Here is a 57,671-nt window from a genome sequence, read left to right as displayed (position 1 = left end):
GGCCGTGTCCAGCCAGAGCTGGACGTAGCTCGCCCCGGAGGTGGCCTCCAGGATGGACTTCAGCGCGGGGTCCTTGACGGCGTCCGCCGCACCCTTGGCCACCGGCAGGCCGGTGCCGGTCTCGGCGTAGCCCTTCTGCACCTCGGGGCTCACGATGTACTTGAGGAACTCGACGCACTCGGCCGGGGCGTTCTTGGCGCAGGAGAACCCGTCACCACCGCCGAGGGCCGCCTTCGGGTCACCCGGGGAACCGCTGATCGCCGGCACCGGGAACCAGCCGAGGAACGAGGCGAGCTTCGTCTTGTCCGTGGCGACGGTGTCGAGCGTGCCGCGGTTCCAGTCACCCATCAGCTCCATCGCGGCCTTGCCGTTGGCGAGCATGCCGTTGGCGCTGGTCGGGTCGTTCTGGCCCGGCGTGGCGATGAAGTTGTCCTGGAACGGCTTGGTGTCGATGAACGTCTTCAGGTCCTGGCCGGCCTTCACGAAGCACGGATCGTCGAAGGTCTTGTCCGTGGACGCCTTCTTGAGGGTGTCGACCGAGCAGGCGCGCAGCGCCATGTTGTACCACCAGTGCGCGGCGGGCCACTTGTCACCGGCACCCACGGCGATCGGAATGACGTTCGTCGCCTTGAGCTTGGTGACCGCTGCGTTGAGCTCCTCGAAGTTGGTCGGCGGAGCCGCGATGCCCGCCTTGGCGAACATGTCCTTGTTGTACCAGATGCCCTCGATGCCCATCCGGAACGGCAGGCCGTACTGCTTGCCCTTGACCTGCCAGATCTCGGCGGCACTGCCGATGTCGCCGACCTCGGTCTTGACCTGGTCGGTGATCTCCTTGAGGTAGTCGGCCTCCACCTGCTCGGCCATCTCGCCGCCACCCCAGGCCTGGAAGATGTCCGGCGGGTCGTTGCTCAGCAGCGCGGCGGGGAGCCGGGTGCGCTGGAGCTGATTCGTCTCGATCGCCTCGATCTCGATCTTGACGGTGGGGTGGAGTGCGGAGAAGTCCTTGGCGACCTTCTCCCAGTAGGTCTTGCCGGGCCCGTCCTGTGACGCGTTGTGCCACCAGCTCAGGGTCACCGGGTTCTTGTACAGCTCGCCCTCGGGGGCCGCCTCTTCGCCGCCGCCGCTACATCCGGCGGCAACGAGAACACTTGTCGTCAACAGTGCCAGGACGGCACTCATACGCCGCTTAGTTGCCATCGATTCTCCTCGACTAGTCAGTCGCGGTACTCGGCCTGCGGCGAAGTTTTACAGTCACGTAACTTGATGTCAATCGGTATCGATAACGTTTTCGAGTCGCCCCCGACGCCCCCCTCCCGGGGCCCTATCATCATCGACGTGGTGTTTCAGCAGCGCGTCAAGATGTCGGATGTGGCACGTACTGCCGGCGTCTCCGTCGCGACCGTGTCGAAGGTTGTCAATGGCCGCTACGGCGTGGCCCAGGCCACGGTGGAGCGCGTCCAGCAGGTCATCCACGAGCTCGGCTACGAGGCCAGCCTCGGCGCGCAGAGCCTGCGCAGCCACCGCACCAACGTGCTCGGCATCCTGGTGGCCGAGTTCGAGCCGTTCTCGACCGAACTGCTCAAGGGGGCGTCCCAGGAGGTCGCCGGCAGCGGATACCAACTGCTCGCCTACTCCAGCGGGGACGGCGAGGGTGCCGCCGTCGGGTGGGAGCGACGCTCGCTGGCCCGCCTCTCCGGCACCCTCATCGACGGCGCGGTGATCGTCACGCCCACCGTGGTCGAGACCGAACACAGCTTCCACGTCGTGGCCGTCGACCCGCACACCGGGCCGTCCGACCTGCCCACCGTCGACTCGGACAACTTCGCCGGCGGCGTCCTCGCCACCAACTACCTGCTGTCCCTCGGCCACCGCCGCATCGGGCACATCAGCGGGCGCACCGACCTGATGTCGGCGCAGCTACGCGAGGCCGGCTTCCGCAGTGCGATGGCCGACGCCGGCGTACCGGTGGACGAGCGCCTCGTCCGCGTCGGTGGGTTCCGGGTCGAGAGCGCCGCCGGCACCGCCGCGGAACTGCTCTCCCTCACCGACCGGCCGAGCGCGATCTTCGCGGGTAACGACCTCTCCGCGATCTCCACGATGACCGTGGCCCGGGACATGGGCCTGTCGGTGCCCGACGACCTGTCGGTGATCGGCTTCGACAACGTCCCGGAGTCGGCACTGGTCAACCCGCCGTTGACGACCATCATGCAGCCCCTGCAACGGATGGGCGCCGAGGCGCTGCGCCTGCTCGTCGACCTGATCGCCGGTGTCGAGCGGGACACCCACATCAGGCTCCCGACCGAGCTGGTCATCCGCTCCTCCTGCCGACCGCTGCACTGACAGCCCGGCCGGGCCGAGCGGGCCCCAGGCCCACCTCCGGGGTACGTGCGGCGGGCACCGCGACCACGCGGGGACACGCGACAGGGTGGCGAAACGTGAATCTCACCTAAGTACGCAATTCTCCCCCTAGGTTCGATGCGCAGGACGTAGCCGAACCGGGGAGAGACGTGGACAGCTATCCCGCGATCGAAGACCACGGACTCATCGGCGACCTGCAGACCGCCGCGCTGGTCACCTGCGACGGAACCGTCGACTGGTTCTGCGCGCCGCGGTTCGACTCGCCGAGCATCTTCGCCGCGCTGCTGGACAAGGACAAGGGCGGCTACTTCCAGATCGCGCCGCACGACGTCCGGTACGTGACCAAACAGCTCTACCTCCCGGGCACCCCCATCCTGATCACCCGGTTCATCAGCGCCGACGGGGTGGCCGAGGTGATGGACTTCATGCCGGTCACCGGCGAGCGGGCCACCGACACGCACCGGCTGGTCCGCACCGTCACCATGGTCCGGGGCAGCATGCGCTTCCGGGTGGAGTGCCGGCCGCGGTTCGACTACGCCCGCGAGGAACACCAGCTCGAACGCCACCACAACGGTTACGTCTTCCGCAGCAGGTCGGCGACGCTGACGTTCAACCCGGTCGACCCCGTCCGGCGGTTGATCTCCGAACAGGGCGACGTCCACATCGAGGGCGGCGACCTGATCGCGTACGGCACCCTCAACGAGGGCGACACCGGCGGGGTGGTCCTGGAGACGGGCGGCACCGAGCCACGCATCATCGGGCCGGAAGAGATCCAGGGCATGTTCGAGTGGACCCGGGACTACTGGCGGCGCTGGCTCGAACGGTCCCGCTACACCGGCCGCTGGCGGGAGATGGTCGAGCGCTCCGCCATCACGCTCAAACTCATGACGTACGCCCCGACCGGCGCGATGATCGCCGCCCCGACCACCGCGCTGCCGGAACTGGTCGGCGGGACCCGCAACTGGGACTACCGCTACACCTGGGTGCGCGACACGTCGTTCTCCGTGCACGCACTGCTCGGCCTCGGCTTCACCGAAGAGGTCAGCCGGTACATGAACTGGCTCGACGAACGGATCCGCGAGGCCGGCGACCACCAGAACCCACTGAAGATCATGTATCGGGTGGACGGCTCCTCCGACCTGCACGAGGAGGTGCTGGAGCACCTGGAGGGCTACCGCGGCTCCCGACCGGTGCGGATCGGCAACGGCGCCGCCGACCAACTCCAACTCGACATCCACGGCGAGGCGCTCTACGCCATGCACCTCGCCGACGAGCAGGGCATCCGCGTCTCGCACCAGGTGTGGAAGAGCACCGTGCGTCTTGTCGACTGGCTCTGCCACAACTGGGACAAGGCCGACGCCGGCATCTGGGAGAGCCGCCACCACCCCCGCAACTACACCTTCGGCCGGGTGATGTCCTGGGTCGCGCTGGACCGGGCCATCCGGCTCGCCAACCGCACCGGCCGCCCCGGGGACATGACCTGCTGGACCGAGCAACGCAACCGCATCTACGACCAGGTCATGACCCGCGGCTACGACCGGGTCCGCGGCACCTTCGTGCAGGCGTACGACGAGAACGTGCTGGACGCCGCGCTGCTGGCCATGCCAGCGGTCGGTTTCGTGACGCCGAGCGACCCCCTGTGGCAGTCGACCCTGCACGCGATCGAACGGGAACTGGTCTCCGACAGCCTGGTACACCGCTACGACCCGGTCCACTCCCCCGACGGCCTCCCCGGCCACGAGGGCACCTTCAACATGTGCACCTTCTGGTACGTCGAGGCGCTGGCCCGCTCCGGCCGGCTCGACGATGCCCGGCTCACCTTCGAGAAGATGTTCACCTTCAGCAACCACCTCGGTCTCTACGCCGAGGAGATCGCGGCGACCGGGGAGCAGATCGGCAACTACCCCCAGGCGTTCAGCCACCTGGCACTGATCAACTCCGCGCTGACGCTCAACGACCTGCTCGACGCCGAGGCCGACGCCCACCGCCGGCAGTAGGGCGTGCCCGCTGCGGCCAGTCGCCTGATCATCGGCACTCTGCTCGCCGGCGCTCTCGGCGCCGACGACAGGTCGCCGCCGGCACTGACCGCGGGAAGTGCTTGACGGGCCCCGCGTCCATGACGCATCGTCGATATGCATCGACCAAAGTAAATGCATAGACGCGGGGAGAACTGATGAGGGCCTTCGTCACCACCGCCTCGGCCGCCGCCCTGCTGCTCCTGGGCACGGGCAGCGCATCCCACGGCCAGCAGGCGGCCGACCCACCCTGCAGCGGGCAGATCCATGCGAACCCGGGGTTCGAGCAGGGCACCACCGACTGGACCGCCGGCCCCCGCATCGTCGTGTTCGGCGACGCGAACCGGCCGGCGCACACCGGCAACGCGTACGCCAGCTTCGCGGGGTTGGACGTGACGCATAGAGACCTGCTGCGCACCACGGTCACGGTGCCCGCCAACTGCGACCTGACGGTCCGCTTCTGGGTACGGACCACCACCACGGAGACCAACCGCAGCGACTACCTGAACGTCGGGCTCGCGGTCACCGGCATACCCCCGAAGACGAGGTTCTCGCTGGCCTTCGACGGTGGGGCGCAGTGGCGGCAGTACAGCATGTCGACCGGGACGGCGACGACCGAGCGCACCGCGACGGCCAGCTTCCTGGCCAGCGAGACCGCCGGCAACGGCACCACGGCCTTCGACGTCGACGACGTGACGTTCACGTTGGGCTGACCCACGCTGGCGCACCTGGAGAGCCCCCGCGGCGCGGGGGCTCTCCACCGTTCTGCGGGAAACTGCGCCAGCGCAGAACAGACGAGGACCCATCTGTCAATCAAGAATCGCGAATAATTGGGGCCACCGGAGACCCGGAACCGCAAGGTATTGCGATTCCCGTCTCTGCCGGCGGATTTCCTGGTCGGTGCGGAAAACCGGCCCTATGCTTGCCGCCGAATGCACGGTGGCTCAGCCGGGCCGCCGAAGAGCACCCACCCGAGGATTTGCGAATGCGGCGGAAGTCTGCCCTGTCCGACGGCGCTGCCGGCGTCGACGACGCGACACCTGACGGCCCGCTGCCGGGCTCTGCCCCGGAGAGCGCGGCACTCCGGTCCGCCGTCGGCGAGGAACAGGCGTTCCTGGACCTGGCCACGGCACGGCGCGACCGGCTGGTCGACCACCTACAGGTCGAGCTCTCGGCAGCGGCGCTCGACGCGCTGGAGCTGGCCCGGCAGCGCATGCTCCGCCAGCAGTACGAGGACCTGCTGCGGGCACGGGACGGGTTGGTCTTCGGCCGCCTCGACGGCCTTGACGGCACCGTGCGGCACGTGGGCCGGATCGGCCTGCGCGACGACGGCGAGGGCGGCGAACCCCTGCTCGTGGACTGGCGCGCCCCCGCGGCGCGGCCCTTCTACACGGCCACCGCCGTCGACCCTCAGGGGCAGGCACGACGCCGGCACATCCGCACCACCGGGTCGACAGTCGTCGGCGTGGACGACGAGCCACTGGACGGGACCGCAGGGGCGGAACTCGTCGGCGAAGGCGCGCTCCTGGCCGCCCTCGACCAGCGACGCACCGGCCGGATGACGACGGCGATCTCCACGCTGCAACGCGAGCAGGACGACATCGTCCGGGCCGAGGCGACCGGCCCGCTGATCGTTCAGGGCGGTCCCGGCACCGGCAAGACCGTGGTCGCTCTGCACCGTGTGGCGTACCTGCTGTTCACCTACCGGAAGATGGCCGAGCAGGCGGTCCTGGTCCTCGGCCCCTCGCCGCGCTTCCTCACCTACATCGCCCAGGTGCTCCCCGCGCTCGGTGAGACCGCCGTCGTCGCGGCGACCTGCGACACCCTGCTGGCCGACGTCCAGGTGGGCCGCGACGAGAGCCGCCGTCTCGCCGAGATCAAGGGCCGCGCCCGTTGGCGGGCCACGCTTGAGGACTACGTCGCCTCGCTGCTCCCCCGGCCCCGCGAGTTGAAGCTGCGCTGGGACGGCGAGTTCTTCGTCATCCCCGCCGCATCGGTGGCGCAGGCGTTCGCCTCGGCGGTGCAGGGACGCCCGTACCACCGCGCCCGCGCGGTCTTCGCCGAGCAGGTGCACCACCTTCTCGCCGATGTCGTCGCCGAACAGCGCGAGGCGTTGATGGACGAGATGGAGGAGGGCTTCGAGGACATCCTGGCCCGGGTCGACAGCAGCATGGCGCAGGACCACGGTTCCGCCCGGACGTCCACCGGCAGCGACGTGGACGGACTGCTCTCCGAGGAGGAGATCGAGGACCTCCGGTGCCGGATCGCCGAGGACGCCAGCATCGCCCGGTTCCTCGAGGCGTGGTGGCCCACCCTCGACGCCGAAACCGCGCTGGGTGCGCTCCTGACCGACCGCACCCTGCTGGCCCGCTTCGCCCCGCACCTGTCCCCGGAGGAGGTCGCCGTCGTCGCGGCCGAGCCCTCCGCGTGGGCGTCGAGCGACATCCCGCTGCTCGACGCCCTCGCCGACCTGCTCGGTGAGGGTGCCGCGCCGCAACCGCAGGGCGAGTTCGTCGCCGACCGTGCTCGCCGCCAGCGCGGCTGGGTGTACGGCCACGTCGTCGTCGACGAGGCACAGGAACTGTCCGAGATGCAGTGGCAGATGGTTCTGCGGCGCTGTCCCAGTCGCTCCATCACCGCCGTCGGCGACATCGACCAGGCGGAGGCGGCGCACCGGCACACCACCTGGGCGCAGGCGGTGCAGGCTGCTTTCGGCGACCGCTGGGCCGCCGCGGAGCTGACCATCTGCTACCGGACCCCGCAGGAGGTCATGGCCCTCACCGCGCCTGTCCTGACGAAGGCCGGCAGCCACAACACGCCACCTCGGGCGGTCCGCTCCTCGGGCATCGCCCCGTGGGAGCTGACGATCTCGTCCGACGAGCTTCCCGGCGCCGCCGTCGAAGCGGTACGGCAGTTGCAGCGACGGTGGCACGACGGCACGGTCGGAGTCATCGCCCCGGCGTCCCGCGTCGTCGAACTCTCCGCCGTGCTGAGTGGTGTGCCGGTGCTCACCGCTACCCAGTCCAAGGGGTTGGAGTGGGACGCCACGCTCCTCGTCGACCCCCACGGCATCGCCGCCGAACCGCGCGGTTGGAACGGTCTCTACGTCGCGCTCACCCGGTGCACCCAGGAACTCGGCCAGCTGCTCCTCACCCGAACACGTCCCTGAACGGCCCGGACACCGGCACATGTGTTCGGAAATAGGCTGACGAAGCGCCCTCCGTACCTGACGATCGACCTGTCCCTGGTCGCGGCGTCCCACTACGGAGGGCGCTCGCCCTCGCGTCACCGTCCGCGGCCGTATGCCTCCAACGGCTGCAGGTTCATGCCTCGACGTCGCCAGCCCCGGACGCCTCCTCCCGCCCGACCGGCGAGGCGGGACCGTCCAACGGTCGCCCCCGATTCCGCAGCCCGTCGAGCAGCGCGACCACGGCCAGCACTCCGGCCACCACGCTCAGCCCGACCATCGGCGCCCAGAGGGCGGACGCCGGCGTGGACAGCAGCAGGGCCGCCAGTCCGATCAGGTGGGAACGGGAGCGCCGGCCGAAGATCTCGTACTCCAGGCGCATCCGGCCGACGAGGAAGAGCATCGGGCCGCCGACCACGAACAGCAGCCAACTCGGTCGCGGCTCCCCGAACGGGTCATCGATCACCAACTCGTACCCGACCGACGTGACGAGCACGCTGAGCACGATCAGCAGGTGCGTGCGTTCCGATGCCGCCCCCAACCGGCCGGGTAGGACCACCCGTTCCAACGCGTCGGTCAACAGCAGACCGGCGCGGTGGAAGTAGATCCGCCAGAGCAGCGCGCTGGTGGCGAACGCGACCGCGAAGGCCGCCGCCCGCAGGTCGGAGTAGTCCCTGCCGCTGAAGACCACGCCGATGACCAGGATCGACTCACCGAGCGCGATGAGGAACATCTGCTGATAACGGTCGGCGAGGTGGGTCCCCGCGATCCGCCAGCGGCCCACCTGCGAGGCTCCGAGCCGGGGCAGCGGCCACCCGAGGGCCCAGGCGAGGTAGTCGACGCCGAGGGCGGCCGCCCACAGCGGTAGGCGTACTCGGTCCGGACCGAACGCGCCGGCCAGCCACAGCGGCGTGCTCGCCAGCGCCCACACGGCGAGCCGGATCGGCACCAGCCGCCGCGGGTGGCCGCGCAGCGCGACGGCGATCACCAGTGGCCGCAGCACCATCACCGTCAGGTACGCGATCGCGAACGGCAACGCTCGCTCCTGCATGGCGCGTGGCAGCGCCACCGCCATGATCAGGCCGGCGAACATGGTGCCGACCACCACGGCCTGGATGATGGGCTGCTCCGGCTCGTAGCGACTGGTGATCCAGGCGGTGTGCGACCAGATCAGCCAGAGCGCCAGGAAGAGCAGCAGGGTGCGCCCGAACCCGGTGGCGAGCGCCCAGCCCGTGTCGTCGCCCAGGTCGGCGAACGACTGCGAGACCCGGGTGAGGGCCACGACGAAGGCCAGGTCGAAGAAGAGCTCCAGGAACGTCGCGCGTCCGGAACTGGTGGGGGGACGCAGCAGCTCGGCACCCCGCCCCGCCGCCATCGCCCTCCTCCGTCCGCCCCGCTGACCAACGACGGGCGGCCGGAGGAGTTGCGTCCCCCCGCCCCTGCCGCACCGTCGGAAAAGGTTGGAGATTGACCTAGCTCAATGTAGGTTGGGAACGCTCCCAGACCGTATCCACCACCCCACTTACTCGAGGAGCTGAACATGTCACGACGGCGTCATCGCCCGGCCACCCTGCTGGCCGGGCTGCTCGTCCTGGTCCTGTCCACGGTGCTGTTACCGCCGGGCTCGGGGGCCGGCACCGCCACGGCCGGCCCGTCCCGCACCCGCGCCGTGCCACTCACCGACCTGACGGTGGTGTCCGAACGGGTGGCCTTCGGTCTGCAGCGTCCGATCGCGATCACCGGGCTGCCGGACGGCCGCATGCTGATCGCGGAGAAGAACGGCACCGTCCGCTCCTACCACCCCGACACCGGCCTGGCCGCCGATCCGGTGCTCGACCTGAGCGCCCGGATCGACCCGTCGGACAACGAGCGCGGCCTCCTGGGCATCACGCCGGCGCCGAACTTCGCGCGGACCGGGATGCTCTACGTGGCCTACACCAGCCTGCCGTCCGGTGCGCTGACGCTGGCGCGGGTGCCCCTCGGCGCCCCGAACCGCTTGCAGGTGCTGCTCACTCAGGAGCACGCCGAGTTCGGCAACCACAACGGCGGCCAGGTGGCGTTCGGCCGCGACGGCTACCTCTACTGGTCGACCGGCGACGGCGGCAACGCCAACGACCCGTTCAAGAGCGGCCAGAACCTCGGCACCCTGCTCGGCAAGATCGTGCGGATCGACGTGAACCGTAGCTGCGCGGGCAAGCCGTACTGCGTACCCTCGGACAACCCGTTCGTCCGAACGCCTGGCGCGCGCCCGGAGATCTGGGTGTACGGGCTGCGCAACCCGTGGAAGTTCTCCATCGACCCGGTCGACAACTCGCTGTGGATCGGCGACGTCGGCCAGGGTCTGATCGAGGAGATCAACCACATCCGCCCGTCCCAGCGGGGCGCGAACCTCGGCTGGTCCTGCAAGGAGGGCACGCCGGTATTCGACCAGACGCAGTGCCGGCCGGGCGTGCGGCTCACCGACCCGATCGCCGAGTACGACCACTACCTGACGGAGAACTGCTCCATCATCGGCGGCCTGGTGTACCGGGGGTCGGTCACCCCGGAGGCGCGCGGCACCTACATCGCGAGCGACTACTGCTCGACCCGCGCGTTCGCCCTGCGTCAGCGGTCCACCGGCGGCTACGACTCGGCGGAGATCGGCACCTTCCCCACCCAGCCGACGGCGTTCGGCGCCGACGTCAACGGCGAGCTGTACGTGCTCAGCGACCTCCCGGGCTGGCTGAGCAAGGTGCGCTTCGAGAAGGTCCAGCCCACCCCGACCGCCACGGCGGCGATCCGCTGACCCGGTAGCACTCCGGGAACGGCCGCGTCCGGCGGCCGTCGCACCCTCCGCAGCGGCGGGCGGCCCGGCGATCGACGGTCCCTCATCGAGGGTCGATCGCCGGGCCGCCCCGGTGCTCGGCCGCGCCGGGCGGCCGGCGGTCAGCCGGTCAGAGGCCGGCGGCGTGTGCCGCGGCGGTGCCGCCGACCACGGGCAGTACGATGTTGCTGCTCTTCAGCGCGACCCGCAGGTTCGCGGCGGTGGTGTCCGCCTGGCTGGAGTACTGCGGGTAGCTGGCCACGATGATCACACCGATCCGGTGGCCGGGCTTGAAGACGTAGTCCTCCGGCAGCAGCGGGAAACCGAAGTTGTACGACTCCCCCGGCACCAGCGGCACGCCGACGCGGATCGACTGCCGGTTCTGGGCGTCCATGATGCCCTTGGTGACCAGTTCGTAGTCGGCGGTGGCCACCCGCTTCGCCGTCTGCTTGTAGCAGCCGTCGTCGGTCGGGCTGCTCTCGCCCCAGCAGTCCGACGTGTCCAGGGTGATGATGCCCTCGCCGGAGGCGCGGTGCGCGACCCGCTCGTCGGTGCCGTAGTCGACCAGGATCGCCCCGAGGTTGGTGTCGGTCTGGTCGGCGGAGGCCCGTAGCTGCACGGTGGGGGTGCCGGAGATGTGCAGCGGCGCGGTCAGTGGCGCGGAGAGGAACGCCAGCCGGTTGGGCTGCACCACGTCCGGGTTGAGGACCATGGTGTTCTGGCTCTGCGTACGGCTGTCCTGGAACGTCCCGGTCGCCGGCTTCGCGGTGGGCACCAGCCCGAGACCGCCCGCGCCGGTGGTGGCGGGCTGGAGGAACACCTCGGTGTCCGCCTTACCCGGGATGGGCCAGTCGGCGTGGGTCTCCCACACGTCGGCCGAGCGCTCCAGGTCGACCCTCGGCTCGTCCATGATGCCGTTGGCGACGCCCTGCAGCCAGAAGTCGAACCATCGGTGCAGGGTCGACACCCACACCGCGCGGCGCGAGTCGAACGGGTCGACGTGGCCCTCCTGCGACAGCCACAGCTTGCGCGGCACGTTGTTCTCCGCCAGGGCGTACCAGAACTTGCTGAAGTGGTCCGGGCGGACGTTGTCGTCGTTGAGACCGTGGTAGAGCAGCACGCTCGCGGTGACGTTGGGGACCTTCTTGACGTAACTGCGCTCATTCCAGAAGGACGTGTAGTCGCCGTGTTCGTCGCCGTCGGCGGCGCCTATCGCGTCGCGCACCGGCTTGCAGTAGTCCCGACGCTCCGGGTTGGTGACCGTGTTGGCAAGCGACGACACGTAGCTGTTGCCTCGGGTGATGACGCCGTTGCTGCGCACGTAGTCGTAGTACTCGGTCGGTCCGCTGATCGGCACGACGGTGGTCAGGCCCGGCACGCCGGTCACCGCCGTGGCCATCGCCAGCGAGCCGTCGTACGATTTGCCGATCATCCCGGTCTTGCCGTTGTGCCAGTCCGCCTTGACGATCTGCCCGGCGGCGTTACGGGCGGTGGCCCGGCCGTTGAGCCAGTTGACGGCCTGCTTGGCGCTCAGATTGTCCTGGTTGGCGTTCGTCGTCGGGCAGCCGGTGGAGTTGTTGGTGCCGACCATGTCCAGCAGGATGACCGCGTATCCGCGCGGCACGAAGTAGTTGTCGTAGAACAGCGGCCACTTGTCCAGCAGCCCGTCGCCGTCCAGGTCCGCCTTGCACTCGGACTCGTTGCCCCGGCAGACCGTCGAGTAGTAGGGGCTGGCGTCCATCACCACCGGGGCCTTGAGCCCCTGCGCGGTGGCCGCCGGCCGCATCAGGTCGAACGCGATGATGTCGCGCAGACCGTCGTTGTCACTGTCGAAGGTGGAGTCGATGAAGAGGCGTTCCCGGATGGCGTCGGCGTAGCCGAACACCGGCTGGGTGACGCCGTCCTGGACGACGATCGACGGCGGGTTGTCCGCCGCCATCGCCTGCGGCGCCGCGCCGAGGGCGGCGAGCACCGTCGCGGACAGGACGGCCACGCCTCTACGCCAGCGCGTTCCCACTGTAGCCATGCGTTCTCCTTGATGTGTCCGAGGCTGCGTACGCTACGAGCCGGTGGTCGGTGCCACCACCTGCACGTGTAGGAACTTCGCCGGGTGCGGTTCGACGTGGCGCAGGTGGCGGGGCCGCGGGGCTACGGCTGTTCGGCGAGCACCAGCTCCCGCAGCCGCTTGTCGAGCGTCGGGGCGTCCAGGCCACCCGGCCAGCCCCGCAGCAGGGCGCCACCCTTGGCCACCAGCACGACGGCCGGCGGCTCCCGCACCGCGTACGACCGCCAGATGGTCTGCTTGTCGTCCACGACGACCGGATACTCCACCCGGTGGGTGCGGAGGTAGTCCTGGACGTCGTCGGCCTGGTCCGCGCCGGCCACGCCGACGAAGACCACCCGGTCCCGGTAGCTGCGGGCCAGCTCACTGAGCGCGGCCTGCTGGCTGGCGCAGGTGGTGCACCAGGAGTTGAAGAAGGTCAGCACGACGGGGCGCTGCGCCCACAGGTCGGCGGCGACGAGCGGTGTGCCGTCGGTGAGCGCGCCGGTGAACGCCGGGGCGGGCGCAGCGGTGCCGGGCGGCGGGCGCAACGCCAGGTCGACGGGGACCGGCCCGGGCATCGTCGCCGCCCCGCCGGCGGGGGCCGGCGCGGGCGCGGGCTCGGGTGTGCGGCATCCGCCCAGCAGGGCCGCCAGCACCAGCAGCGGCAGGAGTGCTCGTCTCATGACGGCACCACCGCCACCAGGGCGGGGCCCTCGCTGCTGTCCGGCGTCAGGTCGAGCGTCGGCCGGCCGTCCACCTCAAGCCGGTAGGAGGCTCGCTGCGGCACGCGTACACCGACGTTGAACTCGCAGTAGGTGGGCAGGCGCTCGACGCCCAGGTCCTCGTCGAAGGCGGCCACGGCGGTGCCTGCCGGCAGTTGTCCGCTGGCCAGCGCCGCTCCGTCCGCGTCGAGCACCCGGAACGGGGCCCGGTTGTGGAAGTGCTGGTACGGGCCGGTGCCGGCGCAGTCCACGCCGGCGGCCCGGATGTTGATGTCGCGAACCAGCACCCGGACGGTCGTCGGGGAGACCGCCTCCGGGGCGGCGTCGGCGGTGCCGCAGCCGGTCGCCCCGACCAGCAGCAGGGCCAGCAGCGTCATGGTGCTTCGCCGCACGTCATCCTCCTCTCGCCCGCCTGCCTGGTCCGTGGCGGTCTGCCGCCACGGACCAGGCAGGATCGGGTTCAGCCTCGGGCGTCGGTCAGGACTTCTCGACCCGGCACTGCTTGGTCTCCGTCTTCGTCGGGTCGCTCTCCGAGGTGGCGGTGAGCTTCACGAAGCCGGTGTTCGCGGCGGCGGCGGTGGCGCCCACCGACACCTTGACCGTGGTGGTCTTGCCGAACTGCGCGGTGGCGATCCGGTTGGGCAGCCAGGTCCGCCAGCCCTTGCCGGCCACCTCCGCCGACAGGCGGTAGACGTCCGACTTCAGGTACGCGGTGGCATCCTCCGGGTGCTGCTGCCCGCCGGCCGAGTAGGAGCCGGTGTTGGTCAGCTCGAACGAGCAGGTCACCCCGCGGTTGGTCGGCTTGCCGCCGCCGGTCACCTCACCCTTGCCCAGCGTCACGCCGTGGGCGCTCGGCCCGCCGGTGCCGTCCAGCGAACGCACCGCCACCGTGTACGAGAGCGAACCGGCCGCGTCACGCTTCAGGTCGATGACGTAGAAGTGCAGCCGGTTGGCCTCGTCGACGTACTCGTACTCGCTGCCGGTGTCCGCGCCGGCGTGGAACAGCGCGTCGGAGAGCTGCCGGTAGTCACCCATTGTGATCTTCTGCGGGGTGCCGTCCGGCCGGTAGAAGTCGATCATGTCGATGTCCTGCGGGTTGGCGTCCACCACCCACTGGAACGGTGCGCTGTCGGCGTTCTTCGTCTTGCTCAGCAACACGCCGCTGTCCGGAGTGAAGGAGTCCGCCCCCATCCGGTCGACGACCTCGACCGTGTAGTTGTTGAAACTGCCGCCGTCGCACAGCGGGTCCGTGCTGACCCCGCACGCCGGCGACAGGTCCTTGTTCAGCGCGATGTTCACGCCGGTCAGACCCTTCGGGCCGGCGTCGACCGCCCGCGCCGTGACCTGGGCGACCACCAGGCCCGAGGAGGCGAGCGACTCCCGCGACAGCCGCAGCACGTGCTCCTCGCCGAGCAGGCCGATCTTGAGTTTGTCCCGCACCGTGTGCAGCGAACCCATCGAGCCGCCGTTGGTGGGCGGGATCTGCCAGCGGGTGTGCGGACCTCCCGGGCCGTTGAACGACCCGCGCGACATCATGCTCCAGATCCCGGTGTACGCCCGGCGCAGCGGCTCGCCGTACGGGTTGTTGTAGTTGTCACCGATGCCCAGCAGGTGGGTCAACTCGTGGGCGTAGACGCCCATGCCGGAACTCTCGCCCTGCGTCGAGGAGCCGCCGCCGGCGTTCGGCCACAGCGTCGCCGCCGCCTTCCACGAGGTCCAGTCCACGTAGCGGGTCTTGGCCCAGTTCGGCATGGTGGGGTCCGGTGGGCCCCAGGCGTCCGGCACGTCCTCCTTGTTCTGGAAGATCATCTGCCCGAACTCCTGCCAGGTCGACGACTCGTCCTGGCCGGCGCTGAGGATGAACACCAGCTCGTACTGGTTGGCGACCTCCTCGCCGACGGCCGCCCGCCAGGCGCCCAGGCCGTCGGTGCGGATGTTCTTGCCGCACACGTCCCCGCTCGGGCAGGCGCCCGGGTTGAACCCGTTGTCCAGCCCGTACTGGTAGGACTTCGCCGGCATCTGGTACGGCCCGAACCCGGCGAGGTCGACGCCGTAGCGGCCGTTGGAGTCCTGCATCCAGTACTCGTGCAGGGTGTGGCCCTTGTTGAGGGTGTTCGGGGTGTTCAGGAAGTCCTGGTAGAACTTCGGCACATCGGCCCGGGGGATGTTCGTCGCGACGGACTGGGGGTTGCCGAAGACCGTCGAGCGGGCCCGCTGGGAGACCGCGAACGTCTCATCGGGATAGTCGAGCGCCACCAGGGCGATCTTGAAGTTGCGGACCGAGCCCGTCACGCTCGGGTCGGCCCAGTTCTTCCCGGGCACGGCCTGGTAGTCGTTCCAGGTCATCGTGTCCGGGTTCTGCCAGGCCTGCGGGTCGAGGACCTGGAAGGGCGCGGTGCCGCCGGCCGGATTGGCCGGGGCCGCGGCGGCCTGCGCCGCCCCGGTCGCCACGAGTGTGGTCACCACGGCGGCGGCCAGCACGGCCCGCCGCAGCCGGGTTCGATGGGGGGTACGGTGCACGAAATCACCTCTCGTCGGAGGAAACGCGGCGCCGGCGCCCCGGTGGGGGTTTGGCGGGACGCCTGTCAGCAGGCCGCGCAGCGAATCTAGGAGGGCGGGCCGGTGCCGGTCACCGTGCAGATGTCGGCAGGTGGGCCGGGGACTTCCGACACCTGAAGGACCCGCGGCCCCCGGTGGGTCAGCCGGGACCGGCCCCGGACGCCGGTTCGGTGGCGGCCGCGAGCGCCCGCCGCACGTCCCGGCGCACCCGGTCGACGGTCGGCGCGGGCAGCGGCCCACGCGGAGGACGGCACCGGCCACCGAACCGCCCGGCGCACTCCATGGCGAGCTTGACGGCCTGCACCGACTCGGGCCGGGCGGCCCAACCGAGGATCGGGTGCAGCTCGGCGTAGAGCGGCAGCGCCCGGCCCAGGTCACGGGCGACGCACAGCTCGTAGAGGCGCACGGCCTGGCGGGGTAGCGCGTTGGGCAGGCCGGCGACCCATCCCGCTGCGCCGCACAGCACCAGTTCCAGCGCCACGTCGTCGACGCCGACGAGCACGTCGATGTGGGGGCAGAGGTCCCGCAGGCGGTGCAGCCGACGGACGTCGCCGGTGACCTCCTTGACCGCGACGATCCCGTCGATCTCGGCGATCCTCGCCAACAGGTCCGGCGTGAGGTCCAGTCGGGTGTCGTACGGCTCGTCGTGGGCGACCACCGGCAGGCCGACCGCCGCGACCTCCCGGTAGTGGGCGACCACGTCGGCGGGGCCGGCGGCGGGCCCGGCGGGTGGCCGCGCGAACACGCCGTCGGCGCCGGCCTCGGCGGCCTGCTCCGCCCAGTGGCGGGCCTGCCTGCTGCCGTAACCGCCGACCCCGGGCAACACCGCGCAGTCGGACGGCGCGGCCTGCACCGTCGCCCGCACGACTGCGGCCCGCTCGTCGTCGGAGAGGGCCCGGTACTCCCCCATCGACGCGCACGGCGCGACCCCGTGGCACCCCTCGGCGGCGAGCCACCGGACGTGCTCCTGGAGCCGGTCGTAGTCGACCGACAGGTCGGCGCGGAACGGCGTGGTGATCGCGACCAGCACACCCCGCCAGGGCCTACCTGTTCCCACTCCGGGATCCCCTCTCCGCACCGGCACCGCCTGTCATGCCAGCCGCACGTGCTGGTGCGGTCGGTACCGGAACCCTAGGAACCGCCGTCACCTCCGGTCTTCGGACAGGTGCCGGAACCGTCGCGACACCTGCCGTCTTTTTGTCGTGACTTCGACAGTGGACCTTGCGCGATGCCCGGTCCGCACCAGAGGGTAAGGACTGGCGGTCGCGCGATCCCTGTCACGCAGCGCAACCTTGGGAGATAGATGCACGGTGAGCTCCAGCGAATCGTCGACGCCGTCGCCGCCCGGGTGGGGCGACCCGCCCTCATCGAGGACCGGCGGCAGCGGGTGGTCGCCTACAGCGAGCACGACGGCCCGATGGACGAGGTCCGCCGCACGTCGATCCTGCGCCGGCAGACGACGCCGGAGGTGATCGCCTGGTTCCGGGGCATGGGTGTGCTCACCGCGCACGCACCGCTCCGCACCCCCGCGTGCCCCGAGCTGGACCTGCTGGCGCGGGTCTGCGTGCCGATCCGGCACGACGACCTGCTGCTCGGGTTCGTCTGGTTCATCGACGCGGACGGTTCGATGACCGACGCCGACATCGCCACCGCGACCGGTCCCTTCACCGACCTGTCGTTGGCCCTGTACCGGGAGAACCTGCTCGGTGAGCTGGCCTCGCAGCGGGAGACCGAGGGCACCCGCGCCCTCCTGGTGGAGAGCCCGCAGGCGCGCGACCACGCGGCGCGGGCGTTGCTGGAGGAGGGCGTGCTTGCCGCCGACGGGTCGACCGTCGCGCTCGTCGCCCAGCTCGTCCCGGCCGGCGGGCGGCAGCCCGACGAGATGGCCCGGATCGCACTGGAACAGGCTCTGGTCACCACCCGCCGGTGGATCGGCGTACGGGAGACGCTGCACCTGGTCTGGCACGACCACGGGGTGCTGCTGGTGTGCGGCAACCGGGTCGCCGGCAAGCCCTCGCCGGAGGCATCGGCCGGGCACCTGGACGAGGCGTTGGCAACGGCGACCCGGGGCCTGGCCTCGGTGGACCGGACCGTGACCGGGATCGGCCAGCCCCGTCCCGGGCTCTCCAGCGCGGTCGAGTCCTACCAGGAGGCCGCGCAGGCCGCCCGGGTCGGCACCCAACTGCCCGCGCTGGGCCGGGTGGTCTCCTGGGCCGGCCTGGGCATCTACCGGGTGCTGTCGCAACTGGACAGTCAGCACCTCGACGTCGGGGGCGTCCACCCCGGGTTGGAGCGGCTGCTGCGCGACGATGCCCACCAGGTGCTGCTGGAGACCCTGGAGGCCTACCTGGACCTGGCGGGCAACGCGCACGCGACCGCCGAGAGGCTCCGGCTGCACCGGACCACGCTCTACTACCGCCTACAACGGGTGGAGCAGCTCGCCGGGACCGACCTCAAGGACGGCAACGAGCGACTGTGCCTACACCTGGCGATGAAGCTCGGTCGGCTGAGCGGCCACTACCGCACGGCGTGACAGCACCCGCGCGTTCGCCGCCGGCCGGGCCGCCGGTCCCGGGCGAATCCGGTCAGACCAGGCGGGTCATCCAGCCGTGCGGGTCGGCGACCCGGCCGTACTGGATGTCGAGCAGGCGGCGGCGCAGCCGCATCGTCACCGAGTCCTCGGCGCCGGCCTTCGGAGCTGTCACCTCGCCACCCTCCCAGACCAGCCGTCCGACCGGCGTGACCACGGCGCCGGTGCCACAGGCGAAGACCTCGGTGATCGCGCCGGACGCCACGCCCTCCTGCCACTCCCGGATCTCCACCGGGCGCTCCTCGACCTCCAGGCCCAGGTCCTTGGCGAGGATGAGGATCGACCCCCGGGTGACGCCCTCGAGGATCGTGCCGAGTTCCGGGGTGATGATCCTGCCGTCCGCCGTGATGAAGTAGAGGTTCATGCCGCCGAGTTCCTCCACGTAGCGGCCCTCTGCGGCGTCCAGGAAACAGACCTGCTCACAGCCGTGCTCGGCGGCCTCGACCATCGGCGCGAGGCTGGAGGCGTAGTTGCCGCCGCACTTCGCCTCGCCCGTGCCGCCCCGGGCCGCCCGGGTGTAGGTGGAGGAGAGCCAGATGGAGACCGGTTTGACGCCACCGGAGAAGTACGCGCCGACCGGGCAGGCGATCACCATGTAGGTGATCTCCTTCGCCGGGCGGACACCCAGGAACGGCTCGGACGCGAACATGAACGGCCGCAGGTACACGCTGTACTCGTCCTCGTCCGGCACCCACACCTGATCGGCCCGGACCAGCCCCTCGACCGAGGCGATGAAGTCCGGCACCGGCAGCTCGGGCAGGGCCAGCCGGCGAGCGGACCGGGCGAAGCGCTCGCCGTTGGCGTGCGGCCGGAACGACCAGATCGAGCCGTCCGCATGCCGGTACGCCTTCATCCCCTCGAAGATCTCCTGGGCGTAGTGCAGCACCGCCGCCGCCGGGTGCATGAGGATCGGACCGAAGGGGATGATCTCGGAATCCTGCCAGCCGCCTTCCGGCTTCCACACCGCCCGTGCCATGTGGTCGGTGAAGTACCTGCCGAACCCCGGATCCGCCATGATCTCGGCTCGCCGCTCCGCGCTCGCCGGGCTCGGATTCTGGTGCAACGGGAACGACAGGCTCATCGCCGGGTCCTCTCAATGGGCGCATCCCTGGCGCTCAGGTCACCGCAAGCGAACACGCAGGGGAGGTTTGTCGGATGACAGGTGCAGAGTACCGACCATCTCGTCGCCGATCGTAGACAGCGGACAGCGACCCGGAGGGGCGGCACGACCTCGATCCGGGGCGACGAGCGGTGCTCCGCGCTTGCCGGTCTCTCCGGATCAGAGGACGCGGGCCATCTCGATCTCCGGGCCGAGAGATCCGTGGAAACTCATCCCGGTGGCCGTGAACCCCGCCTTCTCGACAAGTGCGACGGACGTTCCCACCCAGGTGCCGTCACCGGCGATCGCGACGAACTGGCGTGCCCCCGTCTGCGGTCCCCCATCGTCGGAGGAACCCTGGGCGCGCGTCTGCCAGAACTCGTCAGGCTGGGCGGCGCCCTCCTCGTAGGACTCGACGAAGGCCAGCGGGGCGTCCTCGTCTCTCAACGCCTCCAGACGCAGTGCCCGAACCTCGCGCCACTCATGGGCGCGAATCGGGCGGATGACGTAGTCGCTCACGCAGGGACTAGGCCAGCAGTGCCTGCTGCGGGGCCATCGGGAGAGACCGCCGGACGGGTTGGCTGCTAGCGTTCGCCGCCATGTGGACTGAGGAATCCGTGGCCGGGCGACCGGCATGGCGGCATGTCCCTTCGGGAGTCGTGTTTCGGGAGGTTCCGGGTGGCACGTTCCGGATGGGGCTGTCCGAGGCGGAGCTGGATGTGCTACGCGCGATCGAGCGCGGCGGAGAAGTCGAGGACACCATTGAGCCGTTCCTCGCCTATGCCAAGACCGCACAGCCGGTGCGCGAGGTGCGGGTCGAGCCGTTCCTGCTCGCCCGGCACCCGCTGACGGTGGCGCAGGTCCAGCACTGGCTGCCCGATTACGAGGACGACTACGCCGAGGCGGACACGAGCACGGCCCGACTTGAAGGCGACCTGGACGACCTGCTCAAGCTGTTGCCGTTCATGCTGCCCAGCGAGGCGCAGTGGGAGTACGCGGCGCGAGCCGGCACCACCACGCTGACGTTCCGCGGGGACGCGAAACCCGACGAGGACCAACTGCTCGACGATTTCGGTGACGAGACGCGGACGGTCGCGGGCGAGAACGCGTTCGGGCTGGTGGCGATGGGGTCGGCGAACGAGCTCTGCGCCGATGTGTGGATCCCCGGGTTCGACGGCGCGCCGGCAGACGCGCGACCACGGGCCGGCGACGGGCCCCGCACTGTGCGCGGCGGAGCCGCCGATCTCTATCCGTGGCAGGGTTGCGACGAATGGCTGCTACTGCTCTCGGCCACCCGGTACGAGCACGCCAACTTCGCGGCGGTACGCCCGGCCGCACCACTGCCACGCCAGTGACCGAGCCGATCGCCCCGACCCCGGTCATGATCGGCGCGGCGATTACAGCTCCGACAGCGAACCCCTGGCCTCGTCGGCGAGCTTCCCGTTGCCAAGCCTCTCGTACTCGTTGATCGCCGCCCGGAACGCCTGTACTGCCTCATCCCGACGGCCCTGCGCTGCGGCGACCGATCCGAGAGCCTGGTGCGCCGCGCCTGTCCCGGCACCGTGTCGGATCCGCTGGAAGATCTCCAGCATCGCGCGGAAGTCCCTGTCGGCGTCACGGTGCCGCTCGTCCTCGACGGCGAGCCAGCCACGCTCGTGGAGGCAGTATCCGCGGAGGAACTCGTCGTCCAGGCGGTCGGCGACGCTGAAGGCCCGCCTCGTCAGGGCGGACGCCTTCGTCGGGTTGCCGGCCAGCTTGTGCCCTGCGGCCAACCCCAGGAGGACGTAGCCGTGCACCGCCGTCTCCGGCGGTGCGAGGAGCGCTTCCGCTCGTTCCAGCACGGGGATGCTGCGCTCCGGACGTCGAAGGGTGTTGTAGAGGGTCCCGAGGGCGGCGCGAACCTCGATCTCCTCCTCGACCACCTGCGATTGTTGGAACAGTCGCAGGGCTCGGAGCAGTTGCCGTTCCGCCTCATCGGGATGACCGTGCGCCCGCAGCGCCTCGCCCAGCCGGCGCGCGGTCTGCGCCAGCTCTCCCGAATCGCCGAGTCGTTCGGCGACGGCGACGGCCTCGCGCGCGGTGGCCAGCTCACGCTCAATTTCGCCGGCCAGTCCGTAGGAGTGCGAGATCCATCGCAGCGCCCGCACCCTCCTGCGGTCATCGGCCGCCGCCCGCTCCACCGACCGCCACAGCTGTAACCGGTAGCGGTGGTCGTCGGCTGCGGTCAGCAGCGGGTGCACCGCCTCCACCAGTGCCCAGGCCTGATCGGTGAGTCCCTGCGCAACCGCGGTGCGCAGCACGGCCAGGATGTTGTCGCGCTCATCCGTGACGTCGCCGCCGGATGCGGCAAGGCCCCGCAGCCAGTCCAGTTGCCGGGTCAGACAGGCGACACGGTCGCCGGGCGTCTCGTGTCGCTGCAACATCTCACCGGCGAACAACCGCAGGAGGTCGTGCAGCCGGTAACTCGACGGTGTGGGCGCCTCGATCAGGAAGGCGTCCACCAGCCGGTCCAAGGCATCCTGCACCACCTGTCGATCGAGTCCGCACCGTCGGGCCGCCGACTCGAGGCCGAACATCACCCCCGGGTGCGCCCCGGCTCGCCGGAACACCAGCCGGTCCACGTCGCTCAACTCGTCGTACGTGGGCTGGAAGGTGGACCTGATGGCGCCGTCCCCCACCCGCAGCTCGTCGAGGCGGCGGTTCTCGTCCGCCAGACGGTCCGCGAGGGCGGACGGAGTCCAGCCGGGTCGGGCTCGGAGCCGAGATCCGACGATGCACACCGCAAGCGGTAGCCCCGCGCAGATCTCGACCAACCGTCGTGCGCCCGACGGGTCGGCCGCGACCCGGTCCGCTCCGACAGTGGCAGTCAACAGGTCGAGTGCCTGCCCGGGCGGCAGCGGGTCGAGGGTCAGCACCGCGGCCCCCGGCAGATCGGTGAGCAGCCGACGACTCGTGACCACGGTGAGACAACCTGTGCCAGCAGGAACCAGCGGTCGTACCTGCGCCGCGTCGGAGGCGTCGTCGAGCAGGACGAGAAGCCGTCGGTCGGCAACCGCCGACCGGAAGCGCGAGGACAGCTCGTCGAGCGTGCCCCGCCGTTCCTCAGCGTCGCGGCCGACCGCACGGAGCATCCGGATCAGCGCTTCCTGTGGTTGCACGGGGGCGGCGCTGGCCCCGCCCAGCGCGACGTACAACTGGCCGTCCGGGAAGTGCTCACGAACCCCATGGGCGTACGACAGGGCGAGCGCCGACTTTCCGGTGCCCCCCGCCGCGCAGATGACGACGACCTGCGTACCCGCCTCGACCAGTTCCTCGACAGTGGCCAGCTCCGCCTCGCGGCCGACGAGTCGGGGCACGATCGGAAGTTCACTCGGCGGAGCAGGGTCGTCCATCGGCGGGGAGACCGGTGGCGCAGCAGGCTGGCTGGCCTGTCCCAGCCGGTGCTGCCACAGGGCGAGACCGACCCCGGTGAGGGTCAGGACGGCGACCGTGGGCCAGGCCAACCAGCCGTACGCCGCGACCGGCTCGGGCAGGTCACCGCCGGTCGCCACGTTGACCACGACGGCCAGTACGACCGAGAGCAGACTGGACACCGTCACCAGCAGCAGCGCCACCAGCCGTCCAGGACCGCCATCTCCGGTGACACGACGCGGACCACCACGCCCTATGGCGCCACTCAAGCGACTGCCACCCTCGCCGCGTCGAGGAACGCCAGGCGGTTCGCCTCGAGATAGTCCCGCACGCTCTCCCCGTCCGGCAGCCCCTCCCAGACGACGCGGTTGAGGTCGAGGAAGTAGGCCCGCGCCGCCTCGTGCACCGCGAGCGGGAACGTCAACCGGATCAGGCGCTCCGAGACCCAGACCCGGTTCATCACCGCCTGCGTCGCCTCGTGCCAATCGTCGCCGGCCGTCCAGCTCGTCGGACGGTCGAAGGCGCACCGCTCCGCGTCAGCCGTCACCTCGATGAACCTCTCGAGCTGGGCGAGCCGTTCCGCGCGGCGGCTCTCCGCCAGAGCAAGACCGCGTCGCCGTTCCTCGGCCCGCTCCGCCGAGCGCTGGGTCTGATGCTGCACCCCGAAGGACAGGGCGCCGCCGAGGACTACGCCACCCAGCGAGACCATCGACAGCCAGAGATCGCTCGGCATGCGGCCATGATGCCAGCTCAGCTCCACGCCGAAGTGCCCAGGACGCGCGGGCGTGCATCGTCCACGCGTTGGGCGATCCGGACGGGGTGTTGATCCTTGATGACACCGTGACCTAGAAAGGGTGTGCACACCATCGGGGTGCAGCGGCAGTACGCCGGGACCGCGGGAGGAGTGGAAACGCCGGACAGCCCGGACACGGCCGCCACCGCCGCACGATTGCCGGCATGACAGCACGCCCTCGACCTCACACCTCTTGTGCCCGGAGGAACGCAGACCATGGACCACGCACCTCAGCTCATTCAGGAGCGGAGTGCCCCGCCGGCCACGCTGGTCATCTTCGGTGCCTCCGGTGATCTGACCCGGCGTAAGCTGCTGCCCGCGATCGAGAGCCTGGCTCGGCACGAGCGGCTTCCGGACCAGTTCGCGCTGGTCGGCGTCGCGCGCACGCCGATGACCGACGAGCAGTTCGCGGAGAGCGCCCTCGGCGAACGCACCCTCGCCAGCAAGCGCCAGCTCCAGGGCGGCGTGCGGTACGTGGCCGGCGGTTACGACGACCCGGAGACCTACAAGCGGCTCGTGGGGACCCTCGACGAGCTGGACGCACAGCGGGGCACGTCCGGCAATCGGCTCTTCTACCTGTCCACCCCGGCCGGGGCCTTCGAGCCGGTGATCAACGGGCTGGCCGGTGTCGGGCTCAACCGGCCCCGCGAAGGCTCCTTCTCCCGCCTGGTCATCGAGAAGCCGTACGGACGCGACCTGGTCACGGCCCGCGAACTCGACGGCGTCGTGCACAGCGCGTTCGACGAGCACCAGGTCTTCCGTATCGATCACTATCTGGGCAAGGACACCGTCCAGAACGTGCTGGCGCTGCGTTTCGCGAATTCGATCTTCCAGCCGATCTGGGATCGTTCCTGGGTCGACCACGTGCAGATCACCGTCGCCGAGACCCTCGGCGTCGGCAGCCGCGGCGGCTTCTACGAGGACGCCGGCGCGATGCGCGACATCGTGCAGAACCACGTGCTTCAGGTGCTCGCGCTGGCACTGATGGAGCCGCCGGCCTCATTCGAGGCTGAGGGCCTGCGCAACGAGAAGGTCAAGCTGCTGCAGGCGATCCGGCTCCCCACCGACCGGGACATCGCCGAGGCCGCGGTCCGCGGACAGTACACCCGGGGCGGCACCCGCGAGGAGCTGATGGCCGGTTACCGCGAGGAGGCCGGCGTCGACCCCCTGTCGCGGACCGAGACCTACGCCGCGATGCGGCTCAACGTGGACAACTGGCGGTGGGCGGGGGTGCCGTTCTACGTACGCACCGGCAAGCGCCTACCGGCCCGGCTCACCGAGGTGGCGCTGCAGTTCCAGCGGCCGCCGCACCTGCCGATCCCGACCGACCAGCTCACCGGCCTCGATGCGGACGCGCTGATCCTGCGGATCCAGCCGAACGAGGGGATCTCGCTGCGCTTCGGCGCGAAGGTGCCGGGACACTCGTTCCGGGTCCGCACCGCCACCATGGAGTTCTCCTACGACCAGACGTTCGTCGAGGAGTCCCCGGAGGCGTACGAGCGTCTGCTCCTGGACTCGCTGATCGGTGACGCGTCGCTGTTCATCCGCAGTGACGAGGTGCAGCAGTGCTGGCGGATCGTCGACCCGATCATCGACAACTGGGCGAAGGACAGCTCGCCGATTCCCACCTACGAGGCGGCCTCCTGGGGCCCGACCGACGCCGACCGGCTGATCGGCCGCAACGGCCGCAAGTGGCGCAACTCCGCCTGACTCTGCGCCGACGAGTGTGACCGGGCTGCTGAGTCCGATCACCCGACCGCACGGTCGACACACGGCGCGCGCCGAAGAGGTGTGACACCTCCGGTGCTCGTCGCGGTGCCGCGTACCCGAAGCCTGCCCTCGATCGCCGGTGGACCGCAACGCGCTGCGTTGACCCGACAGCACCCCGTAGTTAGCGTTAACAGGCCGTTTACATTGGAGCGAGCCCACCGCCGGCCAAGGAGGATCCATTGAGACTGCGACAGCGAAGGCCACGTACCGGGTCGAGTCGGAAGGGTAGGGGCGTCGCGGTCCTGGCACTGGGTGCGCTTCTGTCGGTCTCGGTCGCGGCGACGCCCTCCTACGCTGCCGGGGAGCAGGTGGACGCGGGGCTGGTGCACCACTTCGCCCTCGACGAGACCAGCGGGACGACGTTGGTCAACTCGGGCAGCGCGGGCCCGGCGGCGAACGCCACGTTGGTGAATCCCGGCAAGGCGACCCTGACCGGCGAAGGGGTCCGGTTCAACCCCGACTCGTACGAGAGCGCGCTCGACGGCGCCTACGTGGCGCTGCCGAACGACATCACCGCCGGCATGTCCAACCTGACCGTCGACTATGACGTGCGGGTCGACCCGGCGAACGTCGGCGAGCACCAGATGTGGAGTTTCGGTCGCAAGTCCGGCTCGTGCGACGTCGACACCGGCGCCGAGGGGTCCATCTTCGCGTCGAACACGCAGCGGTTCCGGGTCGCGGTGGGTCCGACGAACGTCCAGCAGAACCGGGTGCGCATGCTCGAGGGAGCGTGGACGCACGTCACCTACACCCAGTCCCTGAACTCCAACGGCACGAGCTGGACCGGCAGGGTCTACCTCGACGGCGTGCTGCACGCGACGTCGACGAACCTGACCACACCGCCGTCGGTGAGCGCCGCGGGCACCAACTGCAACTTCCTCGGCCGCTCGCAGACGTCGGGTCACTACTCGTTCCGGGGAACCATCCGGGACTTCCGGGTGTACGACCGGGCAGTGAGCCCCGACGAGACACTCGCCCTGGCCGACAGGACCGTCTCCGACGGCGTCCGCGCCGACGCCGCGGCCATCGACCTCGGCCTGACCAGTGCGGTCGTACGCGATATCGTTCTGCCCAAGACGGGCGCCGCGGCGGGCTCGACGATCACCTGGACGAGTTCGGACCCGTCGGTTGTCGCGGTCTACACCCCGCCGGCCGTCGCCAGCGCCCGCAAGGTCGCGGTGACCGGCACGATCAAACGGCCCGCGCAGGGGCAACCCGACGCGACGGCCACGCTCACGGCGACTGTCCGCAAGGGCGCCCAGGAGGTCACCACCCGGGAGATCCCCGTCGTGGTCAAGGCCGAGTTCGACGACGCCCGGGCGGTCGACCGTGACACCTCCGACCTGACCCTGCAGGCCACCGACGACGTGCGCGGAAACCTCGACCTCACCGCCAAGGGCGAGTTCGGCTCCACGATCACCTGGACGTCGACCACCGACCTCGTCACCCCGACGGGCGAGGTGACCCGCCCGGCCTTCGGCCACGACGATGTCGCCGCCACCCTGACGGCGAGCATCACCAGGGGCGCGGCCTCGCGCACGAAGTCGTTCCCGGTGACCATCACCGCCATGCCGCGATCCGAGGAGTACGAGCGGTACTTCATGGGGTACTTCAAGGGTGAGGGAATCGCCGACGGCGAACAGATCATGTTCGCCACGTCCAACGGGAACACCGCCCTGGACTGGACCGGTCTGACCGGAGGCCGGCCGTCGCTCATCTCCCAGCTTGGCGACCAGGGCCTTCGTGACCCGCACATCGTCCGCTCACCCGACGGCGACACGTTCTACATGATCGCCACCGACCTGAACTGGTACGACCAGGGCGGATACGCCATCAACGACACCCAGTACATCGAGGTGTTCGAGTCGCACGACCTGGTGAACTGGACCCCCCAGCGGCACGTCAAGGTCGCACCCGACGACGCGGGCAACGCCTTCGCACCCGAGTCGCTCTGGGTCGAGGAGATCGGCGCGTACGTCGTGTTCTGGGCGCAGTCGCTGTGGAGCGACCCGGTGAACCGCACCGGTCAGGGCAACGCGCAGATGTGGTACGCCACGACGCGGGACTTCCGGACGTTCTCCGCCCCGCAGGTCTGGCAGAACCCGGCCCCGCTGTCGCGGATCGACACGACCGCGATCAAGGTCGGCGACCAGTACTACCGGGTGACCAAGAACGAGGCCGGCAACCAGGGCTCGGACATCTTCTCGGAGAAGCACACCGACTTCCTGGACAGCAACATCAACAACTGGACGATGGTCGCGCCGGCTCTGGGGCGCACCACGTGGGTCGCCAACCAGGGGTACGAGGGACCGGTCATCTTCAAGGCCAACCCCGGGGACACCTCCTGCCCCGGCCAGTTCTACCTCTGGGGTGACCGGTACACGAACGGCGGCGGCTACCAGGCCGCGTGCCACGAGAACATCGAGGCCCCGACCTGGAACGCCAAGGCGATCACGATGACCAACGCGGGTGTCGTGCGCCCGCGGCACGGCACCGTGATCCCGTTGACCGTCCGCGAGTGGAACGACATCCGCGGAATCCCGAACAGCGACGTCACGACCACCACCGAGCTGGCGGTCGAGCCGTACGCGAGCGGGGCCCAGACGACCACCGCCACCGCGACGGTCACGGCATCCGACGGGTTCGAGACCGGCGGTAAGGTGCGGTTCAGCATCGGCTCCTGGTCGACGGTCGCCCACCTCAGCGACGGCACGGCCACGGTCACGCTGCCGACGGGTCTGCCCGCAGGTGCCCGGACGGTCAAGGCCGAATACCTCGGCTTCGACCACCTGAAGGCGTCGGCGGGTACGGCGTCGTTCGAGGTGCCCGCCGGCCCGGCCGCCGTCAAGGTCAAGGCGAAGGCGACGCCGGCGTCGGTCGTCCGCGGGGGCACGTTTAGATTGGACGTGACCGTGGGGGCGGCGGGCGGGCCGAAGCATCACGCTCCGACCCCTACCGGCGAGGTGACCGTCACCTTCGGCGGCACGGTGCAGATCGTGCCCCTGGCGGACGGTAAGGCCGTCGTCGAACTGCAGACCGCCGACCTGCGACCCGGGGTCTACCAGGTCCACGTCGCCTACTCCGGCAACCCGACCTACCGACCCCACGCGGCCAACCACCAGAAGTTGCGGGTGCGGTAGCCGGCACGGGCACTGCGCCACGTAATTCAAGCGCCCAACGGTAGAGGGCGGGCGAGATCAATGGATCTCGCCCGCCCGAGCCGGCGCCCCCGGTCGAGGTCGAACGGCTCGTCAACGCCTGGCGGGGCGGCTGGTCGCCGGCCACGAAGCTGTTGTCCGGCAACAGGGCACGAGGGTCGCCACCATCGGTCTATCCTCTTCCCGTGGTCAGGCACGCAGCGGGAAGAACCCACAAGTGCCCCTGACCGACATCGAGGTGTGGGATGCCGTATCTGAGTCCGGTCGCGGTGCAGCGCGTCGAGGGCCTCGTCGTCGCGGCTCTCGCCGTCGTCGTGACCGTCACCGTCGGGTACCCGTGGTGGTCACTGCTTGCCCTCTTTCTGGTCTTCGATCTGTCCATGCTGGGCTACCTTCGCGGGCCACGCCTCGGGGCCTTCTGCTACAACCTGGCGCACTCCTACGCGCTACCGGCCACGCTGGGCGCGGTAGCCGTGGCCGCAGCCGGGTTCGGCGACCCGATCAGTTGGCTCGGAATTCTGGCCCTTGCCTGGGTGTTCCACATCGCCGTCGATCGCGGCCTCGGCTACGGCCTCAAGACAGCCGAAGGATTCGAGCACACCCACCTCGGCTTGATCGGCAAGGCCAGAGCCTCCGACCGGCTTTGACGGACATCCGGGATCAGGAGCCGGCACCCCCGCCACGGAACGCAGCATGTCGCCGCCACCGCATGAGTCACGACCAGGTCTGTGTCTTCTTCCACGTGACGTACTCATCGAAGATCGTCGCCAGGCCGCCATGCTCGGTTCGCCGCTGTAGGTACTCGTCAAGCAGCCGAAACAACGTTTCGACGGCCACATGGTTGAGCTCAGCATCCGCCTCAAGCTCGTCGCGATGCGGCGGCCCGTCCGGGAACGCATGGTGCAACACCAGCGCCTCCCAGATCAGGTTGTCGCCGCGCCCGCAGCGGGCAACCAGCCACTCACGGAAGCCTGCTAGCAACTGCCAGTCGTTGCCAGCCTCGCAGCCCCGGACGAAGACCGTGAAGTCGTGGAACGACCCGTCCAGCGTGAACATCCCCGGCCGTCGATGCACGTCCGCGAAGAGCTTCCGGTAGTCCATTGCGCCATCCAACCAACCTCGTCACCCGGCCGTTGAGGAGATCGGCGGTCTTGTTGATCGATCCCGTTCGGAGCGGTCAGGGTCGAGTCGGAGTACGCGAGGTGACTGCCGCAGTGCCGGCAGCGGAAGAGATACGCGGTGACCGGACCATCCTTGCTCAGCGCTCGCGAATACCAGTCCTTGTCACGGGTCGTCCAGCCAGCACCGGCCGATCCTAGGACGTCACCGTCCTTGCCCGCGCCAGGAAGGCTCGGGCGGCCAGTTCGCCGGAACGGTTACCGGCCCACATCGCCCACCCGACGCCTTGGCCGGGGAATATCGCGGCGAACGTTTTCCAGATGTGCAGCCGGAAGCCGTCCTGCTCCCACCAGTGCTCGGTGTACCCGTACGCCTCAGGTATCGGGGTGAGGCGCGCGGCGTGTGCCTCGACCGCCGCCAGACCTGGCGCGTCGTCGAGCGAAACCGGGGTCCAGGTGGCGCATTCCTGGTAGAGCGCCTCGGCTTCGAGCATCGCGTCGATGCCAGGAAACACGGGCACCACCGGTGGTGAGTGTGGGCCGGTGAAGCAGTAGACGACCGCGCCGTCGCCGCGCAGCCAGACCGCGTACGGGTGCGCGACGTCGTGCTCAACGAGTTCGCACATCGCGTCCTGGTCCTCGGGGCCGTACTCGCCTGCTGCCCAGGGGACCGGCACGAACGTGACCGTCTCTTCGAACGACCAGGCGACACTGCGGTACCGCAGTCCCCCGTACCGGGCCGCTGCTCGCCGAAACAGGGTCAGCGTCGCCTGGACGTCCACGCCTGGCATCTGGCTCAACACCGACCTGAGCTCGTCCAACGCTGGCCAATCCGACACGTCGAACGAGGTTCGCTCCGCGGCGTACCTCAGGAAGCGACTGGCTCTCGGCGACAACCCCGAAGGATCGTCCAGGACATGACGCATGACTCCATGATCGAGGACACGCACGCCGTTCCAGCCGGTGGGGTCACGCCACCTCCGACACAAATCCGTCACGCATCACGTGGAGCCCGACCTCGCCTGGCAGTCCGGTGTCCTGGGTCAGTTGACCGGGCCGCCGTCGGCGTGATCATGCGTGCGATCTCCACCCTCTACGCAGGGTTATGGACCGTTCGACCCACCCATCGACTGGTGGCGCAGTCCTTTGGGTCAGGCCGTCGCTCGACGAGTCGGCCACCCGACCGCCGAATCCGTGTCGTACTCGGTGGCCGGAGTCATGCTCGGCAGCACCCGCCAGGCGTCCACGACCTGGTCTCCCGCGACAAGCTCGCCCGCCACCCCGAAGGCGGCGTGTGCTCCGCCTCCGTACGCGACCGACTGCTCACGGAAGGATCCCGGCGTGCCTGAGACCATCATCGACTCCAGCACCGTGCCCATCGCGGTCCGCGACCTGGCCGCCGTCACCGAGCACCTCGGCCGGAGCCCACCTCCCGGCGAAGGTCGAACCTGCCGGCCGGCATGGGTCGAAGCCTGCGCAGAATCGTTCACGACGGCATGCCGTGGTCCCCGTGCCGCGTCAGGAAAGTCGGCCCTGTTCCTGTCAGACTCCTCAGGTGATCGTCAGACCTGCGGGCAAGCAAGACTTCCACGGCTTCCTCGGCCTGGCGGCTCAGGTCGAGTGCTGGTTCGGCCCGATGGTCGAGGATCTCGGCTTCCATCACGCCGTGCGCAAGCATCTTCGTCGTTCCACCGCGATCGTCGCTGTTTCCTCGGGTCCGGAACTCCTGGGCGGGCTTTTGCTCGCGGCGAAGGCCCCGACCTACCACGTCCACTGGCTTGTCGTATCCGAGCAGTCACGGGGAAAGGGCGTCGGTCGCGCGCTGATGGCGGAGATGATGCGGAGGTTTGTGCGGGGCCCCGGCACCGTTGAGGTGGTCACCTTCGGGGCTGATCACCCTGGTGCCTCGGTCAGCGGTGCGCGGGTCTTTTACGAGCGCCTTGGTTTCGCCCCTGCTGAGGCTGTCGCTGCGGGTCCGGAAGGCGGTTCCCGGCAGGTCTTTCGGCTGGCCGTCACCTGACGGCAGCCGCGAAGCGGCGCGTCAGCCGATAGCCCGGCCTTCCACGGCCATCAGCCACCCTCGCGATCGTCGCGGTCCCGCCCCGGACGTGTCCCCATCGTCCCTCGACGCCGTGCGACCATAGGCATATGTCGACCACCCGAAAGAGCCGTGCCTCGTAGATCAGCACGTCAGATCCGAACGGAATTTCGGCGCTGCCAGCGGCCCGGGGAACGGATCGCCGTAGTCCCCGGCATTCCTCGCCGCGGTCAGTCCGAAATAGCCCGGTGGGAGCGGTCACGTCTATACGCTGGCGCGGTCTCCGAGGCCCTACGTGGCTGGAAGCTGTTCGTTCGTGCCTCTCGGCAGCAGCGGTCGGAGATGGTCGGTTGTAGCGTGCCCTCCTGCTGCCCGGACCCACTCGATCACCGTCGGGTACTGAACCACGCGATACATGCCCTGCCGCCGATTGCTGCCACCGTGCTTCGACGCCGTACCGAAGAGTTGGACGCCCACATCGAAGACTGGGATGAGCTGCCAGACCTGTAGCTGGTGCCGCCGCACCGGCGCACGCCACCTTCCGCGTCCAGGACAGTGACCAGATCCTCACCGAAGTGCCTCGCACGACTACGGAGCCCGACCATGAAGCTGCCGCCCGGAGCCACCGGCTTCAACCCACCACCCGGCGCCCAAGCGGATCTCAGGGCCTTCACCGCCGTGTGTCACCACGCCGCCCGCGCCATCGACGCGACCGTCATCGGCGTCACCCCCGCCAGCGTCACACCGAACTTCCACACGGTCGACATCGCCGACGCCCACGACCACATGGCGGTGCTGCGACACACCACCCTGCCGTTCATCGCCTTCGCCCGCCCCCAGGCCAACGGCGACGTCATGGTCACGTTCGTCGACCACCCCAACCTCGCCGCTGCCCTCACCGCCCTGACCGACGTCCAGCCCCTCACCGCCAAACAGCTGCAGACCGCCCTGTCACAGGCCGACCTGACCGCCCTCAACGCGCACGAACACGACCAGATCACCTACTCGAAACCGACCACCGTCGGCGAGCTGCTGTTCAACTTCTGGGATTGACCACCGGTAGCCTGAGACAAGGAACGGCCAAGATCGTCTAGCCGGACACGGCACCGACGTCCCGCGACCGATCTGTCGCGTCCGTCCTGAGACCCGACGGCATCACTCGCACTCTGTCGCGTCCTGGCTGATGCCTGACACCTGCGTCCCGCCGGATGCTTGACACGGCCGGTCTGGCCCAGGCGCTAACGTGCCCCGGTGAGCTACGACATCTTCGTTCAACGGTTCGCGCACGGCGACGCTGCCCCGATGGCACGTGACGCCTTCCTGGCCACCTTCGAGCCTCGCGTCGACCGCCGGGAACCCCAGAACAACTACTGGCACATCAGCACCGACGACGGCGGCACCGCAGACATCCACGCCGCCCTTACCGATAACTCGCTCGGCAGTCTCATGATCAGCCGGTTCTCCGCGGGCGCCGTTCTCGACCTGCTGGTCACGTTCATTGTGCTCGCCGATGCCGTTGTGCTTCCACCTGGCGGCCCCACCGTGCTCGCACACGAAGGTCAGCGGCGCCACCTACCGGAGGAACTTCGCGCCGAGGCCGTGGTGGTCCAAGCGGGTGTGGACGTGGAGCGCGTCCTGCAGAATTGTTAGGCAGGTCGTGGAGCAGTGCGGGAGGCCGGGCATTCCTGAAGACTCCCGCGACGTCGACCAACACAGGCTGCTGACCTGGGTCGCCAGCTCGGACCAGTTGCAGATGCCATTCGTGGGCGTCCCTGAGGGCCCGTGGCCGTAGGCCCCGGTTGTCACCCGGCTGGACGCCCAGGCCCGCGATAGCCTCCGAGCATGCGTTACCTGACCCGGCCGTTCGTCCTCGGCGCGCTTGGCCGCAGGAAAGGCGTTGAGCAGTTTGTTGGGCCCATCAATCTGGCGGGAGTTCGCGGCATCCGATGGGTCGCGGTCTGGCCCTGGCAGGACGGCTACAACGTGTCCGTCCATGACGTACAGGACCTGGACGACGAGCACCGCCGCGATCTGTCCGTTTTTCCGCCCCTCGATCCCGAGGACCAAGACGACACGGGCTACGGCCACGTGATCGGCCACGCTCAAGACCCAGCCGAGGCGTTGGAACTGGCGGAGCGGGACTTCGGGGCATCCCCTGATCGATGGGTCAACGACGGGGTTGCCGGAGAGGACTATGCGGACTTCGTGGTGGCGAGGCGCGCCCCGCACCGATTCAGGAAGGTGCGTCTGGAGTACTAGGCGTGGGGCGGATGCCCAGACCACGCACGTCATTCGCAGTAGGACGAATCGACCTTCTCGGGTCGGTGCTCGGTCGAGCTGTCGTCACTGTCGGCCAGCTCGGTGTCGAACGCCATCTGCCAACGACTTCGGTCCGGCCCGGTGTTGTCCGGGTCACTCAGGAACTCCTCGATGCCCTGAGCAAGCAGACGACACAGTCGCGAGTCATCCTTGCGCGTGCCGACACCGTATTTCTCCTTGTGGATCGCCGAGCTCTCACCCTCCCAGACCACCGGGCCGGCCGCCATGTCCGGGTACCTGGCTTTCGAGTAGGCCCGCAGGATCGTTTCGTCGGTGATGGCGCCGATAATGGAGTCGTCGCGCTTTCCGAATCTGTCGAAACAATCCGCCTGGGACAGAATTTGGCCCTGTCCATCCATGTAAACTGACGCTGTCGTGCCCTTGCTCAGGCAGATTTCGTCAGGCGGGAAGACGTTGCCGTTGGGATGCTCTTGCGCGAACTTCTTATCCTTCGCGTAATACTGTTCGAGCTTGGCCTCGGAGTACATGACGCCCGATTGGTCGAGGAAGTACGGCCCGGCGAAATTCACCACCTCGCGGCGCTTCTTGGTCGAATCGTCCGAACTGGTCCCGTCCATGGAGAAGTTGGCGACCACCAGATCGACTTCCCCGTCCACCAGTGCCTGCTCCCGCCGGTCCGGGGTCAAGGGCTTGAAGACCGGGGAGAAGTTGTACTTCTCGGCCAGGAAGTTCACCAACTGAACGTCGAACCCGGTAGCGTCGCTCGTCGAGCAGGATCCGGGGCAGTTACTCCACCCGGGCAGAATACCGTTGATCCCGACCGACACATCGCCACGCAGATAGAAGAATGCTTCGTATTTGTTGACCGTGGCTATCACGCCGGCGCTGAGCACGAGTGACACTGCCAGTGGTCCCAGCTTACGGAGAAGGGCTGGCTTCACGGTCGACCCTCCAGGTCCGTCTTCGATATGGCAGCGGGGAAGATCGCGGACGAAGCTACCGCGCCCAGATATCCGATCACCGCGACGGGTACGGCCGCGACAGCCGCGTACGGCAGGTACCAATCGAGCCGCCACAGCACGAGGACACAGCCCGCTGCCGCGATGACACCTGCGGCGATCCACCATGCGTAGGTCAACTGAGCCAGAAGCCGTTTCGGGTAGTTGGCGGAGACCTCACCCACGGTCATGTCGGCGAGGAGCCCCTCAGCGCGCGCAGCGATCATCTTGCTGTCGTCGGAGCGCAGTGCGGCAACGGCCTCTCTGATCAGGCCTTGCACCGCCGGGTTCGCGGCGGCGTAGGAGGTCGACAAATCGCTCAAGGCGGCCAGCCGGGTGGGGATGTCCCCATGCTCGGCCAGAGTCGTCAGCGCCGGGGGGACCCGGTGGGACTCATGGGCCCGGTTGGACACCAGCGCCAGCCCGTCGATGTTCTCCGACCGGTGCAACGACGGCCTCGGCAGTTCACTCGACGCCAGCTCGCTCTCCAGATGGGGAAAGATGTCAGCGATTGACAGCAGTGGACCGGTGCCGTCGACCCCGCGATTCAACAGCCTGATCAGGGCGCCGGTGAAGGCGGTGTGACGATCACCTTTGGGTGCCACGGCCCGGTGGTTCGGTCCGACGGCCGCCAGGGTGGCGGTGCCGGAAATCTGCATATGCTCCGCCCCCATCGCCTCGGGCGCGGCCAGGCCCGCGTAACACGTATCGATGACCACGATGCGTAGCGGAGCCGGGCTCTGCCGCACGATGCGGCGGATGTCGTCGAAGGCAAGTGACCAGTATCGCCATGCCGGGTGGTTCCGGTCGGTCTTGGGCAGAGCGATGAACAGTTCGTTGCCCGCCGCGTCGCCACGTACGGCGTGGGAGGAGAGGTATACGAGCAGAACGTCCTTCGCGCCCTGAGCCGCCGCATGGAGCCGCGTGAGGATGTCCTCCGGACCGATGACCTCCTCACCGAAAATCTTGGTGCACCGGCTGGGAAGAAAGCCGCCATAGTTAGCATCGGTCAGCACACTCGCCAGGTCGTTCACGTTGTTGCGAACGGCGCTCAACGGATGGTCGGCGAACTCACCCTGGAATTGAGAGGTGCCGATCAGGACAAGTTGAGACTTCTCAGGAACCGGCAGGCGCATCGTCTTCCTCCGCCGAGCGAATCTGCCTCTTCGGGCTGGAGCCGGCCCCCGCCTGTAGGAAGAGCTTCGTCAACTCAACTGCATCGGTGGTCCGATTGACCTTGACCTCCTGCAATCCGCCGGAACTGGTGGTGATCTTCAGGACGATGTCCGAACCGCGGCGGTTGTGGCGCGCTACCAGGTACTCACAGATGGACCTGGCAAGGACCGAGACAGCAGCAAGGGAGGCGACGATGAAATATTCCGCTCCCATCGTCTCGGACGGAATGTCGCTGGGACGCAGCTTTATCTGCGCCCGGAGGTCCTCTTCCCGTTCCAGCCATGACCACAGGTCGCTCGTTTCGTCCGAGGCGACCTCGTCTGTTGCCGTGATAATCAGGTCCACGTTGTCAACTTCCCGTTCGGCTCGGCGACGGGCAGCGCCACTCCGGCCGGGGACGCGTACTGGAGCAGGCTACCGTCTGAACCCATCCCGTGTCGGCACGCATCGCAGTCATATATCAATCACTGCCGAGGGCGGGGCAAGCCGTTGTTCCGGATCTTGCACAAATGATCGACACGCTGAGGTCCGACACCGCCGCGTCAAACGTGGCGGCGCGCAACCCGAGGATACCGGCGACCAATAGCAATCTGGCGGACGTTGTCGACCTGATGCACGCCACCGACGCCCGCATCGACGAGATCGTTGTCCTCCGATGGGAGACCTCGACCTCGCCGCCGAACCACCCACTCTGACCATCTGCCGCACGCTCGTCTTCGTCAAAGGCCAGGGCTTCCCCCGCCAACCCTGCACCACGAGTGACGCCGGCTGGCGGTGTCGTCGAGGGCGAAGGGATCCGCCGGACTCAGTGCACACCACGGTGCATCCGGCGACCACGTCGGCGATCGTCGTGTCCGCGGTGACCTGCCAGCCGGCGCCATCGTCGCGGGAGATCCCACTGATCGTTTTGCGGCGCCGTCCAGCGACACGGCACACCGCAGCATCGAGGGCGTCGGCGTCCCGTGGTCCGGAACCCGGGCGAGGGTCTGTAGCAACGCCGGCATGCCCTGTTTCGACAGCGGCTAGATGCGCCGCTGCACCGATCGCGGCTCCCTGCGTGACAAGGCGCCGTTGATAGAAAGCGTAAGTCCCGGCGACCTGAACGGCATTGATCGTGGTCTTGACTCTATGCGCCGCTCTGCTCATGATTTACTGCGGCGGTTCAACAGTGAGGGTCAATGTGATGACGCAGGTAGAGCCACCGGCAGCAGGCCCGACACCAGCCGCCACTGTCGGCGAGCCCGGACAAAATGGCCGACTCGCGCGTGTCAGTTCAGGCACCAGGGATTGGCTGACCCGTGGGCATCGACGGGAGTTGAGCAACGCAGTCCTCGGTTCGGTGTTCCTCGCCGTAGCGATGATCTGGCTGATTCCGCCGTACGCGATTCGGGTGATGAGTCGCGGCGCCAGGACTGTGCCGATCGCCGACCCGGCCCACACCATCGTCGGTGACGTGGGTGACCCGACGGCCCAAGCATGGCTGGTGGGGTGGGGTGGCCACGCTCTCACCCACGGCCTGCGTGGCCTGTGGGACACAAACGCCTTCTATCCCGACAAGTACGGCCTGGCCCTGAACGACAGCATGCTCGGCTATGCCCCGGCAGGGCTGATCGGCAGCGGTGTGGTTGGCGCGGTGCTGCGCTACAACATCCTGTTCGTGCTGGCTTTCGCGCTCGCCTTCCTCGGCGGTTACGCGCTGCTGCGCCAGCTTGGCGTGAACAAGGTCGCCGCCGCGGTAGCCGGGGCCGCCCTCGCCTACGCACCCTGGCGCTACGGCCACGACGGCCACTTGAATATTCTCTCCACCGGTGGCATCACTCTGGCCCTGGCGATGCTGGCGCGCGGCCACGGACTCTCGTTCACCCGCGGCTACCTTGCCGAACGAGTCCGGCCGGGCTGGGCGTTCGCTGGCTGGCTGGTCGCGGCCTGGCAGGTCAGCCTTGGCTTCGGCGTGGGGCTGGGATTCGTATACGTCCTCGCCGCCCTCTGCCTGATCACCCTGACAGCCTGGCTGATCCACCGGCCACGCCTCAGCCGCCGGCTGATCGTCGCCGATCTGATCGGCGGGCTGGTCTTCACCGCGGTGACCGGATACTTCGCGTACTGGTATCAACACGTGCGCGAGCTCAACCCACATGTCACCCGGGACTGGGACTACGTCGCGTTCTTCTCCCCGACACTGCGCGGACTTCTCGTGGCGCCGCAGTCCTCGTTGCCCTGGGGCACCCTGCACAACGACGCCCGCACCGCTCTTGGTGGCGCAGCGACGGAGAAAGTGCTGCTGTGTGGGTACGCGCTGTATCTGCTGGCCTTCGCCGGCCTGTTCCTGTCCCGCTGGTCACCGCTGCAACGGCTTCTGCTGCTGTTGGGGGCGGTCGTCGGAGTGTTGTTCGCGCTGGGCACGAACGGGCCGATCTACCGCCTGCTCTATCTCTACGTGCCCGGGTTCGATGGATCCCGTACACCAGGTCGGTTGATCTTGTGGCCCACTCTCTGCCTGGCCATCCTCGCGGCCGGCCTGGTTACCCAGTTGGCCGAGGTGGCTCGCAGGGGCGCCGAGCCGAAATGGTCGGTGGAAGAGGCACGGCTGCTGACCGTTCCGTTGCTGGTTCTCGTGCTAGCTGAGGGCCTGCCTGACCTGCAGCACCCGCAAACCCCAGCCAGACCGGCCGCGATGACGTTAGCCTCCGCGCACGCTCCGACAATCGTATTGCCGTCCGACGACGGCGCGGATCTCAACGTCCTACTGTGGTCGACGGACGGTTTTCCCGCCATGGTCAACGGTGCGGCCAGTTACACCACACCCAACCGTCAGGCGATCCGCGACGTCATGTCGACCTTCCCCAGCCAGCCGGCATTGGATCGGATGCACCAGCTCGGCATCCGCAGCGTCGTCGTGCTGCGCAACCGGGTCTACGGCACCCCGTACGAACCACTGCTCAACATCCCCGACGTACCCGGTATCACCCGCCATGACGTCGAGTCCGACGTGGTTTACACCATCGACAGCAACACGAAGTGATGTTGGGCGTGTCCTCGGGATACGAGGATGGCAGGGCCTGACTGCAGGCTGGGTTGGCGGCGCGGCGACCATCCACCGCAGGTGGTAGAGAGCGCAGGGCATGCGCCGAAAAGCGGGCACCCAGGCCCGCAAGCACCATGTTACTGTGTGGCCCGTTCGCACGAGTTGATCGACGCCCGTCTCGCTCGGCTCTCATGGGTCGCACTGTTCGCCGGGCGCTGTTGATATCGCCCGTTGCGTTTTCGAAGGACTGCTCGACACGGGGGCATTTGACCAATGGCGGTAGCGCGCAGCAATCTGCGAAGGTTCGAGACCGGGCATCTCCCGGAGGTCGAGTTCGATGCCGCACGTAGCTACGTATGCTACGAGCGGAACTTGTACTACATGTACTCCTGGTGCCGCGGACTACGCATGTTTCCTCTCTTCTATCTCGACCGGGCCCTGGGTTGGACGTATTCGGGCGGAGCCGAGCCCCTCGCCGCCGTCAACAACGGACTTCAGGACTTCCTACGAAGTCATGTCACGACGGAACTATTTCTGACCCCACCAGAGATCAGGGAGACCCTCCGCGAGGCGTTCAGGCGAGGCGAGGTAGCAGCGGTCGAGGCGTGGGTGAGCCATACCGACGGCAGTAGGTACGTGACCTCGATCCTGATCGAGGGCATGGACGATGGCGACGTCGCATATTTTGCCAAGTTCAACGGCTTCCTGAACCATACCGGGCACCCGATGCCCTTCGACCGTTTGTTGTCTGATCTCTTTGTCTATCCTGACGGCACGGCGCTGATCACGCTGCATCGTGACGCCCCTGCCGTCGACGCCCTCGCCGCGATGAGCAGTCTCGATGCATTCCGCCACGTCTTCGGGGACCTGTACGGATACAGTTGGGCACACGGGCCTCTCACCCGCCACGGCAAGACGGTCGCGAGCTCCAACAGCGGCCTGGACGAATTTCTCTGCGAGCTCGATCGCGGTCTGCATCAAATCAGTACCGACGCGGGCGTTCCAAAGCAGCAGCAGTTTCGCCTTGGACGAAACGTGTTCAACAGGTTCGAACCAATTCAGCAGTACCTCCGATTCGTGCAGACCGACAGCATTTTGTCGAATGAACTCGGGAAGCCGCTGATTCGGGAAGTCAGCGAGCAGCTCCGCTTGATGGACGCGGCACTGCAGAACGTGCTGAAGTTCGTGAGCCTGCTGACGGTCAAGCCAATTCCGACTGTCTTCGAGCTGTATGTGGAGCAGATCAGGACACTGCGCGACCTCCAGCCAGCCTATCGACAGGCGAATCTCGCAGTCATGAAATCGCTTACCACATGACTCATCCTGATGCCAGGAAACTGCTCCCCCATCGACCGACATGACCGACAGCTTGAGACCCCACTCGCGATACTTGTGGCCGAGCATGGTGGAGATAAATGGACACCCGGCTAGCATGCTCGATTGGCCAGCCCACACGAGAACACGGCGCCCCTCTCGTCATCACCGCCCCGGGTAAAGTCAATCTTCACCTGTCGATCGGCCCACTTCGCTCGGACGGTTACCACGAGCTCGTCACCCTCTTCCATGCGGTGTCCCTCGCGGACGAGGTCGTACTGACGAAGTCCGAGCAGCTTGTCGTGACAGCGGAGGGCGAAGGCGCTGACCGAGTACCACTCGACGAGACCAACCTGGCGGCGCGGGCGGCGCAACTGTTGGCTCGTGAGATTGGCGTTGCGCCAAACGTCCACCTCCACCTGCGGAAGCGGATCCCGGTCGCCGGCGGAATGGCTGGCGGCAGCGCGGACGCCGCAGCGACGTTGGTTGGCTGCGACTCGCTGTGGGGTGCGAACCTGCCTACCGCCCGCCTACTCGACCTCGCCGCAGAGCTGGGCAGCGACGTCCCCTTCACGCTGCTCGGCGGCACGGCGACCGGGCTTGGACGAGGAGAGAAGCTGACGCCTGTCGGCGTGGCGGGCGCCCTCCAGTGGGTGTTCGCGGTCGCGAAGACTGGACTGTCGACACCCGCGGTGTACCAGGAATCCGATCGTCTACGGAAGACCGGCCGTCTCGGACCCGGTCCGGCGCTCTCGCAGCACCTCCTCGACGCCCTCTCGGCCGGAGACGTGCGCGCCGTCGGCGCGGCTCTGCACAACGACGCTGAGCCGGCTGTCTACAGCCTCCGCCCGGAGCTACGGCAGGTACTTCGTGTCGGCAAAGACGCCGGTGCGATCGCTGGACTCATATCAGGCACGGGGCCCACGTGCGCCTTCCTGGTCGAAGACCTCATGATCGCGCGACGTGTGGAGTCAGCGCTCACAACGTCACTGCTCTGCCGCAAGGTGCGCGTTGCTCACGGACCTGTGCTGGGCCCATTGGCGATGCGGGAAGCTTTGCAGAGAGATGCCTGAGACCTGTGGAGGCCGTCGTCATCGGTGCGGCACTGGCCTACCGGCTCGAGGGCGCGCCACGTCCGAAGCGATGTCTGCTCACACGCAGCCGTCCGAGAGGTAGAACTCCATCGTGCCCGCACTCGTTGACCTGTCGGCCAACAGCACCTCCCGGGTGGCGCGGGTCGTCACCGAAGCATGCGCACCAGCCGTCTTCGCAGCCCTGATGCCACTGATCATCGCCCTGCACAGCACCGCCCCCGCCGTGCTGACCGGCCTCGGCTGGGCACTGCTCGCCATACTTTTCTGCTCCGCCGTCCCCTACGCCGTCATCTGGGTCGGAGTACGACGGGGACGGCTCACCGACCACCACATCGGCGTACGCGAGCAGCGTCGCATGCCCCTGGTCTACGGACTGCTGTCCGTCCTCGTCGGTCTCGCTGCGCTCGTCCTCGGCGGCGCACCCCGGCCGCTCGTCGCCATGGTCGTGGTGATGTTCGCCGTGGGGCTCATCGTCACCGCGATCAACCAGGTGTGGAAGCTCAGCGCACATGCTGCTGTCGCCAGCGGCTCGATGTCCGTACTGATCATCGTCTTCGGGCCGGCGCTGATCCCATCGCCGGCGATCGTCGTCCTGGTGGGCTGGTCCCGCGTACGGCTGGGTGATCACACTGTCGGCCAGGTCGTCGCAGGCGCTCTGGCCGGCATCCTCGTCGCGGTGCCGACGTTCATCCTCCTCGCCTGAACCGACGTTGATTCCGGCGGATCGGCGGCATTTGGCGCCCCGCCACGCTCAGCGCCGCAGGGCGGTCAACGATGGGTGACGTCGGCCGGCCGCTCAGATTGGCCGATCTCACACCTCGATCACGCTGTGGAACAGCAGCAGGGCGCTGCCAGCGGCACCGCCGCCCCACAGCAGCGCCGTCGGGACAGAATGATCGACCATGTACGACAGCGCGCCGGCAAGTCCGCCGACGAGGATCGCCAGCAGCAGCACCACAGCGGCACGAACCGTCAGTAAGGGGCCGGGTGGAGACGGTGTCACGGGAACCTCCAGAGGGCTGAGATGGACACCGGCTCGTAGGTGGCAAACCCTTCGCTACCCCACGACGAGCGCGTGCGCCCAGCTGCCATCAACATCACAGAAGATTCTTGGAGGAATCCGTGGGCTGCATCCCGAGGCCGCACTTAAGAACCACGACCGTTGTTGTGGCCGACTCCTCCAAGGGAGGGCGAGGCGGCACAAGACATCCGGAGGAACCGGTCGGTGATAAACGCCGGCAAGGCAGCAGGTGATAGGTCATCAGTCCACCCGAGTTCTGCCGCAGTGCAACTCTCAAACACGCCCGACTCCTGTGACGAGGTGGTGCCGCTCGACGTGCTGGCCGACCTGGCGCCGCAGCTCGCGGACGAGACCCGCAGGGTGCAGGAGAACCTGGACCGTCGCATGGCTGATCGACAACTGGTCCGTGAACTGGCTGCATCCGACTTCACCGGCCCGCGCTACCGCCGGTTCGAGGAGGAGTTGGCGCGCTACGGCTTGTCGGTGCTGCACGGCTGGATGTACACCGGCTTCATCTTTCACCTCACCGCAGCCCGCGGGTTTCCGCTGCACCCCAGCGATGCGGAACTCGAGGAGCTTTCGGGTGATGTCGACGCGCGAGATGAGTTGGCGATCATGACCGTGGCCCTCGCGCTGCTCCACTTTCGAGAGAAAGCCCTGATCGGTCAGGGCTGGCGCTTCGAGGCGGGCGCCGGCCTCGCCACCTACTTCATGGGTACGTGCCTGTCCGTGTTCCCGAACGAGCTGCGCAAGCGGCGCAACCAGCACAAGAGGTGGCGGTTGCAAGACACGGGCGACCCGGCGCTGAGCAGGCGGCAGCAGGATGTCATATCGGATCCGGGGGTGCTGGCGGTCGGCAATATCCGCGTCTGGGAGTACCTGAAGCGGGTCGACGAGCGAACCCGGGCAATCTTGGCGCTCACGATCGACGGGTACAGCCAGGAGGAGATCGCTCAACTACTCGGGACGTCTGTCCGGGCCGTCGAGGGCGTGCTGCATCGCTGGCGCAACAGGGAGAAGGCGAATCAGCAGTGGGGAGGGGAGCCGGATGGGAAACCGTGACAAGGACTTCGAGGACCTGCTGGAGCGCTCCTCGCTGAGGAGGCCCGGCTTTCAGCCGGGCCAGCGCAGTCAGCGAGCGCACGTCGAGTCAGTGCGTCAGATTGTCGAGCTGCGCCGCCGCATGATGCACGCCGCGCATCCGGGTGACGCGGATGCTGCGGCTATCGAACTCTCTCAGCTCCTGCGAGAGTTGGGCTACGACGATCAGGCCGAGCACGTGTTGCAGGAGAGATTCCGCAAGCCGGAGACCCAAACCATCGAGCAGATGGCGCGGGTCATCACTGTCCGTGCAACGGGAGGTGCGGCGCAGAGCCTCACGTCGTCAGATGAGCCCGTCGCGGTGGTGGCCGTCGGCCCTCTACGGGGCGAGCGTCGCGCGGTGCTCGAGGCGCTGCTCGGCGTACACGAGCCAGAACTGCAGATGTCGGGAGATGGCTATCTCGTCGTGAACTATCGGCATGCGGCGAGCCGGGTGGCCTATGTTCCTGGCTACCGGGAACCCCGTCCTCACATCACGACGACGGTGCCGGCCCCGATGCCGCGACCGGCCAGGAGGGTCGAGTTGGGTCTGCCGAATCCACTCCTGCGACATTTCGTGCTTGTGGATGCGCCTGACAGCGAGACGCTGGGGGTGGCTGGGCGCCGGGTGGTGCTGGATGCGGCACGCCGTGGTGGTGCCCTGCTCTTCGTCATCTCTGCCGATCAGTCGATCAGTCGCGCAGATCTGCACCTGTTGGCGGAAGTCGCGGAGTTCCCGGTGCGTCCGTATTTTGTGGTGACGTCCAGCGCCCAGGGCGGCTCGTCCGTGGCTGACGAGCCGACGGTCGAAGGGGAGCTCAATTCGGCGACAGTCGCCCGCGACGCCCAGCGGGCCGTGTTGTTGAGCGCCGTGCCATCGCTCGCCCACGCGCCCTGGTTCGCGCTGGATCCGGCTGCGGGTGATATTCCGCATCTGCGCCGCGCTCTCGTCGGCTGGGCCGCGGACGAAGGGTTGCGCCGGGCTGGCGCGAACCGACAGGTCACGTCCGTCCCTGAGTCAACCGTGCAGTCTGTCAGCGGTAGGCAGGAGCCAGACCGGATTGGCCGGCTCGACAGGCTGGTTCGGGCGAGCGTCCAGCGGATACGTCAGCACGTCGCCTTGGAGTTGGCCAACATCCATCTGCGCTGCGTGCAAGAGCTCGTGTTCGGAGTCGGGCCCTCAGGGATACCAGAGTTGCTGGACCGTGAACTGCACGCGCTGTCGCTCTTCACGACAGCGCAATGTGCAAGTGGCGTGACCAGCCTGTTGCAGGACAACGGTGGCCATGTCTCCGCCGATGCCCGCAGCGAAGCCGTGGGGCGACGACCAGCGAGCGGCGACCCTACGGGCTCTGTCGACCGTGTCGGCCAGGACCTGGACACGCTGCTTCTGGTCACCGGTTCAGCCACGGTGACTCGCCTGGCCGGGCCCGGGATGGTTGCCGCGCTCTCCGCCTCCCAGCGCGACCCCGGTGGGGAGATTCTGCCGCCTGTCGGCGTGGCCCTCTCCAGCAGTTGTTACCGGGACTGGCGCAACCTCGATGAGGTCGACAGCAGCCGGGCCAGGTCGTGGTTGCAGCGGGCCCTGCGCGAGGTCGAAACTGCGCTCAGCCGTGAGGTCTCCCGCCGATTCGAGGCACTTCGGCTCGCGCTGACCTCTGTTGTGGGCGATCCGCTGTCGGCGCCCGGCCCGGACCACGACCCGCACAGCCCTTCGGCGAGGTCGGTGGACGCGGACGCCGCCAGCGTCGCGGACGGGGCTTCGGCAGCCAGCTCTTTATGAACATCATGACCGTCGCCGGGTCGGGTCGAGCTCCGCCTCGAAATGCTCGTTCGCCGCTTTCAGGATCTCGTTCGCCCGCCGCAGCTCAGCGACTTCCTCGCGCAGCCGCCGGTCCTCCTCGGCCATCTGGGCGCCGTGCGGTTCAGCGTCGGCATGATCATGTCTGTGCCTCCGCGCGCTGCGCGGTCCGGGCCGCCAGCCGACGCTCCCGCTCCTGCGCACCGATCAGGTCGTCGGGCAGCGAATCCGCGACCTCAATGTCGAAGCGGCGCAGCAGCCGGATCGCGAACCCGCCCAGGGTGATCAGGATCAGCGCCGCGCCGAAGCAGACGTACGCGAAGCCGATGCCCCGTCCCGGACCGGTGCCGATCACCGCGCCCACCGACCCGGCCAGAGCCCCGTCCGGGGCGAGCAGCGGCTCGAACAGGCGGGTGGCCGCCGGAGCGATCAGCGCGAACCCGATGGGCAGCGTCGACCAGGAGATGGTCTGGTTGAGGCTGAACACCCGGCCGTGATAGCGCTGCGGCACCTTGACCTGGACGATCGTGGCGTAGATGGACTGTGCCGTGGTCATCGACATGGCCAGCCAGAACGCGCCGACGCAGATCATCGCCACGGACGCGTCCAGGCCGACCAAAACGCAGCCGACCGCCGTGCCGAGGTTGCCGATCAACACGCCGATCATGCGTCGGTTGCGGGGACCACCCCAGAGTGACATGAGTACGCCGCCGGCGACCGCGCCGAGAGCCTCGGCCAGGGCCACCTGGGCCACCTGCGTCGCGGTGCCGAAGGAGAGCACCAACGGGGTGGTGAGGACCAGCGCGGGCGCCAGGAAGATGTTGCCCAGCGCGAAGTAGCCCAGCATCAGCCGGAAGCCCCGGTGCCGCCACGAGTAGCGCAGACCGTTGGCGATCGCCACCAGCAGTCGCTCCCGGGGTCGCCATCCGAGCAGGTCGGGGAAGCGGACCACGGACAGGGTCACCACCGCGATCACGTAGCTGGCCACGTCGAGCAGCAGGATGCCCTTGAGGTCGATCGCGGCCAGCAGGCCGGCTGCGAAGACCGGCATCAGCAGCATGGCGAACCCGTTGGAGAGCTGGGCGATGCCCATCGCGTGGCCCAGGTAGCGCTTGGGCACCAACTGCGGGACCGCCGACTGGAACGCGATCCGTTGGAACGAGCCGGCCACCTGACTGAGCGCCACCAGGCCGTAGATGTGCCAGAGCGCCAGGTTGTCGGTCCAGAGCAGCGCGGCCAGCACGAGCTGGACCGAGCCGGCACTGCAACTGGCGATCATCATGATCGTGCGGCGGCTGATCCGGTCGGTGATCGCCCCGGCGACGGGCAGCACCAGCACGCCGCAGATCAGCGCCAACGCCCAGAGCAGACCCAGGTCGGTCACCGAGCCGGTGCGGGTGAACAGCCAGATCGGCAGGGCGAACGCGGTCAGCGCCGAACCGGTGGTGGAGACGAGCTGCCCGACGGTGACCGACACGAAGCGGGCCATGCTGGGCCGGACCACCGGCTTGTCCGGGACGACGACGGCGTCCACGCCGCGGGTGCCGGCCACCGCCCAGCCCGCGTCCTCACCCCGTGCCTGCGGGGTCAGCTCGCCGACGTCGCCGGCGATCAGCGCCGGGTGCACCTGGGTGACGATCTCGGCCAGTTCCTGCGCGCGGTACTTGAGGAAGAAGTGCCCGGCCTGGTCGAGCACCACCAGCCCGAGGCGGTCAGTGAGGAACTGCCACTCGGCGTACCGCTCGACGTGGTAGTCGGTGACCGGGTCCTCCGAGCCGACCACCGAGATGATCGGGGCGCGCAGCTTCACCGCGCCCTGGTCGAGCAGGGCGGTGAAGTATTCCTCGGAGGCCCGCGAGTCGGCCCGCATGTTGCTGATGATCCGGTCCGCCTGCTCCGGCTCCAGCTCGTCGGTGTCCACACCCATCGACTTGAGCCAGCTCGCGTAGTGCTTGTTGCTGCGCAGCTTCTCCAGCTTGGTGCGCACCGCCGCGAACAGGCCCTTGGGCCGGGCGAACGGGAACATCGCACCGATGTAGAGCGCGGTCAGTTCCCGCCCGGCGGCCTCCACCTTGCGGGCCACCTCGGCGACGATCGCGCTGCCCACGCCGCAGTGCCCGTACAGGGCGAGCGGGCCCTCGACGCGCTCGATGATCTCCTCGGCGACCCGGGTGGTCAGCTCGTCGAAGGGCAGCGCGTCCTCGGTGAGCCCCACGTCGTGCCCGGGGATGGCCAGCGACCAGAGCGCGTGCCCGGCCGGCAGCGCGTCCGCGAGGGGCTGGTAGACGATTGCGCTGCCGCCGCCGTACGGCACGCACACGTACGTGATCACTTGTTGGGCCGACGGGATCGGCCTGGTCAGCTCGTAGAGCAGCCGACGGGGCCCGTCGCCACCGCCACCGGACATGAACGTGGCCAGGTCGCGGATGGTCCGCCGCTGGAACAGGTCCATCACGCCGACCGGCCGCCCACCATGCTCGGTCTTGCGGATGCGGGCCACCACCTGGGTCGCGAGCATCGAGTGCCCACCCAGGTCGAAGAAGTCGTCGTCGATGCCGAGGGTGGCCACGCCGAGCACCTCGGACCAGATCCCGGCGAGCAGCCGTTCGGTGTCGTCGCGCGGCTCCACGAGCGCCACCGAGGCGGCGCGGGTGACGACCGGCGCGGGCAGCGCCGTGCGGTCCAGCTTGCCGTTCGGGGTCAGCGGCAGGGCGTCCAGGGTGACGAACGCCGCCGGCACCATGTACTCCGGAAGGGTCTCCTTGAGCGCCACCTTGACCGCGTCGGGCTCGGCCGCGCCGACCAGGTACCCGGTGAGCCGCTTGTCGCCGGGGGTGTCCTCGCGGACCACCACCACCGCGTCGGTCACCCCGGGCTGGGCGCGCAGCGCGCTCTCGATCTCGCCCAGTTCGATGCGCAGGCCGCGCAGCTTGACCTGGTGATCGATCCGGCCGAGGAACTCGAGCACACCGCCGGGCCGGTCACCGGGGACGACCTGCCAGCGGGCCAGGTCGCCGGTACGGTACAGCCGGGCACCCGGCTCGCCGGAGAACGGGTCGGGCACGAACCGCTCCGCGGTCAGCGCCGCCCGACGGTGATAGCCGCGGGCCAGCCCCACCCCCCCGATGTGCAGCTCACCCGCGACTCCCACCGGGCACGGGTTGCCCCGGGCGTCCAGCACGTGCAGCCGCACGTTGCTGATGGGCGCACCGATCGGCACGCTGGCCACCTCGGCCAGCAGCACCGGGTCACACGCCCAGGAGCTGACGTCGATCGCCGCCTCGGTCGGGCCGTACAGGTTGTGCAGGCCACAGCCGGGCAGCCGGGCGGTGAAGTCCCGGGCGGCGGCGAGCGGCAACTCCTCCCCGCTGCAGATCACCCGGCGCAGCGCCGTGGCCGCCTCGACGCCGTCCTCGGCCAGGAAGACGGTGAGCATGGACGGGACGAAGTGGGCGGTGGTGACCGCCTCGGACACCAGCAGGTCGCGCAGGTAGCCGGCGTCCTTGTGACCGCCCGGCTCGGCCAGCACCAGCCGGGCGCCCTCGCGCAGCGGCCAGAAGAACTCCCACACCGACACGTCGAAGCTGGCCGGGGTCTTCTGCAACACCGCGTCGTCGGCGCCGAGCCGGTAGGTGCGCTGCATCCAGTCCAGTCGGTTGACGATGCCCCGGTGGGTGTTCGGCACACCCTTGGGCCGGCCGGTCGAGCCGGAGGTGTAGATGACGTACGCGAGGTGCGCCGGGCCGGCCGTCGGCGTCGGGTCGCTCGTCGGCTGGTCGGCCCAGAGCGCCTCGTCGTCCAGCGCGAGCACGGTGGCGTCGGTCGTCGGCAGCACGTCGCGCAGGTGTGCCTGCACCAGCACCACCGGCGCGGCGGCATCGGTGACCATGAAAGCCAGCCGGTCCGCCGGATACTCCGGGTCCAACGGCAGGTACGCGCCGCCGGCCTTGAGCACGCCGAGCAGGCCCGCGACCAGCTCCACCGAGCGTTCCGCGCAGACACCGACCAGAGTCTCCGGGCCCACCCCGCAGGCGCGCAGCCGGTGCGCCACCCGGTTCGCCGCCGCGTTCAGTTCGGCGTACGTGACCGAACGGCCGGCGAACCGCAGCGCCGCCGCGTCCGGAGTACGAGCGGCCCGCTCCTCGATCGGGGCGTGCAGCGTCTGCTGCCGGGGAAAATCGTGGGAAGTGTCGTTCCACCCGGCCAACAGGTCCCGCTCGGCGGGTGCCAGCAGATCGAGCGCGGAGACCGGCAGATCCGGGGTGGCGACCACGGCGCGCAGCAGCGTGGTGAGCCGGTGCGCCATCCGCTCGATGGTGGCCCGGGTGAACAGGTCGGTGTTGAAGACCAGCTTGCCCCAGAGCCCGTTGCCGGTCTCGACGGCGTGCAGCTCGAAGTCGAAGCGGGTGGCGCGCAGCTCCATCGGATGCCACTCGAAGCCGACGTCGGCGTCCTCGGCCACCCCTTCGAACCGGCCCATCTCGTAGTTCTGCAGCACGAACATCGCCTGGAACACCGGTGAGCGGCTGACGTCACGCGGCAGACCCAGCTCGTGCACGACCCGGGCGAACGGCACCTCGCCGTGCTCCAGCCCGTCCAGCACCGCGCGGCGGGTCCGATCCAGCAGCTCGGTGAAGGTCGGGTCGCCGGCCAGCTCGGCACGCATCGGCAGCATGTTGATGAACATGCCGACCAGGTTCTCCAGCTCCGGAGCGGACCGGCCGGCCACCGACGCGCCCACCGCGAAGTCGTCCTGCCCGGTGTGCCGGGCCAGGAACACCTGGTACGCGGCGAGCAGCGTCATGAACATCGTGCCGCCGTAGGCACGGGTCAGCGCGGCCAGCCCCTCGGTGGCGGCGGCGTCCAGGGTGAACTCGACGAAGTCACCCCGGTACGTCTGGGTGGCCGGCCGCGGCAGGTCCAGCGGCAGCTCCAGCGGGGTGATCCCGGCGAGGCGCTCCTTCCACCAGTCCACGTGCCGCAGCGCGCCCGGCCCGGCCAGCTCCCGTGCCTCCCAGACCGCGAAGTCTCCGTACTGCACCGGCAGGGCGGGCAGCTCCCGGTCGCGGTAGCGGGCGATCAGGTCACGCAGCAGCACGTCCACGGACCAGCCGTCACCGACGATGTGGTGCTGACCGAGGAAGAGCACGTGCTCGGTCGGTGCCAGCCGGATCAGCAGAGCCCGCAGCAGCGGCCCGTTGGCCAGGTCGAACGGCTCGACGGCCGCCTCGTCGACACGTGCCTGGGCGGCGGTGTCGTCGGCGGCGTCCACCACGGTCAGCGGCACCTCGACGACCTCGTCGAGCACCACGGTGGGCCGGCCGTCCGAGTCGGCCGGGAACCGGGTGCGCAGCGACTCGTGCCGACGGGTCAGGTCAGCCAGCGCGCGGCGCAGCGCCGCGACGTCCAGCGGGCCACGGACCCGCAAGGGCACCGCGATGTGGTACGCCGCCTCGCCGGGAGCGAGCTGGTCCATGAACCAGACCCGCTCCTGGGCGTACGACAGCGGCACCTCGGCGTCCGGCGGGCGGGCAGTGATCCGCGCGGCGGGCGGGCTGCCTGACCGGCGGCGCAACCGCTTGGCGATCAGCGCCTGCCGGGCGGCGTCGCGGGCCGAGTCCTTGACGTCGGTCATGAGGGGGTGTCCTTCTCCGCCGCGAGCAGCGCGGCGACCTCGGCTTCGGAGAGTCCGTCGAGCTCGGCCGCGATCCGCTGCTCGATCTGGGCAGCCAGGTCGGCCACCACCGGGCTGCTGAACAGCGCCCGCATCGGCAGCTCCACGTCCACCTCGGCGCGGATCCGGGCCATCGCCCGCATGCCGCGCAGTGAGTTGCCGCCGAGGGCGAAGAAGTCGTCGAGCGCGCCGACCTTCTCCAGTTGCAGGATCTCGGCGTAGACCTCGGCGACAAGCACCTCGGCGTCGGTACGCGGGGCGAGGAAGCCGTCGGCGGTGGCGGCGGTCGGTGCCGGCAGCGCGGCGGTGTCCAGCTTGCCGTTCGGCGTCAGCGGCAGCGCGTCCAACCAGACGAACGCGCTCGGCACCAGGTGCGCGGGCAGCTCCCGGGCCAGGTCCGCGGCGAGCGTCGCCTCGTCGACCCGGCCGACCAGGTAGCCGACCAGGGTCGGCTCGCCGTTGTCGGCGCAGACCACCACCGCGGCCTCGGCCACGTCCGCGCGGGCGCGCAGCACCGACTCGATCTCGCCCAGCTCGATCCGCATCCCCCGGATCTTGACCTGGTTGTCCCGGCGGCCCAGGTATTCCAGTGCCCCGTCGGCCCGCCAGCGGGCGAGGTCCCCGGTGCGGTACATCCGCTCCCCCGGAGGCCCGTACGGGCAGGGCAGGAAGCGCTCGGCCGTCAGCGCCGGCCGGCCCAGGTAGCCCCGGGCCAGTTGCGCCCCGGCGATGAACAGCTCACCGACCACACCCGGCGGCACCGGGTTCAGCGCGGCGTCGAGCAGGTGGACCCGGGTGCCCCAGGTGGACCGGCCGATCGGCACCGGCCCGGCGGAGACCGGCTGCTCGGGAGCGATCCGGGCCGCGACACAGCCGACGGTCGCCTCGGTCGGGCCGTACTCGTTGATCACCGCCACCCGAGGGTGGGTGGCCCGCCAGCCAGCCAGTTGTTCGCCGGTCAGCGCCTCCCCGCCGATCACCAGATCGGTGGTCGGCGACAGGGCGTCGTCGAGCAGCGGCAGGTGGCTGGGGGTGACCTTCAGGAAGGTCGGCGGACCACCGGCCCGCGCCGCCGGGGTATCGATGCCGGCGAGCCGGACCGTGCCCCCGGCGGTGAGAGGGCCGAGCAGCCCGGTCACGGTCAGGTCGAACGAGACCGGCGAGTGCAGCAGCGCGACACCGGCCAGCCCCGGGTACGTGTCCCGGGCCCAGGCCAGGTACGCGGTGACCGCGCGGTGCTCGACCAGCACACCCTTGGGCCGCCCGGTCGAGCCGGAGGTGTAGAGCAGGTACGCCGGGTGCTCCGCACGCAACGGCGTACGACGGTCGTCGTCGGTGAGGTCGGCGCAGTCCAGGTCGGCGGCGGTCGTGTCGGTCAGCACCAGTGCGTCGGCGGGGGCCAGCGCGGCGGTCTCCGAGGTGGCCAGCACGAGCGTCGGCTCGGCGTCGGTCAGCAGGTAGCTGATCCGGTTCGCCGGATAGCCGGTGTCCACCGGCAGGTACGCGGCACCGGCCTTCAGCACCGCGAGGATGGCCACCAGCAACTCCACCGAACGGGGCAGCAGCAGCGCGACCCGGGTCTCCGGGCCGGCACCACGCTCGACCAGCAGCCGGGCCAGTTGGTTGGCCCGAGCGTTCAGCTCGGCGTAGCTCAGCTCCTCCCCGTCGCAGACCAGCGCGATCGCGGCGGGGGTGGCGACGACCTGCCGCTCCACCTCGGCCACCACTGTGGTCGGGGCGACCGTGTGCCAGGTGTCGGTCCAGGCGCGCAGCAGGTCACGTTCGGCGTCGTCGAGCAGCGGCAGCGCCGACAGCCGCGTCCCCGGGTCGGTCACGGCAGCGGTGAGCAGCCGCAGGTAGCGGGCGACGACCGCCTCCGCGGTGGCCCGGTCGAACAGGTCGGTGCGGAAGACCAGCCGGCTGGTGCCGCCGGTGATGTCGAAGGCCAGGTCGTCCTTGGTGGTGCCCAGCGGCACCGGGTCCAGGCCCGAGTCCGGGATCAGGTTCAGCGCGGTCTGGAACACCGGCTGCACCGACGGGTCGCGCTGCGGGGCGACCGCCTCGACGATCCGCTGGAACGGGGTCTGCCCGTGCTCCATCGCGTCCACCAGGCCGGTCCGGACCCGGCCGAGCACCTCCGTGACGCTGGGGTCGCCGGTGAGGTCGCACCGCAGCGCCACCGGGTTGACGAACATGCCGATCAGCGGCGTCAGCTCGGCGGTGTCCCGGCCGGCGGTGGAGACGCCCACCACCACCTCGGGGTCACCGGAGATCCGGGAGAGCAGCGCCGCGAAGGCGGCCAGCAACACCATGTACGGGGTGGTCGACGTGCCGGCGGCGAGCCGCCCGACCTGGTCCAGCAGCCCGTCGGGGAGGTCGAAGCGCACCTCGTCACCGGCGAAGCCGAGCTGGGCCGGGCGCGGCCGGTCAAGCGGCAGGCCGGTCACCGCCGGCGCACCGGCCAGGTGAGCGCGCCAGAAGGCGAGCTGCCGCTCCACCTCGGTGTCGGTGAGCTGGTCGCGCTGCCAGACGGCGAAGTCGGCGTACTGGATGGGCAGCTCGGGCACGTCGGCGGGTACGCCGGTCAGCGCGGCCCGGCTGAACGCGGTCAGCTCGGCGTCGAACAGCACCGCCGAGTGGCTGTCGAAGACCGCGTGGTGCACCACGAACTGCAACCCGACCCGGTCGGCGGCGAACCGGACCAACCGGGCCCGCCACGGCGGCGGAGTGTCCAACGGGATCGGACTACGCGCCAGCTCGGCGAGGGTCTCGTCGTAGCGGGTCTGCTGCTCGTCGGCGGGCAGACCGGTCAGGTCCAACTCCGGCAGATCCACCGGCTCGACGGCCCGGACCACCTGCACCAGCGCGCCGTCGACGATCCGCAGGTGCGTACGGAGCGACTCGTGCCGGGCGACCACCTGGCCGAACACCTCGGTGGCCTGTGCGGCGGTGACGCCGACCGGGAACCGCCACGGTGCGGAGACGTTGTAGACCGGCGACCCGGGGTCGAGCTGGTTGGCCGTCCACACCCGCTCCTGCGCGAAGGACGCCGGGAAGGTCCACTCCTTGCTCATCGTTGCCGCCTTCCGTTCGCGACTGCGGGGCTCCGCTGCGCTGCACTCCTCGCGCTCACCGTTGCCGCCTTCCGTTCGCGACTGCGGGGCTCCGCTGCGCTGCACTCCTCGCGCTCACAGGGCACCCTCGCGTACCGAGCGGGGGCGCATGTCGGTCCAGACGGTGTCGATGTGCGCCAGGCACTCCTCGCGGCTGCCGGCGAAGCCGGTGTCGTGCCATCCCGCCGGGAGGTCCCGCTCGGCCGACCAGATCGAGTACTGCTCCTCGTCGTTGCGCACGACCAGGAATCGGGGCTCGGCCATCACTGCTCTCCGTTGATGTCAGGGGTGTGCGGTTCGGCCATCGCGACGGCGATCCGGCGGGGGCCGGTGAACGGTTCCCGACCGTGCGCGGCGGTCATGTTGTCGACCACCAGCACGTCGTCGCGGTGGTAGTCGAAGCGGACGCTCGCCGCCCGGTAGGCGGCCCGCAGGTGGTCCAGGACGTCGGCGGGGATCTCGCCACCGTCGCCGTAGTAGGTGTTCGACGGCAGCCCGTCGGCGCCGAACATGTCCAGCAGGCCCTCCTGGAGGTCCTTCGCCAGGCTGCTCACGTGGAAGAAGGTGGCGTGGTTGAACCAGCGGGGAACGTCCGAGCCGGGGCGGAGGTGCACGGCGTCGCGCACCGCACGGGTACGCAGCCCGTCCCGGCCCACCCACTCCAGCGTGATCCGGTTGGCCGCCGCGTACGCCTGCACCTCGGCACGATCGTCGGTGCCGAACACGTGCTGCCAGGTGGCGCCGAAATCGTCGTGGAAGTTCCGGATCAGCATCCAGCGCCGGCGTACGAACTCCTCGCGTACCGCCGGGTCGATCTCCCGGTAGACCTGACGGATGTCGGCCAACGGGGTGGCGCCAAGCGTCTGCGGCGCGGTGATGCAGTAGAAGAACAGGGTCAACGGCCACCGCGCCTGGTACGAGTTCTCGTTGTGCAGAAAGATCTCCTCGTCCGGTGGGTAGTCGGTCGAGGTGTACACCCGGCCCTTGATGGCGTGCCGTGGCGAGGACCGCTCGGTGTAGGTCAGTGGTTCCCCGGACAATGCCCGGACCACCTGGTCGAAGCCGTCCACCCCGCCCACGTCGAAGCCGCGGAACAGCAGCCCACCCTGGTCGGCCAGGGTGGCCCGCAGCTCGGCGCGGCGATCGGTGATCAGCTCGGTCAGGGCCCGGCCGTCGGCTTCGACGACCACGGGCAGCGTGGCGATCGTGTCGCTCATTGCTCTCTACTCCTGGTTCTCGTTACGCGCGGGGCAGTCGCGGGATGGCGGAGGTCGACGCCGGGGCGGCCGGTTCGTCGGTGTTGGCGGCACGCAGCTCCTCGATCCGGGCGGCGAGCCCGGCCACCGTGGGGGTCTCGAAGAGGCTGCGCATCGGCAGCCGCACGCCGGTCGCCTTGCGCATCGCCGCGATGAGCTGCACCGCGACCAGGGAATTGCCGCCCAGGGCGAAGAAGTCGTCGTCGACGCCGACCTCGGCCACCCCGAGCCCGTCCTCCCACACCCGGGCGATGACCTTTTCCAGCTCGGTGCCCGGTGTGGCGCCGCCGTCCCCGGGGCCGGACCGGGTCGAGCCGGTGAGCGTGTCGTCGGCGGTGACCCGACCGGCCCGATGCCTGATGTCGGCCACCGTCCGGGTGGCGATGACGACCTGGGCGCCGAGACCGGCGGTGAGGCAGCGGCGGAACGCCTCCGCACCGTCCACCGGCCGGATGTCCTCGGTCGAGGCCGACGACGGGGCCTCGACAGTGGACGTCTCGGTCAGCCCACCGGTGACCGCCCCCTGGTCGACCCGGCGCAGCACGAAGTCGCTGATCGCGACCAGTTCCCGGCCGTCCGGGTCGCGCAGTGACAGGTCGGCGGCGACCACCTCGTCGGTGTGACCGGGCCGGTGTCGCAGCTCGCTGGTGAACCGGGCCGGCAGCGGCCCGCGCACCACGATCCGGCCGTAGGACAGCGGCAGGTAGGTGCCGCTGCCCTGGCCCCGGCCGAACGCGGTCGCCACGTCCAGCAGCGCGGGGTGCAGGCCCCAGGCGGGCAGGTCACCGAGCGCGGCGGCAGGGGCCTCGATCACCGCCAGCTCGGTGGCGTCGGCCAGATGGTGCTCGGTCAAGGCTGCCCAGCGCGGCCCGAAGGTGAGCATGCTGGTGCGGCCCCGGCCGAAGGACGCGTCGTCGTCCACCCGCCGACCGGCAGGTTCGACGCGGTGGGCCGGCGGGGTGGGCTCGTCGGTCCAGCCGGCTCCACCCCGTACGTGGGTGCGCAGGACACCGTTGGCCAGGCTCCGGACGGCGAAGTCGGTGCCGCCGTCGTCGGCCGGCGTCAGCTCCACCCGGTACTGGGCGATGGTGCCGTCGGGCACCGCGAACGGCTCCAGGAAGACCACGTCGCGCAGCTCCACTGCCGCGTCCCCGTCGGGCGCGGGCATCGCGGCGGCCACCGCGGCCCGCACCGACTCCAGGTGGGCGGTGCCCGGTACGACCGGTACGCCGGCGATCCGGTGCTCGTCGAGCAGCCAGTGGGTGCTGGCGGAGACCAGGCCGTGCAGCACGGTCTCCGTCGGCCCGCTGACCTTCGTGGTGAGTACCGGGTGGTCGACGGTGCTGGTCACCGTGTCGCGGCCGGCGGCACGGAACCCGGCCGGCGCGGCGGTCTCCACCGCCATGCCCACCTCGGCCCAGCCGCCCCAGTTCTGCGACAGCACCGGAGCGCGCCAGCCGGCACCCGAGCGGGCGTGCGCGTCCAGGAACGCGTTCGCGGCGCAGTAGTCGACCTGCCCCAACCCGCCGACCACTGCGGTGATGGACGAACAGAGCACCACGAAGTCCAGCGGCAGGTCACCGAAGACCTGGGCCAGGGCGAGCGTGCCGGCGAGCTTGGGAGCGAGCACCCGCTCGGCTTCGGCCCGCTCCTTGACCTCGATCATTCCACCGCCGGGCAGACCGGCCGCGTGCACGATGCCGTCGATGCCGCCGTACGCGTTGTGCGCGGCGTCGCGGACCCGGCGTAGGTCGGCGGGGTCGGTGACGTCGGCGGCGAGTACCAGTACCTCGGCGCCGGCGGCTTCCATCCGGCGGATCGCCGCGATGGCCCGACCGGCCCGGTCGTCGCCGTGCACGGCGAGGTGGTCGTCCCACCGCTCCCGCTCCGGAAGCCCGGAGCGGGCCAGCAGCACCAGCTTGGCGCGGGCGCGGGTGGCGAAGTCCTCGGCCAGGGTGATGCCGATGCCGCCGAGCCCACCGGTGATCAGGTACCGGCCGCCGTCGCGCAGCGCGCCCGACTCCCCCTCGGCGTCGAGCGTCACCTGCTCGACGTCGGCCACCCAACGCCGGCCCCCACGTAGGGCGACCTCAGCTTCCCGAGGACGGCGCAGTTCGGCGACCAGCGCGGTGACGTCGTCGTCGGCCGGGTCCGCGTCGACCAGCCGGACGGCC

Annotated in this window: 44 protein-coding genes and 1 pseudogene (2 of these 45 cut by a window edge); 21 read left to right on the top strand and 24 right to left on the bottom strand. The window is 69.4% G+C overall.

Annotated features, from left to right (window positions below; all coding sequences use genetic code 11):
- Positions 1-1,197 carry the 5' portion of an extracellular solute-binding protein gene (locus AB0C15_RS21850; protein ID WP_357354652.1) on the bottom strand. It extends 111 nt beyond the left edge of the window, so 1,197 of the gene's 1,308 nt are visible here — the first part of the coding sequence; it begins with the start codon at positions 1,195-1,197; its stop codon lies off the left edge, out of view.
- 138 nt (positions 1,198-1,335) lie between these two features.
- On the opposite strand from AB0C15_RS21850, the gene AB0C15_RS21845 reads away from it, so the two are divergent.
- The 4 genes from AB0C15_RS21845 to AB0C15_RS21830 all read left to right on the top strand — a co-directional run bounded on the left by AB0C15_RS21845 (position 1,336) and on the right by AB0C15_RS21830 (position 7,542).
- Complete coding sequence (locus tag AB0C15_RS21845; protein WP_357354650.1) at positions 1,336-2,340, top strand: LacI family DNA-binding transcriptional regulator; 1,005 nt, start codon at positions 1,336-1,338, stop codon at positions 2,338-2,340.
- Between the two features lie 167 nt (positions 2,341-2,507).
- Complete coding sequence (locus tag AB0C15_RS21840; RefSeq protein WP_357354648.1) at positions 2,508-4,355, top strand: glycoside hydrolase family 15 protein; 1,848 nt, start codon at positions 2,508-2,510, stop codon at positions 4,353-4,355.
- 176 nt (positions 4,356-4,531) lie between these two features.
- Positions 4,532-5,086: a hypothetical protein gene (locus AB0C15_RS21835; protein ID WP_357354647.1), complete on the top strand. Its 555-nt coding sequence runs from the start codon at positions 4,532-4,534 to the stop codon at positions 5,084-5,086.
- Between the two features lie 272 nt (positions 5,087-5,358).
- Entirely contained in the window at positions 5,359-7,542 is a 2,184-nt protein-coding gene (locus tag AB0C15_RS21830) for a UvrD-helicase domain-containing protein (RefSeq protein WP_357354645.1), read from the top strand.
- 154 nt (positions 7,543-7,696) lie between these two features.
- On the opposite strand, the gene AB0C15_RS21825 is transcribed toward AB0C15_RS21830, so the two are convergent.
- A complete protein-coding gene (locus tag AB0C15_RS21825) occupies positions 7,697-8,935 on the bottom strand; it encodes a low temperature requirement protein A (RefSeq protein ID WP_357354643.1) in 1,239 nt (412 codons plus the stop codon).
- A 165-nt stretch (positions 8,936-9,100) separates the two neighbouring features.
- Here AB0C15_RS21825 and AB0C15_RS21820 point away from each other — a divergent pair, with 165 nt between their 5' ends.
- On the top strand, positions 9,101-10,345 hold the full coding sequence (locus AB0C15_RS21820) for a PQQ-dependent sugar dehydrogenase (RefSeq protein ID WP_357354641.1): 1,245 nt from the start codon (positions 9,101-9,103) through the stop codon (positions 10,343-10,345).
- A 148-nt stretch (positions 10,346-10,493) separates the two neighbouring features.
- On the opposite strand, the gene AB0C15_RS21815 is transcribed toward AB0C15_RS21820, so the two are convergent.
- From AB0C15_RS21815 to AB0C15_RS21795, 5 genes are all read right to left on the bottom strand, one after another.
- Positions 10,494-12,389, bottom strand: coding sequence for a CocE/NonD family hydrolase (locus AB0C15_RS21815; RefSeq protein ID WP_357354639.1), 1,896 nt, complete (start codon positions 12,387-12,389; stop codon positions 10,494-10,496).
- 122 nt (positions 12,390-12,511) lie between these two features.
- Positions 12,512-13,090: a TlpA disulfide reductase family protein gene (locus AB0C15_RS21810; RefSeq protein ID WP_357354637.1), complete on the bottom strand. Its 579-nt coding sequence runs from the start codon at positions 13,088-13,090 to the stop codon at positions 12,512-12,514.
- On the bottom strand, positions 13,087-13,521 hold the full coding sequence (locus tag AB0C15_RS21805) for a hypothetical protein (RefSeq protein WP_357354635.1): 435 nt from the start codon (positions 13,519-13,521) through the stop codon (positions 13,087-13,089). Before AB0C15_RS21805 ends, AB0C15_RS21810 begins: the two co-directional genes overlap by 4 nt.
- 85 nt (positions 13,522-13,606) lie before the next feature.
- Positions 13,607-15,649 (bottom strand): M6 family metalloprotease domain-containing protein, encoded by a 2,043-nt coding sequence (locus AB0C15_RS21800; protein WP_357354633.1) that lies wholly within the window; start codon positions 15,647-15,649, stop codon positions 13,607-13,609.
- 178 nt (positions 15,650-15,827) lie between these two features.
- On the bottom strand, positions 15,828-16,745 hold the full coding sequence (locus tag AB0C15_RS21795) for a dihydrodipicolinate synthase family protein (protein ID WP_357354631.1): 918 nt from the start codon (positions 16,743-16,745) through the stop codon (positions 15,828-15,830).
- Between the two features lie 246 nt (positions 16,746-16,991).
- Between AB0C15_RS21795 and AB0C15_RS21790 the strand changes: the two genes are divergently transcribed.
- Positions 16,992-18,221 (top strand): helix-turn-helix domain-containing protein, encoded by a 1,230-nt coding sequence (locus tag AB0C15_RS21790; protein ID WP_357354629.1) that lies wholly within the window; start codon positions 16,992-16,994, stop codon positions 18,219-18,221.
- A gap of 52 nt (positions 18,222-18,273) precedes the next feature.
- On the opposite strand, the gene AB0C15_RS21785 is transcribed toward AB0C15_RS21790, so the two are convergent.
- Both AB0C15_RS21785 and AB0C15_RS21780 read right to left on the bottom strand, forming a co-directional pair.
- A complete protein-coding gene (locus AB0C15_RS21785) occupies positions 18,274-19,359 on the bottom strand; it encodes a branched-chain amino acid aminotransferase (protein ID WP_357354627.1) in 1,086 nt (361 codons plus the stop codon).
- A gap of 198 nt (positions 19,360-19,557) precedes the next feature.
- Entirely contained in the window at positions 19,558-19,896 is a 339-nt protein-coding gene (locus AB0C15_RS21780) for a hypothetical protein (protein WP_357354625.1), read from the bottom strand.
- 80 nt (positions 19,897-19,976) lie between these two features.
- Between AB0C15_RS21780 and AB0C15_RS21775 the strand changes: the two genes are divergently transcribed.
- Positions 19,977-20,732, top strand: a complete 756-nt coding sequence (locus AB0C15_RS21775; RefSeq protein ID WP_357354623.1) for an SUMF1/EgtB/PvdO family nonheme iron enzyme — start codon at positions 19,977-19,979, stop codon at positions 20,730-20,732.
- A 42-nt stretch (positions 20,733-20,774) separates the two neighbouring features.
- Here AB0C15_RS21775 and AB0C15_RS21770 read toward each other — a convergent pair whose 3' ends face one another.
- Entirely contained in the window at positions 20,775-22,991 is a 2,217-nt protein-coding gene (locus AB0C15_RS21770) for an NB-ARC domain-containing protein (RefSeq protein WP_357354621.1), read from the bottom strand.
- A gap of 62 nt (positions 22,992-23,053) precedes the next feature.
- Entirely contained in the window at positions 23,054-23,521 is a 468-nt protein-coding gene (locus tag AB0C15_RS21765) for a hypothetical protein (protein ID WP_357354619.1), read from the bottom strand.
- Positions 23,522-23,797: 276 nt separating this feature from the next.
- Between AB0C15_RS21765 and zwf the strand changes: the two genes are divergently transcribed.
- The 3 genes from zwf to AB0C15_RS21750 all read left to right on the top strand — a co-directional run bounded on the left by zwf (position 23,798) and on the right by AB0C15_RS21750 (position 29,156).
- The gene (zwf, locus tag AB0C15_RS21760) at positions 23,798-25,291 is read left to right on the top strand and encodes a glucose-6-phosphate dehydrogenase (protein WP_357354617.1); all 1,494 of its coding nucleotides are present in this window, start codon (positions 23,798-23,800) and stop codon (positions 25,289-25,291) included.
- 368 nt (positions 25,292-25,659) lie between these two features.
- A complete protein-coding gene (locus tag AB0C15_RS21755; protein ID WP_357354615.1) occupies positions 25,660-28,491 on the top strand; it encodes an immunoglobulin-like domain-containing protein in 2,832 nt (943 codons plus the stop codon).
- Positions 28,492-28,754: 263 nt separating this feature from the next.
- Entirely contained in the window at positions 28,755-29,156 is a 402-nt protein-coding gene (locus tag AB0C15_RS21750) for a DUF4260 domain-containing protein (RefSeq protein ID WP_357354613.1), read from the top strand.
- A 67-nt stretch (positions 29,157-29,223) separates the two neighbouring features.
- On the opposite strand, the gene AB0C15_RS21745 is transcribed toward AB0C15_RS21750, so the two are convergent.
- The 3 genes from AB0C15_RS21745 to AB0C15_RS21735 all read right to left on the bottom strand — a co-directional run bounded on the left by AB0C15_RS21745 (position 29,224) and on the right by AB0C15_RS21735 (position 31,033).
- Positions 29,224-29,610 (bottom strand): hypothetical protein, encoded by a 387-nt coding sequence (locus AB0C15_RS21745; RefSeq protein WP_357354611.1) that lies wholly within the window; start codon positions 29,608-29,610, stop codon positions 29,224-29,226.
- Between the two features lie 214 nt (positions 29,611-29,824).
- Positions 29,825-30,466 carry a hypothetical protein gene (locus AB0C15_RS21740; protein ID WP_357354609.1) on the bottom strand — a complete coding sequence of 214 codons (642 nt, stop codon included), beginning with the start codon at positions 30,464-30,466 and terminating at the stop codon, positions 29,825-29,827.
- A 312-nt stretch (positions 30,467-30,778) separates the two neighbouring features.
- The gene (locus AB0C15_RS21735; RefSeq protein WP_357354607.1) at positions 30,779-31,033 is read right to left on the bottom strand and encodes a hypothetical protein; all 255 of its coding nucleotides are present in this window, start codon (positions 31,031-31,033) and stop codon (positions 30,779-30,781) included.
- A gap of 149 nt (positions 31,034-31,182) precedes the next feature.
- On the opposite strand from AB0C15_RS21735, the gene AB0C15_RS21730 reads away from it, so the two are divergent.
- From AB0C15_RS21730 to AB0C15_RS21715, 4 genes are all read left to right on the top strand, one after another.
- Positions 31,183-31,647, top strand: coding sequence for a GNAT family N-acetyltransferase (locus tag AB0C15_RS21730; protein WP_357354605.1), 465 nt, complete (start codon positions 31,183-31,185; stop codon positions 31,645-31,647).
- Positions 31,648-32,268: 621 nt separating this feature from the next.
- On the top strand, positions 32,269-32,718 hold the full coding sequence (locus AB0C15_RS21725; RefSeq protein WP_357354603.1) for a hypothetical protein: 450 nt from the start codon (positions 32,269-32,271) through the stop codon (positions 32,716-32,718).
- Between the two features lie 198 nt (positions 32,719-32,916).
- Positions 32,917-33,315 carry a hypothetical protein gene (locus AB0C15_RS21720; protein ID WP_357354601.1) on the top strand — a complete coding sequence of 133 codons (399 nt, stop codon included), beginning with the start codon at positions 32,917-32,919 and terminating at the stop codon, positions 33,313-33,315.
- A gap of 192 nt (positions 33,316-33,507) precedes the next feature.
- Entirely contained in the window at positions 33,508-33,924 is a 417-nt protein-coding gene (locus AB0C15_RS21715) for a hypothetical protein (RefSeq protein ID WP_357354599.1), read from the top strand.
- 29 nt (positions 33,925-33,953) lie between these two features.
- Here the strand turns inward: AB0C15_RS21715 and AB0C15_RS21710 are convergent, their stop codons facing one another.
- Genes AB0C15_RS21710 through AB0C15_RS21700 form a run of 3 tightly spaced genes read right to left on the bottom strand, consistent with a single transcriptional unit; the run spans position 33,954 to position 36,464 of the window.
- Entirely contained in the window at positions 33,954-34,847 is an 894-nt protein-coding gene (locus AB0C15_RS21710) for a transporter substrate-binding domain-containing protein (protein WP_357354598.1), read from the bottom strand.
- Between the two features lie 35 nt (positions 34,848-34,882).
- Complete coding sequence (locus tag AB0C15_RS21705; RefSeq protein ID WP_357354596.1) at positions 34,883-36,079, bottom strand: hypothetical protein; 1,197 nt, start codon at positions 36,077-36,079, stop codon at positions 34,883-34,885.
- Positions 36,060-36,464, bottom strand: a complete 405-nt coding sequence (locus AB0C15_RS21700; protein WP_357354595.1) for a hypothetical protein — start codon at positions 36,462-36,464, stop codon at positions 36,060-36,062. The genes AB0C15_RS21705 and AB0C15_RS21700 overlap by 20 nt, the downstream gene beginning before the upstream one ends.
- Positions 36,465-36,706: 242 nt before the next feature.
- Here AB0C15_RS21700 and AB0C15_RS21695 point away from each other — a divergent pair.
- The 5 genes and pseudogenes from AB0C15_RS21695 to AB0C15_RS21675 all read left to right on the top strand — a co-directional run.
- Positions 36,707-36,894: pseudogene (locus AB0C15_RS21695) on the top strand (site-specific integrase); the annotation flags it as partial.
- A gap of 540 nt (positions 36,895-37,434) precedes the next feature.
- Positions 37,435-39,141: a hypothetical protein gene (locus AB0C15_RS21690; RefSeq protein ID WP_357354592.1), complete on the top strand. Its 1,707-nt coding sequence runs from the start codon at positions 37,435-37,437 to the stop codon at positions 39,139-39,141.
- 411 nt (positions 39,142-39,552) lie between these two features.
- Complete coding sequence (locus AB0C15_RS21685; RefSeq protein WP_357354590.1) at positions 39,553-40,461, top strand: hypothetical protein; 909 nt, start codon at positions 39,553-39,555, stop codon at positions 40,459-40,461.
- 98 nt (positions 40,462-40,559) lie between these two features.
- Positions 40,560-41,531, top strand: a complete 972-nt coding sequence (locus tag AB0C15_RS21680) for a 4-(cytidine 5'-diphospho)-2-C-methyl-D-erythritol kinase (RefSeq protein WP_357354588.1) — start codon at positions 40,560-40,562, stop codon at positions 41,529-41,531.
- 205 nt (positions 41,532-41,736) lie between these two features.
- On the top strand, positions 41,737-42,255 hold the full coding sequence (locus tag AB0C15_RS21675; protein ID WP_357354733.1) for a hypothetical protein: 519 nt from the start codon (positions 41,737-41,739) through the stop codon (positions 42,253-42,255).
- A 108-nt stretch (positions 42,256-42,363) separates the two neighbouring features.
- On the opposite strand, the gene AB0C15_RS21670 is transcribed toward AB0C15_RS21675, so the two are convergent.
- Complete coding sequence (locus AB0C15_RS21670) at positions 42,364-42,510, bottom strand: hypothetical protein (protein WP_357354586.1); 147 nt, start codon at positions 42,508-42,510, stop codon at positions 42,364-42,366.
- 363 nt (positions 42,511-42,873) lie between these two features.
- Here AB0C15_RS21670 and AB0C15_RS21665 point away from each other — a divergent pair, with 363 nt between their 5' ends.
- Positions 42,874-43,635 carry a sigma factor-like helix-turn-helix DNA-binding protein gene (locus tag AB0C15_RS21665; protein WP_357354584.1) on the top strand — a complete coding sequence of 254 codons (762 nt, stop codon included), beginning with the start codon at positions 42,874-42,876 and terminating at the stop codon, positions 43,633-43,635.
- Positions 43,622-45,436: a hypothetical protein gene (locus tag AB0C15_RS21660; RefSeq protein WP_357354582.1), complete on the top strand. Its 1,815-nt coding sequence runs from the start codon at positions 43,622-43,624 to the stop codon at positions 45,434-45,436. The genes AB0C15_RS21665 and AB0C15_RS21660 overlap by 14 nt, the downstream gene beginning before the upstream one ends.
- A 3-nt stretch (positions 45,437-45,439) precedes the next feature.
- On the opposite strand, the gene AB0C15_RS21655 is transcribed toward AB0C15_RS21660, so the two are convergent.
- From AB0C15_RS21655 to AB0C15_RS21630, 6 genes are all read right to left on the bottom strand, one after another.
- Positions 45,440-45,562 carry a hypothetical protein gene (locus tag AB0C15_RS21655; protein ID WP_357354580.1) on the bottom strand — a complete coding sequence of 41 codons (123 nt, stop codon included), beginning with the start codon at positions 45,560-45,562 and terminating at the stop codon, positions 45,440-45,442.
- Between the two features lie 31 nt (positions 45,563-45,593).
- Positions 45,594-51,089 (bottom strand): amino acid adenylation domain-containing protein, encoded by a 5,496-nt coding sequence (locus AB0C15_RS21650; protein ID WP_357354578.1) that lies wholly within the window; start codon positions 51,087-51,089, stop codon positions 45,594-45,596.
- Positions 51,086-54,202 carry an amino acid adenylation domain-containing protein gene (locus tag AB0C15_RS21645; protein ID WP_357354576.1) on the bottom strand — a complete coding sequence of 1,039 codons (3,117 nt, stop codon included), beginning with the start codon at positions 54,200-54,202 and terminating at the stop codon, positions 51,086-51,088. Before AB0C15_RS21645 ends, AB0C15_RS21650 begins: the two co-directional genes overlap by 4 nt.
- A 114-nt stretch (positions 54,203-54,316) precedes the next feature.
- Complete coding sequence (locus AB0C15_RS21640; protein WP_357354574.1) at positions 54,317-54,505, bottom strand: MbtH family NRPS accessory protein; 189 nt, start codon at positions 54,503-54,505, stop codon at positions 54,317-54,319.
- Entirely contained in the window at positions 54,505-55,458 is a 954-nt protein-coding gene (locus tag AB0C15_RS21635) for a TauD/TfdA family dioxygenase (protein WP_357354572.1), read from the bottom strand. Before AB0C15_RS21635 ends, AB0C15_RS21640 begins: the two co-directional genes overlap by 1 nt.
- Positions 55,459-55,480: 22 nt before the next feature.
- Positions 55,481-57,671 carry the 3' end of an SDR family NAD(P)-dependent oxidoreductase gene (locus AB0C15_RS21630; protein ID WP_357354570.1) on the bottom strand. 3,266 nt of this gene lie beyond the right edge of the window, so 2,191 of the gene's 5,457 nt are visible here — the last part of the coding sequence; its start codon lies beyond the right edge, outside the window; its stop codon occupies positions 55,481-55,483.

Source organism: Micromonospora sp. NPDC048835 (assembly GCF_040649995.1).
Taxonomy (GTDB): Bacteria; Actinomycetota; Actinomycetes; order Mycobacteriales; family Micromonosporaceae; genus Micromonospora.
This window is presented reverse-complemented; position numbering and strand designations above follow the sequence as displayed.

Bases quoted from the DNA above. Each gene is read 5' to 3' on its own strand.
- AB0C15_RS21835 (WP_357354647.1), top strand. From the start codon at position 4,532: ATGAGGGCCTTCGTCACCACCGCCTCGGCCGCCGCCCTGCTGCTCCTG.
- AB0C15_RS21830 (WP_357354645.1), top strand. From the start codon at position 5,359: ATGCGGCGGAAGTCTGCCCTGTCCGACGGCGCTGCCGGCGTCGACGAC.
- AB0C15_RS21825 (WP_357354643.1), bottom strand. From the start codon at position 8,935: ATGGCGGCGGGGCGGGGTGCCGAGCTGCTGCGTCCCCCCACCAGTTCC.
- AB0C15_RS21820 (WP_357354641.1), top strand. From the start codon at position 9,101: ATGTCACGACGGCGTCATCGCCCGGCCACCCTGCTGGCCGGGCTGCTC.
- AB0C15_RS21815 (WP_357354639.1), bottom strand. From the start codon at position 12,389: ATGGCTACAGTGGGAACGCGCTGGCGTAGAGGCGTGGCCGTCCTGTCC.
- AB0C15_RS21810 (WP_357354637.1), bottom strand. From the start codon at position 13,090: ATGAGACGAGCACTCCTGCCGCTGCTGGTGCTGGCGGCCCTGCTGGGC.
- AB0C15_RS21790 (WP_357354629.1), top strand. From the start codon at position 16,992: ATGCACGGTGAGCTCCAGCGAATCGTCGACGCCGTCGCCGCCCGGGTG.
- AB0C15_RS21785 (WP_357354627.1), bottom strand. From the start codon at position 19,359: ATGAGCCTGTCGTTCCCGTTGCACCAGAATCCGAGCCCGGCGAGCGCG.
- AB0C15_RS21775 (WP_357354623.1), top strand. From the start codon at position 19,977: ATGTGGACTGAGGAATCCGTGGCCGGGCGACCGGCATGGCGGCATGTC.
- AB0C15_RS21765 (WP_357354619.1), bottom strand. From the start codon at position 23,521: ATGCCGAGCGATCTCTGGCTGTCGATGGTCTCGCTGGGTGGCGTAGTC.
- zwf (WP_357354617.1), top strand. From the start codon at position 23,798: ATGGACCACGCACCTCAGCTCATTCAGGAGCGGAGTGCCCCGCCGGCC.
- AB0C15_RS21750 (WP_357354613.1), top strand. From the start codon at position 28,755: ATGCCGTATCTGAGTCCGGTCGCGGTGCAGCGCGTCGAGGGCCTCGTC.
- AB0C15_RS21745 (WP_357354611.1), bottom strand. From the start codon at position 29,610: ATGGACTACCGGAAGCTCTTCGCGGACGTGCATCGACGGCCGGGGATG.
- AB0C15_RS21725 (WP_357354603.1), top strand. From the start codon at position 32,269: ATGAAGCTGCCGCCCGGAGCCACCGGCTTCAACCCACCACCCGGCGCC.
- AB0C15_RS21715 (WP_357354599.1), top strand. From the start codon at position 33,508: ATGCGTTACCTGACCCGGCCGTTCGTCCTCGGCGCGCTTGGCCGCAGG.
- AB0C15_RS21705 (WP_357354596.1), bottom strand. From the start codon at position 36,079: ATGCGCCTGCCGGTTCCTGAGAAGTCTCAACTTGTCCTGATCGGCACC.
- AB0C15_RS21685 (WP_357354590.1), top strand. From the start codon at position 39,553: ATGTTTCCTCTCTTCTATCTCGACCGGGCCCTGGGTTGGACGTATTCG.
- AB0C15_RS21680 (WP_357354588.1), top strand. From the start codon at position 40,560: ATGGACACCCGGCTAGCATGCTCGATTGGCCAGCCCACACGAGAACAC.
- AB0C15_RS21675 (WP_357354733.1), top strand. From the start codon at position 41,737: ATGCCACTGATCATCGCCCTGCACAGCACCGCCCCCGCCGTGCTGACC.
- AB0C15_RS21660 (WP_357354582.1), top strand. From the start codon at position 43,622: ATGGGAAACCGTGACAAGGACTTCGAGGACCTGCTGGAGCGCTCCTCG.
- AB0C15_RS21655 (WP_357354580.1), bottom strand. From the start codon at position 45,562: ATGGCCGAGGAGGACCGGCGGCTGCGCGAGGAAGTCGCTGAGCTGCGG.
- AB0C15_RS21650 (WP_357354578.1), bottom strand. From the start codon at position 51,089: ATGACCGACGTCAAGGACTCGGCCCGCGACGCCGCCCGGCAGGCGCTG.
- AB0C15_RS21645 (WP_357354576.1), bottom strand. From the start codon at position 54,202: ATGAGCAAGGAGTGGACCTTCCCGGCGTCCTTCGCGCAGGAGCGGGTG.
- AB0C15_RS21640 (WP_357354574.1), bottom strand. From the start codon at position 54,505: ATGGCCGAGCCCCGATTCCTGGTCGTGCGCAACGACGAGGAGCAGTAC.
- AB0C15_RS21635 (WP_357354572.1), bottom strand. From the start codon at position 55,458: ATGAGCGACACGATCGCCACGCTGCCCGTGGTCGTCGAAGCCGACGGC.